Annotated in this window: 43 protein-coding genes and 1 riboswitch; of the genes, 27 read left to right on the forward strand and 16 right to left on the reverse strand. The window is 75.7% G+C overall.

Features of this window, described 5'->3' with window-relative positions:
* On the reverse strand, positions 1-998 hold a 998-nt coding region (locus LWC35_RS28435), incomplete at its 3' end, for an Hsp70 family protein (RefSeq protein ID WP_232873346.1).
* A gap of 195 nt (positions 999-1,193) precedes the next feature.
* On the opposite strand from LWC35_RS28435, the gene LWC35_RS28440 reads away from it, so the two are divergent.
* From LWC35_RS28440 to LWC35_RS28485, 10 genes are all read left to right on the forward strand, one after another.
* Entirely contained in the window at positions 1,194-1,862 is a 669-nt protein-coding gene (locus tag LWC35_RS28440; RefSeq protein WP_232873347.1) for a histidine kinase, read from the forward strand.
* Entirely contained in the window at positions 1,853-2,518 is a 666-nt protein-coding gene (locus LWC35_RS28445) for a response regulator transcription factor (protein WP_081924539.1), read from the forward strand. The genes LWC35_RS28440 and LWC35_RS28445 overlap by 10 nt, the downstream gene beginning before the upstream one ends.
* 9 nt (positions 2,519-2,527) lie before the next feature.
* A complete protein-coding gene (locus LWC35_RS28450; protein WP_232873348.1) occupies positions 2,528-3,850 on the forward strand; it encodes a sensor histidine kinase in 1,323 nt (440 codons plus the stop codon).
* On the forward strand, positions 3,847-7,320 hold the full coding sequence (locus LWC35_RS40530; RefSeq protein ID WP_232873349.1) for an ATP-binding protein: 3,474 nt from the start codon (positions 3,847-3,849) through the stop codon (positions 7,318-7,320). The genes LWC35_RS28450 and LWC35_RS40530 overlap by 4 nt, the downstream gene beginning before the upstream one ends.
* Before the next feature lie 10 nt (positions 7,321-7,330).
* Positions 7,331-8,359: an Ldh family oxidoreductase gene (locus LWC35_RS28460; RefSeq protein WP_232873350.1), complete on the forward strand. Its 1,029-nt coding sequence runs from the start codon at positions 7,331-7,333 to the stop codon at positions 8,357-8,359.
* A 127-nt stretch (positions 8,360-8,486) separates the two neighbouring features.
* Entirely contained in the window at positions 8,487-10,061 is a 1,575-nt protein-coding gene (locus LWC35_RS28465) for a GAF domain-containing protein (protein WP_232873351.1), read from the forward strand.
* A gap of 212 nt (positions 10,062-10,273) precedes the next feature.
* Positions 10,274-11,317, forward strand: a complete 1,044-nt coding sequence (locus LWC35_RS28470) for an ABC transporter substrate-binding protein (protein WP_232873352.1) — start codon at positions 10,274-10,276, stop codon at positions 11,315-11,317.
* Positions 11,318-11,370: 53 nt separating this feature from the next.
* The gene (locus LWC35_RS28475) at positions 11,371-12,189 is read left to right on the forward strand and encodes an ABC transporter permease (RefSeq protein ID WP_232873353.1); all 819 of its coding nucleotides are present in this window, start codon (positions 11,371-11,373) and stop codon (positions 12,187-12,189) included.
* The gene (locus LWC35_RS28480) at positions 12,186-12,929 is read left to right on the forward strand and encodes an ABC transporter ATP-binding protein (protein WP_232873354.1); all 744 of its coding nucleotides are present in this window, start codon (positions 12,186-12,188) and stop codon (positions 12,927-12,929) included. The genes LWC35_RS28475 and LWC35_RS28480 overlap by 4 nt, the downstream gene beginning before the upstream one ends.
* A gap of 173 nt (positions 12,930-13,102) precedes the next feature.
* Entirely contained in the window at positions 13,103-13,348 is a 246-nt protein-coding gene (locus LWC35_RS28485) for a hypothetical protein (RefSeq protein WP_232873355.1), read from the forward strand.
* On the opposite strand, the gene LWC35_RS28490 is transcribed toward LWC35_RS28485, so the two are convergent.
* From LWC35_RS28490 to LWC35_RS28505, 4 genes are all read right to left on the reverse strand, one after another.
* Positions 13,333-15,273 carry a YhgE/Pip family protein gene (locus tag LWC35_RS28490; protein WP_232873356.1) on the reverse strand — a complete coding sequence of 647 codons (1,941 nt, stop codon included), beginning with the start codon at positions 15,271-15,273 and terminating at the stop codon, positions 13,333-13,335. The genes LWC35_RS28485 and LWC35_RS28490 overlap by 16 nt on opposite strands.
* Positions 15,270-16,100: an ATP-binding cassette domain-containing protein gene (locus LWC35_RS28495; RefSeq protein ID WP_232873357.1), complete on the reverse strand. Its 831-nt coding sequence runs from the start codon at positions 16,098-16,100 to the stop codon at positions 15,270-15,272. The genes LWC35_RS28490 and LWC35_RS28495 overlap by 4 nt, the downstream gene beginning before the upstream one ends.
* A 350-nt stretch (positions 16,101-16,450) precedes the next feature.
* Positions 16,451-17,350: an IniB N-terminal domain-containing protein gene (locus LWC35_RS28500; protein ID WP_232873358.1), complete on the reverse strand. Its 900-nt coding sequence runs from the start codon at positions 17,348-17,350 to the stop codon at positions 16,451-16,453.
* A gap of 369 nt (positions 17,351-17,719) precedes the next feature.
* Positions 17,720-18,376 (reverse strand): haloacid dehalogenase type II, encoded by a 657-nt coding sequence (locus tag LWC35_RS28505; RefSeq protein ID WP_232873359.1) that lies wholly within the window; start codon positions 18,374-18,376, stop codon positions 17,720-17,722.
* Positions 18,377-18,469: 93 nt separating this feature from the next.
* Between LWC35_RS28505 and cbiE the strand changes: the two genes are divergently transcribed.
* From cbiE to LWC35_RS28520, 3 genes are read left to right on the forward strand one after another with little or no spacing between them, the layout of a single operon-like run.
* Complete coding sequence (cbiE, locus tag LWC35_RS28510) at positions 18,470-19,696, forward strand: precorrin-6y C5,15-methyltransferase (decarboxylating) subunit CbiE (protein WP_232873360.1); 1,227 nt, start codon at positions 18,470-18,472, stop codon at positions 19,694-19,696.
* A gap of 28 nt (positions 19,697-19,724) precedes the next feature.
* Complete coding sequence (gene cobM, locus LWC35_RS28515) at positions 19,725-20,474, forward strand: precorrin-4 C(11)-methyltransferase (RefSeq protein WP_232873361.1); 750 nt, start codon at positions 19,725-19,727, stop codon at positions 20,472-20,474.
* Positions 20,456-21,190, forward strand: a complete 735-nt coding sequence (locus tag LWC35_RS28520; RefSeq protein ID WP_232873362.1) for a cobalt-precorrin-6A reductase — start codon at positions 20,456-20,458, stop codon at positions 21,188-21,190. The genes cobM and LWC35_RS28520 overlap by 19 nt, the downstream gene beginning before the upstream one ends.
* Positions 21,191-21,278: 88 nt before the next feature.
* Here the strand turns inward: LWC35_RS28520 and LWC35_RS28525 are convergent, their stop codons facing one another.
* The 3 genes from LWC35_RS28525 to cobG are packed head-to-tail and all read right to left on the reverse strand — an operon-like array spanning position 21,279 to position 24,843.
* Positions 21,279-22,886, reverse strand: coding sequence for a precorrin-2 C(20)-methyltransferase (locus LWC35_RS28525; RefSeq protein WP_232873363.1), 1,608 nt, complete (start codon positions 22,884-22,886; stop codon positions 21,279-21,281).
* On the reverse strand, positions 22,883-23,536 hold the full coding sequence (locus LWC35_RS28530; protein ID WP_232873364.1) for a precorrin-8X methylmutase: 654 nt from the start codon (positions 23,534-23,536) through the stop codon (positions 22,883-22,885). The genes LWC35_RS28525 and LWC35_RS28530 overlap by 4 nt, the downstream gene beginning before the upstream one ends.
* Complete coding sequence (gene cobG, locus LWC35_RS28535) at positions 23,533-24,843, reverse strand: precorrin-3B synthase (RefSeq protein ID WP_232873365.1); 1,311 nt, start codon at positions 24,841-24,843, stop codon at positions 23,533-23,535. The genes LWC35_RS28530 and cobG overlap by 4 nt, the downstream gene beginning before the upstream one ends.
* A 123-nt stretch (positions 24,844-24,966) precedes the next feature.
* Positions 24,967-25,089: riboswitch (cobalamin riboswitch) on the forward strand.
* Positions 25,090-25,150: 61 nt separating this feature from the next.
* Between cobG and cobN the strand changes: the two genes are divergently transcribed.
* Both cobN and LWC35_RS28545 read left to right on the forward strand, forming a co-directional pair.
* Entirely contained in the window at positions 25,151-28,921 is a 3,771-nt protein-coding gene (gene cobN / locus LWC35_RS28540) for a cobaltochelatase subunit CobN (protein WP_232873366.1), read from the forward strand.
* Between the two features lie 239 nt (positions 28,922-29,160).
* Positions 29,161-29,892, forward strand: coding sequence for an oxygen-binding di-iron domain-containing protein (locus LWC35_RS28545; protein WP_232873367.1), 732 nt, complete (start codon positions 29,161-29,163; stop codon positions 29,890-29,892).
* A 3-nt stretch (positions 29,893-29,895) separates the two neighbouring features.
* On the opposite strand, the gene LWC35_RS28550 is transcribed toward LWC35_RS28545, so the two are convergent.
* Together LWC35_RS28550 and LWC35_RS28555 are read right to left on the reverse strand one after the other, a co-directional pair.
* Positions 29,896-31,401 carry an MFS transporter gene (locus LWC35_RS28550; protein WP_232873368.1) on the reverse strand — a complete coding sequence of 502 codons (1,506 nt, stop codon included), beginning with the start codon at positions 31,399-31,401 and terminating at the stop codon, positions 29,896-29,898.
* A 106-nt stretch (positions 31,402-31,507) separates the two neighbouring features.
* A complete protein-coding gene (locus LWC35_RS28555; protein WP_232873369.1) occupies positions 31,508-31,933 on the reverse strand; it encodes a MarR family winged helix-turn-helix transcriptional regulator in 426 nt (141 codons plus the stop codon).
* 102 nt (positions 31,934-32,035) lie between these two features.
* On the opposite strand from LWC35_RS28555, the gene LWC35_RS28560 reads away from it, so the two are divergent.
* Genes LWC35_RS28560 through LWC35_RS28575 form a run of 4 tightly spaced genes read left to right on the forward strand, consistent with a single transcriptional unit; the run spans position 32,036 to position 35,771 of the window.
* Positions 32,036-33,121, forward strand: a complete 1,086-nt coding sequence (locus LWC35_RS28560) for a substrate-binding domain-containing protein (protein ID WP_232873370.1) — start codon at positions 32,036-32,038, stop codon at positions 33,119-33,121.
* Positions 33,122-33,170: 49 nt separating this feature from the next.
* The gene (locus LWC35_RS28565; RefSeq protein ID WP_232873371.1) at positions 33,171-33,455 is read left to right on the forward strand and encodes an FmdB family zinc ribbon protein; all 285 of its coding nucleotides are present in this window, start codon (positions 33,171-33,173) and stop codon (positions 33,453-33,455) included.
* Between the two features lie 43 nt (positions 33,456-33,498).
* Complete coding sequence (fmdA, locus tag LWC35_RS28570) at positions 33,499-34,746, forward strand: formamidase (protein WP_232873372.1); 1,248 nt, start codon at positions 33,499-33,501, stop codon at positions 34,744-34,746.
* Positions 34,743-35,771 carry an alpha/beta fold hydrolase gene (locus tag LWC35_RS28575; RefSeq protein ID WP_232873373.1) on the forward strand — a complete coding sequence of 343 codons (1,029 nt, stop codon included), beginning with the start codon at positions 34,743-34,745 and terminating at the stop codon, positions 35,769-35,771. Before fmdA ends, LWC35_RS28575 begins: the two co-directional genes overlap by 4 nt.
* A 1-nt stretch (position 35,772) precedes the next feature.
* Here the strand turns inward: LWC35_RS28575 and LWC35_RS28580 are convergent, their stop codons facing one another.
* Together LWC35_RS28580 and LWC35_RS28585 are read right to left on the reverse strand one after the other, a co-directional pair.
* Positions 35,773-37,401: a RecQ family ATP-dependent DNA helicase gene (locus tag LWC35_RS28580; protein ID WP_232873374.1), complete on the reverse strand. Its 1,629-nt coding sequence runs from the start codon at positions 37,399-37,401 to the stop codon at positions 35,773-35,775.
* Between the two features lie 95 nt (positions 37,402-37,496).
* Positions 37,497-38,870, reverse strand: a complete 1,374-nt coding sequence (locus LWC35_RS28585) for an MFS transporter (protein ID WP_232873386.1) — start codon at positions 38,868-38,870, stop codon at positions 37,497-37,499.
* A gap of 176 nt (positions 38,871-39,046) precedes the next feature.
* Here LWC35_RS28585 and LWC35_RS28590 point away from each other — a divergent pair, with 176 nt between their 5' ends.
* From LWC35_RS28590 to LWC35_RS28620, 7 genes are all read left to right on the forward strand, one after another.
* A complete protein-coding gene (locus LWC35_RS28590; RefSeq protein WP_232873375.1) occupies positions 39,047-39,844 on the forward strand; it encodes a PIG-L deacetylase family protein in 798 nt (265 codons plus the stop codon).
* Positions 39,841-40,599 (forward strand): AzlC family ABC transporter permease, encoded by a 759-nt coding sequence (locus LWC35_RS28595; RefSeq protein WP_232873376.1) that lies wholly within the window; start codon positions 39,841-39,843, stop codon positions 40,597-40,599. Before LWC35_RS28590 ends, LWC35_RS28595 begins: the two co-directional genes overlap by 4 nt.
* Complete coding sequence (locus tag LWC35_RS28600; protein ID WP_232873377.1) at positions 40,592-40,906, forward strand: AzlD domain-containing protein; 315 nt, start codon at positions 40,592-40,594, stop codon at positions 40,904-40,906. Before LWC35_RS28595 ends, LWC35_RS28600 begins: the two co-directional genes overlap by 8 nt.
* On the forward strand, positions 40,903-41,397 hold the full coding sequence (locus LWC35_RS28605) for a GNAT family N-acetyltransferase (protein WP_232873378.1): 495 nt from the start codon (positions 40,903-40,905) through the stop codon (positions 41,395-41,397). The genes LWC35_RS28600 and LWC35_RS28605 overlap by 4 nt, the downstream gene beginning before the upstream one ends.
* A gap of 151 nt (positions 41,398-41,548) precedes the next feature.
* Entirely contained in the window at positions 41,549-44,650 is a 3,102-nt protein-coding gene (locus LWC35_RS28610) for an ATP-binding protein (RefSeq protein ID WP_269804971.1), read from the forward strand.
* Between the two features lie 101 nt (positions 44,651-44,751).
* A complete protein-coding gene (locus LWC35_RS28615) occupies positions 44,752-46,161 on the forward strand; it encodes an FAD-binding oxidoreductase (protein WP_232873379.1) in 1,410 nt (469 codons plus the stop codon).
* A gap of 84 nt (positions 46,162-46,245) precedes the next feature.
* Positions 46,246-46,557 carry a hypothetical protein gene (locus LWC35_RS28620; RefSeq protein ID WP_232873380.1) on the forward strand — a complete coding sequence of 104 codons (312 nt, stop codon included), beginning with the start codon at positions 46,246-46,248 and terminating at the stop codon, positions 46,555-46,557.
* A 36-nt stretch (positions 46,558-46,593) separates the two neighbouring features.
* Here the strand turns inward: LWC35_RS28620 and LWC35_RS28625 are convergent, their stop codons facing one another.
* Entirely contained in the window at positions 46,594-47,652 is a 1,059-nt protein-coding gene (locus tag LWC35_RS28625; RefSeq protein WP_232873381.1) for a tartrate dehydrogenase, read from the reverse strand.
* Positions 47,653-47,773: 121 nt separating this feature from the next.
* Here LWC35_RS28625 and LWC35_RS28630 point away from each other — a divergent pair, with 121 nt between their 5' ends.
* Positions 47,774-49,384, forward strand: a complete 1,611-nt coding sequence (locus tag LWC35_RS28630) for a flavin-containing monooxygenase (RefSeq protein ID WP_232873382.1) — start codon at positions 47,774-47,776, stop codon at positions 49,382-49,384.
* Here the strand turns inward: LWC35_RS28630 and LWC35_RS28635 are convergent.
* From LWC35_RS28635 to LWC35_RS28645, 3 genes are all read right to left on the reverse strand, one after another.
* Positions 49,357-50,616, reverse strand: coding sequence for an MFS transporter (locus tag LWC35_RS28635; RefSeq protein ID WP_232873383.1), 1,260 nt, complete (start codon positions 50,614-50,616; stop codon positions 49,357-49,359). The two genes, LWC35_RS28630 and LWC35_RS28635, sit on opposite strands and share 28 nt — an antisense overlap.
* A 64-nt stretch (positions 50,617-50,680) precedes the next feature.
* Positions 50,681-52,240, reverse strand: coding sequence for an FAD-dependent monooxygenase (locus LWC35_RS28640; RefSeq protein WP_232873384.1), 1,560 nt, complete (start codon positions 52,238-52,240; stop codon positions 50,681-50,683).
* A 45-nt stretch (positions 52,241-52,285) separates the two neighbouring features.
* On the reverse strand, positions 52,286-54,316 hold a 2,031-nt coding region (locus LWC35_RS28645), incomplete at its 5' end, for a helix-turn-helix domain-containing protein (RefSeq protein ID WP_232873385.1).

Raw genomic sequence — 54,316 nt, forward strand, 5'->3', positions numbered from 1 at the left:
ACCGTGGGCCGGCCGAGCTCCTCGGAGACCATCCGCGCGACGAGCGGGATCCGCGAGGACCCACCGACCAGCAGCACGGCGCTGAGCTCGTCCGGGGTGACCTCGGCCGAGCGCAGCGTGCGGTTGAGCGCCCCGATCGTCGACTCGATCGGCGCGCGGATCATGTCCTCGAACTCGGAGCGGGTGAGCCGCACGTCGAAGTGCCGGTGGGGCAGGAACACCGGGATGGTGGTCTCGGTGTCGATCGACAGCGCCTCCTTGGCCAGCACGCAGTCCTGGCGCAGCCGGGCCAGCGCGACCGTGGTCTGCGGGTCGCTCATGTCCAGCTCGGAGAGCGCCCCGCCGGCGGCGTAGTTGACGTGGGCGAGGATCGCCTCGTCGAAGTCGACCCCGCCCAGGCGTTCGATGCCCTCCGGCGAGCCGAGGATCTCGATGCCCTCCGGGCGCTTGCGCAGCACGGTGGCGTCGAAGGTGCCCCCGCCCAGGTCGTAGACCGCGACGATCTCGCCGTTCTCCAGCCGCCGCGACGCCGCGTAGTGCGCGGCCGCGGCCTCCGGCTCGGTGACCATCCGCGGCATGGCCACCCCGGCCAGCTGCGGGACCTCGTCGAACAGCTCACGGCGGAACGGGCCCCAGTTGGCCGGGTGGGTCAGCACCATCGAGTCCGGCGCGGCGCCCTGGGTGGCCGAGACCCGGGCCACGACGTCGGACAACAAGCTCGCCAGCAGCGCGGTGACCGCGTGCGGTGCCCCGCCGAGCATCACCGGCGTGGGGTCGCCGAGGCGGCGCTTGAACTCGCGGCCGACCCGGTCGGGATTGCTCACCGCACGGCGGCCGGCCGCGTCGCCGGTGACGACCGTGCCGTCCTCCCGCAGGTACACGACGGCCGGTGTCACCACACTGCGGTCGCCGAGGGTGAACATCTCCACCCGGGAGGCGTTGGCGACCGCAGCGGCCACGAACGTCGTCCCCAGGTCCACACCCAGGCTGTAGGACACTCCGCCACCTCTCGGAGGCGCGGGACCGTCGGACCCGCGCATGAGCACTGCCGACCGTACGAGCACACGGTGCTCTGGAGTGATACTCGTCCCAGGTCACGCTGTCATTACCGTTTCGGCGAGCGGGGGCTGTCCCTACCCGCCGAGGGGGCCGACCCCCTTCCCGAGCCCGGCGCGCGGCGGGACGATGCCCCGATGAGGCTGGAGCCCGCGCCACCCGGGGACGTGCCGGCCGCCCCCACGGCCGCCCCGAGCGCGCCCGCCGTCGCGGAGGCGCGCCGCCGGCGCGAGCGCGAGCAGTGGCAGGGCCGGCGCCGGCTGGAGCGCCAGCTGCACGACGGGGCCGCCCTGCGCGCGTCGGCGCTGGTCCTGCAACTCGGCCTGTTCCGGCACCGCGTGCCGGAGACCGAGCACGAGCTGCGCGCGGCCATCGGCATCCTGCAGGACGAGCTGCACGCCGTGCTGCAGGAGCTGCGCGACGTCGCCGGCCAGATCTACCCGCCGCTGCTCGACGAGGCGGGCCTCGGCCCGGCGCTGCGCGAGCTCGCCGAGCGGCTCGACGCCCCGCTGCGGGTGCACGACGACGGCGCCCGGTTCGGCGCGGCCGCCGAGGGCGCCGTGTACTTCGCCCTGGCCGACGCGCTGGCCGCGGATCCGGGGTCGCCGCGCGAGGTGGCCGTCGCCGGCTCCGCCGGCGAGCTCGTCGTGACGGCGACCGGCGCGTCACCGGGGCTGGGGGAGCTGCTGCGGGACCGCGCCCGCCCGCTCGGCGGCACGGTCCGCGAAGGAGTGTGTGACGTTTCCGCCCCGCCGGACGAGACCGTCGGTACCGGCACGATCGTTGCGAGGATCCCATGCGAGTAGCACTGGCCGAGGACGGCGCCCTGTTCCGGGAGGGGCTGCTGATGCTCCTGCAGGCCGCGGGGCACGAGGTCGTGGCGGTCGCCGCCGGCGGCGACGAGCTGCTGGCCCTCCTGGCCGGCACCCCCTGCGACGTGGCCGTCCTCGACATCCGGATGCCCCCGGAGCCCGACGGCGGGCTGGTCACGGCGGAGCGGATCCGGGAGAAGTGGCCGAACATGGGGCTGCTGTTCCTCTCGCACTACGCCGAGTCGCACTACCTGATGAAGATCCTCGACATCGGCACGGACGCGATCGGCTACCGGCTCAAGGAGAAGGTCGGCAGCGTCGAGGTGCTGACCGACACCCTGACCCGCATCGCCGACGGCGAGATCGTCATCGAGCCGGTGCTGGCGAAGCGGCTCGTCGAGCGGCCGCGCGGGGAGAAGAAGAACGAGGTCGCCTCGCTGTCCGAGCGCGAGCTCGACGTGCTCAAGCTGATGGCCGAGGGGCGGTCGAACGGCGGCATCGCCGGGCAGCTGTACGTCACGCCGAAGGCCGTCGAGAAGCACATCGCCAGCATCTTCGCCAAGCTCGGCCTGCACACCGACGAGACCGAGAGCCACCGTCGGGTCCTCGCGGTCCTCACCTACCTCCGCTCGCAGCGGGACGGCGACTGACGGACCGGCATGGAGAGGTGGGCCGCGCTGGGGCTGCGCGCCGCACTGGTCGGCGGCGCGGTCCTCGTCGTGTTCGCGGTCCTCGTCGTGGTGCCGCCGGTCCTGTTCCACACCGGCCTCGGCCAGATCGGCGTGCTGCTGCCCTTCCTCGCGGCGCTGGTCTGCGCGGTCGGTGCGGCGCGGCTGCGGCCGGTGGTGGACCGCTTCGTGGAGCGCGTGACCCACGCCCGCGCCACCACGCCGTACTCGGCCCTGGCGGAGGCGGCCGCGCGGATCCGCAGCGGGACCCCGGACTCGGCCCTGCCGGGGCTCGCGGAGGTGCTGGCGGAGGGCACCGCGGCCCGGGAGGCGCGGGTCTGGCTCGCGGTGTCCGACCGGTTGGTGACGGCCGCGGTGCATCCGCCGCGCGCGGTCACCGGGGACACGGTGCCCAACCTCGCGGTGCTGCTCGGCGGCGAGGACCCGGAGCGGCGGGCCGACCACGTCGTCCCGATCGTCGAGGGACAGACACTGCGGGCCGTGCTGGCCATTCGCAAGACGGCCGCGATCACGCCGGCGGACCAGCAGCTCATGCGTGACCTCGCCGGTGGGGCGGGCCTGCTGCTGCGGGGTGTCGCGATGAACACCGAGCTGCGCGACCGCGTCCGCCGGGCCGCGGAGCTGGCCGCCGAGCTCGAACGGTCCCGGGAGCGGCTCGCCACCGCCCGCGACGTCGAGCGGCGCCGGCTCGTCGGCGAGCTCTCGCACGCCACCACCGACCGCCTCGCCACCCTGCGCATCGTGCTCGACGGGGCCCGCCAGGACCTGGGCGGCAACGCGCCGGAGCCCGAGCGGGCGGTGTCCGCGCTGCGCCGCGCGGGCACCCAGCTCGACGAGCTGCTCGACCGCTTCCGGCTCATCGCCCGGGGCGTCTACCCGCAGGTCCTGCGGGACCAGGGGCCCGTCGGCGCGCTCGAGGAGGTCGCCGCCGACCTGGACCGGCCGGTCCGGCTCGCGGGCGCGCCCGAGGACCGGCTGCCGTGGGAGGTCGAGTCCGGGGTCTACTACGTGGCCGCGTCGGCGCTGCAGTGGCTGTCCGCCGCCACGGGCCCCGAGCTCGAGGTGGAGCTGACCCACACCGACGGGCGGCTGGCCGTCCGCGTCGTCGATCCGCAGCCCGGGTTCGCCCCGGGAGAGTTGCGGGCCGCCCTGGCGGGAGACCTGGAACGGCTGGCGGCGCTCGGCGGCGAGGCAGGCCTGAGCACGGACGAGGACGGCCGGCTGGTCCTCACCGCGAGCCTCCCGGAGCGGCTGGAGCCCGCCGTCGAGGTGGCCCGGGAGGTGCGGGTGTGAGCGCGCCGCCCCGGACCGCCGCGCCGACCGGCCCGGCCGCCGGTACGTCCGCTCCGGCGGACGGGAGCGGGCTGCACCGGCTCGCCGTCGCGGTCTACGGCGTGGTCCTCGTCGTCTGCTCGGTGGTGGCGCTCGGCTGGCTGGCGGTCGGCGCGTACGTCGCGATCGCCTGGTACGTGCCCGGCTTCGGGGCCGGCGACTCCGCGTGGGCCCGGGCGGTCGCGGCCGCCGCGCCGGCGACCGAGCCGATGGACCAGCTCGTCGTCGACTACGCGCTGAGCCTGGGCGCCGTCGCGATCGCGGTCGTGCTGCTGGTCCGCGGTGGTCCGAGCTGGCCGATCCGGCTGCTCGCGCTGGCCATGGTGGGCTCCGGCGGCGCCTTCAACCTGCAGGCGCACGCCGCGGCGACGGCCGTCGACACCGCGACCGGGATCGCGGCCGGCCCCATCCACCAGATCGTGCTGCACGGCGTCGCCTGCGCGGCCTACGTCCTGGCCCTGCTCGTCTTCCCGACGCCGCAGGGCGCCTGGCCGGCCCGCTGGGGGCGCCCGGGCCGGGTGACCCTCGCGGTGCTCGGCGTCCTCGTGCTCGGCCTCGTCGGGTTCGGCACGGCGCTGCTGCGCCACACCACCAGCTGCGTGCTGTTCTTCGGGTTCCTGGTGCCGCTGGTCGGGGTGGCGGTCCTGCCCGGCCGCATCCGCCGCGGCGAGACGGCGGCCCTGCGCACCCAGGCCCGGCTGGTGTTCAGCCTGCTGGTGGCGGCCTTCGCGGCAATCGTCGTGCTGGGGATCAGCACGGTCGTGCTCTGGCTGCTCGGGGTGCCCGGCCTGGAGCTCTACGACCCGACGGCGCACGACTCGATGACGTCCGGCGCGGCCGGCCAGCCCGTCGCCCTGCTGTTCTGGGCCTCGCGGGTGGGATCGGCGGCGATCGCCGTCGCGGTACTGGTGGCGGTGCGCGCGGAGCGGCTGTGGTCGGCGGAGGCGCGGTTCAGCCGGGTGCTGGCGGCGGTGCTGGCGGTGGCCGTCGTCGGTGGCGGTGTGATCGTCTTCGAGGCGGCCGGGTGGCTGATCGGGTTCGGGCCGCTGTGGTCCTCGCTCGGCGCGTCGCTGCTCGCCGCGGTCGCCTTCCTGCCCGTGTACCGGTCGGTGGAGGGGCTCACCGACCGGCTGCTCTACGGCCGCAGGCCCACCCCGTACAGCGCGCTCGCCGAGGTCGCGGCACTGTCCCGGACCGCGGCGTCCGACGCGCCGGACCTCGCCCGCGTCGCCGAGGCGGTCGGGCGGGCCCTCGGCTCGTCGCGCTGTCGGCTGACGGTGGTGCGGCCCGGCCTGCGGGACCGCACCTACGAGTGGGCCTCGCGGCGGGCGACCCGGCGCGACGACGGCACCGGGCTCGTCGGCGTCCCGGTCCGCGGCGGCGAGCAGCACCTCGGCACCCTGGAGGTGGACCGGGCCGCCGTCGCCGGGCTGCACGCCGACCGCCGGCACCTGCTCGAGGACATCGCGGACAGCCTGGGCGTCGTCGTCACGGCCAGCCGGCTGGGCGTCGAGCTGGAACGGCAGCTGCGGGCGGCGCTGGCCCACGCGGCGGAGATCGCGGTGTCCCGCCGCGAGGCGGTCTCGGAGATGGACGCCGAGCGCCGGCGCATCGAGCGGGACCTGCACGACGGCGCGCAGCACCAGCTCGTCTCGCTGCGGCTGGTGCTGGGGCTCGTGCAGCACGAGGTGGAGAACGGGCGGGTCGAGCAGGCCCGGGAACGGCTCGGGGTGCTGGCCGGGCAGCTCGACACCGCCGAGTCCGTGCTCGCCGAGACGGCCAGCGGGGTCCGGTCGATCGCGCTGGCCGAGCGGGGCCTCGTCGCCGCGCTCGAGGCCGAGCTGGCCGGCCCGCCGCCCGTGCGGGTGGAGTCCTCGCTCGCGGCCGGGCGGCGGTACCCGCCGGAGCTCGAGGGGGCCGTCTACTTCTGCTGCCTGGAGTCGGTGAACAACGCGCACAAGCACGCACCGGGCGCCGACGTCGTCATCCGGTTCGCCGAGGAGGACGGGCGCCTGCACTTCACCGTCCGGGACAGCGGGCCCGGCTTCGTGGTGCCGGAGCCGGCGGTGGTCGGCCCGGGTGCGGCGACGGCGGGGCGCGGGCTGCGCAACGTCGCCGCCCGGATCGTCGCCGCCGGCGGTCGGGTCGACCTGCGGTCCGCACCGGGGGAGGGAACGACGGTCGAGGGCTCGGTCCCGGTGCCCGAGGCCGAGGTGCCGGCGGGCGGGCCGCCGTCCGCCGCGTCGATCGACGCCGGGCCGGACGGGGAGGCGGACACGACCGCCCTCGACGTCGCCGGGCTCGTCGTCGAGACCCGTCCCGCGCCGGCGGCCGCGTCCGAGCACCCGGACCGGGACACGGACACGACCCTGCCCGGGCAGGTCCGCCGCGCGCTCGCCGCGGCCGCCGAGCTGGGCGACGCGGGGCTGCGCGAACGGTTGCGCGCGCTGGAGGCCGACCTCGACCGGCCGTTGCGGGTCGCGGTCTCGGGTCCGCCGGGCTCGGGCGTGTCCACGCTGGTCGCGGCCCTGGACGCGACCCCGGGCGAGGTCGACCTGGAGATCGTGGAGGGCACGGAGGGGGACGTGCCGCTGCTCGTGCTGCCCGCCGTCGGCGGAACAGCGCCCGGCGGGACAGCGCCCGGCGGGGCACCGTCCGACGGGACACCTCCCGGCGGCGCACCCGCGATCGGCGTCCTCGCCCGGGCGGACGAGCTCGGCACCGATCCGTGGGGCGAGGCCCGCCGCCTCGCCGCCGAGCCGGCCGTGCGGCGGCGCTGCCACACCGTGGTCCCCGTGGCGGCCGGGCTGACGCGCGGGAGGACCGGCTCCGCCCTGGTCGCCGAGCTCGCCGCGGACGGGGCCCGGCCGGACGAGGTGGCCGCCGAGCTGACCCGGCGCAGCGGTGTGCCGCGGCTGCGGCAGCTGATCGAGCGCGGGCTCGCCGACCGGGCCGACGCGCTGCGGGCCCGCGCCGTGCTCCGGGAGCTGGACGAGATCGCCGTCGCACACCACGCGCACGACGACGGCGACCTCCGCTACCAGCTCGAACGCCTCCGCTCCACCGCGCACGAGCTCGCCGAGCTCGACCTCGTCGACGCCCTGCGCGCCGGCAACCCCGCCCTGTCGACCGACGAGCGCGCCGCCGCGGAGCTGCTGCTGGGTGCGGAGGGCACCGCGGCCCACCGCAGGCTCGGCCTCCCGGCCGACGCCGGTCCCGAGGAGATCCGGCTCGCCGCGGCGGCGCAGCTCGGCCGCTGGCAGCGCCGTGCCGAGCACCCGGTGTCGACGCGCGACCAGCGGGCCGCGGCCGCGGTGCTGGTGCGGACGTGCGAGCGGATGCTGGCCGAGACACCGGTCCCGGCCGCGGTCGCCCCGGCCGGGGCGGCACCGTCGCCGACGCCGCCCGCCGGGGTCGGCGCCGGCCGGTAGGGTCGCCGGCATGATCGACGCCGACGGTGTGCACCGCGTCCCCGTCGACGAGCACCTGGCGCTCACGACCGCGGTCCTGACCGGCCTGGGGGTACCGGAGCGGGCGGCGCGCGAGCAGGCCGGGATGCTGCTCGAGGGCGACCTGCGCGGGCACGCCTCGCACGGCATCCGGCGGCTGCCCGTGCTGGCCGGACGGATCGGCAACGGCGTCCTCGATCCCGCCGCCGAGCCCGAGCTGCGGTGGACCACCGATTCGGTGCTGACCGTCGACGGGCGCACCGGGCTGGGTCCGCCCGTCGCGCACCGGGCCGTCGAGGCGCTGCTGGAGCGGGTGCCCACGACCGGCGTCGCCGTCGCCGCGATCCGCCGGGCGGGGCATCTCGGGATGCTGGCGCCGTACGTCGAGCGGCTGGCCGAGGCCGGGCTCGCCGGGCTGGCGACGACCACCAGCGAGGCCCTCGTCCACCCCTGGGGCGCGGCGCCGGCCATGCTCGGCACCAACCCGATCGCCGCGGCCATCCCGACGGGCGGGCGGCCCGTCGTGCTCGACATGGCGACCGGACAGATCTCCCGTGGCAAGGTGCTCGACCACGCCGCCCGTGGCGAACCGCTGCCCGAGGGCGCGGCCGTCGACGCCGAGGGCGCCCCGACCACGGACGCGACCGCCGCCCTCGACGGGGCCATCACCCCGGTGGGCGGCCCGAAGGGTTACGCGCTGTCGCTGGTCCTCGAGCTGCTGGTCGCCTCGCTGACCGGCACCGCACTGGGCCGGGAGGTCCGGGGCACGCTCGACACCACGGACCCGGTGACCAAGGGGGACCTGCTGATCGCGTTCGCGCCGGGGACGTTCGGGGTGGGCCGGACGGCCCCGGCGATCGCCGCCTTCCTCGACGAGCTGCGGACCCTCCCGCCGGCCCCCGGGCACACGAAGGTCCAGGTGCCCGGCGACCGGGCACAGGAGGTCCGCGCCCGCAACCGCTTCCGCGGGGTGCCGGTCGACGAGGCGACCTGGGCGCAGGTGGTCGCGCTCCGCAGTTGAGCCGTTCGGCCCAGCCCATGATCGTCCGCGACGTTGCACGGACAGCCGGTGGTTGACTACGCGCAGTAGCGCGTGCGTGGAGGGGGCTGGGGCGATGCATCCGGACGATCCCGGGATCATGGGGTTGATGCTGCAGGTGGGGCGCACGGCGGTGGCCGGCGCCGATCTCGGCTCGCTGCTCTCCTCGGTCTGCGCGGCGCTGCCCGCGACGCTGGGTGTCTCGGGTGCCGCGATCGTGCTGGTGGACCAGCCCGACCGGCCGGCGGGGCTCGCGGGGGTCTCGGCGTCGGACGCGGCGTCCGGACGGCTCGGCGAGATGGAGCTGCGGGCGGGCACCGGGCCCGTGTCGGGTGCGGTCCGCTCCGGGCGCCCGATGGTCACGCCCGACCTCACGCGCATCGGCCCGCCGGAGCTGGCCGCCGCCGCCGCGGACACCGGGCTGACGTGCTCGGTCGTCGTCCCGCTGCTCGTCGACGGGGAGCCGGTCGGCGGGCTGCAGCTGTTCGGCCACCCGGGCCGGCCGGTGGGGGACGGGCACGTCGACGCCGTCACCGGGCTCGCCGACGTCCTCTCGGCGCGGCTCTCGGACGTCTGCGCGCTGCGCCGGCTCACCGCCACGGTCGCCCGGCTGACGGCGGAGCAGGAGGCGGCGCTGCCGGTCGCCCACGCCACCGGGATGCTCGCGGAGCGGTATCGCACGGACGTCGAGGAGGCCGGGCGCTACCTCGCGAGCCGGGCGGGCAAGGCGGGCGTCGAGCCGGCGGAGGCGGCCCGGGCGGTGCTCGACCGGACCGACGCGCCGCCGGTGCCCGGGGAGGACACCCCCACCCAGGTGTTCGGCGCGGTGACCCCGGGCCGTGGCGCCGACGGGTGGCCCCCGAGCGCGGCCCTCCCGGCCGGGGCGGTCCCGACGCAACGGCGTGGCCCGGCGGAGGAGCGCAGCCGCTCGACCGGCGGACGCCGTCGGCTCGCCGAGGACCACCCCGCGACCCCGGGCCGGCAGGGGGTCGAACCGGTCGACCTGCAGGCCGGCCGCCGTCCGGACGGCCCCGAGCGTCCGCAGGCGGACGCCGAGCGGTCCCGCGGATCCCGGTCGGAGGCCCGCGCGCCGCAGGTCGAGGACGCGCGCGACCCGCGCCGGCAGCCGTGGGGTCCGGAGCGGCGCGCGGCGCGGGGTCCCGTCGCACCCGCCGCCCTCCCGCCCACGGGCGCGGCCGGACCATCGTCCGTCCCGTCGGCGGCGCCGCCCGCCGCACCTCCCGCGGGATCGGCGGCGGGGTCCTCCGGGGTGCCTTCCGGCGGGCCGAGCGGGGCGCCGCAGCCTCCTCGGGGCGCCGTTCCCGCGCCGGACGGCAGGCCCGGCCACGGCGAGACCCGGCCGCCCGCGCCCCCGTCGGGCGGCCGGCGTCGGCTCCGCGAGCCCGCCGCCGAGGTCCTGCCCGGGCGCGACCCGTGGGACCTCGACCAGGCCGCGCTCCCCGGGCCGGGCGCTCCGGCACGGTCCGGCGGCCGTCGTCGCGCCGAGGACCGGCCCGACGCGCCGCGGGTCCCGCAGCAGCGCCGCGACGGGCAGGCCGGGGACGAGCGCACCGGCCGCCGCGCCGAGGACCCGGCGGCCGCGCCCGTCCCGGGCTCCGGCGCCCCGCCCGTCCCGGGTCCGGGCGCCCCGCGCGCCCGGCACCGCCGCGCCGACATCATCTGACCCCGGCGGACGCCTCCCGGACCCCTCCCGGCACGCGGACGTCACACCGCGCGGGCGGGGGAGGCGGTGGCACGCCGCCCCGGGGCGACGTAGGGTCTGGACCCGAACCCGCGGGAGCACTCACGATCCGAGGCTGAGAGGGCGGCAGGACCGGCCGTCGACCGTTCGCACCTGACCCGGTTAGCACCGGCGTAGGGAGGACCGTGTCGCGCATGTCGCCGTCCCGTCTCGTACTTCGGCTGGCCGCCCTCGTGGTGGGGCTGGCCCTGCTCCTGGTCGGCTGCGGTGGCGCGGCCGAGCAGCAGCAGGGCTCGCCGCAGACCCTCCGGATCGCCCTGGACTGGACCCCGAACACCAACCACAGCGGCCTGTACGTCGCGCAGCAGGAGGGCTGGTTCCGCGACGCGGGGCTCGACGTCCAGTTCCTGCCGTACAGCGACACCTCGCCGGACACCCTGGTCGGCAACGGTGCCGCCGAGTTCGGGATCGGCTTCCAGGACTCGTTCACCTTCTCGAAGGCCGCCGGCGCCGACGTCACCTCGGTCATGGCGATCCTGCAGCACTGGGCCACCGAGGTGGCGGTGAAGGCGGACCGCGCCGACATCACCTCGCCCAAGGACCTCGACGGCAAGACCTACGGCGGCTTCGGCGGCCCCGGCGAGGAGCCGAAGATGCGCCAGGTCATCCGGGACGCCGGGGGCAAGGGCGAGTTCCAGACCGTCACCCTCGGCACCAGCGCCTACGAGGCCCTCTACGCCGGGCAGGTCGACTTCACCGAGCCGTTCGTCGCGTGGGAGGGCATCGAGGCCCAGCTGCGCAACGAGCCGCTGAAGACCTTCAAGTACACCGACTACGGCTTCCCCGACGCCTACAACGTCCTGCTGATCGGGAACTCCACCTGGCTGAGGGACCACCCGGACCAGGCGCGGAAGTTCGTGCAGGCCGCCCAGCGCGGGTACCAGCTGGCCGCCGACGACCCGGCCCGCGCGGCGAAGGACCTGCAGGACGCCAACCCCGGCGCCTTCACCGAGCCCGAGTTGGTGACCCGCAGCCAGGACATGCTCGCGAAGGACTACCTGAAGGACGACGCGGGGAAGGTCGGCACCCAGACGCTCGAGCGCTGGCAGGGCTTCTCCGGCTTCCTGATCGACTCCGGCGCGGTCACCGACGGGTCCGGCAGGCCCCTCACCACCCGGCCGGACTTCTCGACCTGGTTCACGAACGACTACCTGGCCCCGGGCGGGGCCACGTCGTGACCCGGGCCGACCACCGGTCCCGCACGGAGCCCGGACCGCCGTCGTCGCCGCCCGTGCCGGGACGCGCGGGCCGCACCGGCCGCGCACCCGCGCCGCGGACGGCACGCGGGCGGACCTCGCTGCTCGGCCGGGTCGCCCCGCCGGTGCTGGTGGTGCTGCTCCTGCTCGTGGTGTGGCAGGGGGCGGTGACGGCGCTCGACGTGCGCCCGCAGGTGTTGCCGTCGCCGCTGCGGGTGCTCGAGCAGGGCTGGGCGTTCCGCGCCGTGCTGTGGGCCAACACCCTGCCCACGCTGCAGGTCACCGCGGTCGGGTTCGCGGTGTCGCTGGCGGTGGGCTGGGTGCTGGCCGTCGGCGTCGACTTCTCGCCGTGGCTGCGCCGGGCGCTGGTCCCGCTGCTGGTCGCCTCGCAGACCCTGCCGATCATCGCCGTCGCCCCGCTGATGATCATCTGGTTCGGCTTCGGGCTGCTGCCGAAGGTGCTGGTGATCGCCCTGGTGACCTTCTTCCCGATCGCCGTCGGGCTCATCGAGGGCTTCGCGCGGGCCGATCCGGAGGCGGCGAACCTCCTGCGCAGCATGGGCGGCGGGCGCTGGGCGGAGTTCCGGTACGTGCGGTTGCCCGGGGCGCTGCCGTCGTTCTTCACCGCTCTGCGCATCGCGATCACCTACGCGGTCACGGGGGCGATCTTCGCGGAGTACGTCGGCGCGCGGGCGGGGCTGGGCATCTACATGGCCCAGCAGAAGAACTCCTTCCGCACCGATCTCGTGCTCGCGGCCGTGGCGGTGACGGCGCTGGTCAGCGTCGCGTTGTTCGGGCTGACCTACCTGGTCGAACGGGTCGTGGCACCGTGGATCAAGGGGGCGCGCCGATGAAGATCACCGTGGCGGGCGTGGAGGTCGCGTTCGGCGACCTGCCGGTGCTCGACGGGGTGTCGTTCGACGTCGCGACGGGCGAGTTCGTCTCGGTCCTCGGACCCAGCGGGTGCGGCAAGAGCACCCTGTTCGGCGTGCTGGCCGGGCTGGTCGCGCCGGACCACGGTCGGGTGCTGGTCGACGGTGCGCCCGCGGGCCGGGAGACCTTCGGCTACATGCCGCAGAAGGACCTGCTCTTCCCCTGGCGCACGGTGCTGGACAACACCACGCTCGGGCTCGAGGTCGGCGGGATGCGCCGGCGGGAGGCCCGGGAACGCGCGCGGGAGCTGTTCGCGCCCTTCGGGCTGGCGGGTTTCGAGAGGTCCCGCCCGGCCGAGCTCTCGGGCGGGATGCGGCAGCGGGCGGCGCTGCTGCGCACGGTGGTGCAGGACCGCGAGGTGCTGCTGCTCGACGAGCCCTTCGGCGCCCTCGACTCGCTCACCCGCACCGCGATGCAGGAGTGGCTGGAGGAGGTCCGCGGCCGCTTCGGCTGGACGGTCCTGCTGATCACCCACGACGTCCGGGAGGCGGTGTTCCTCTCCGACCGGGTCCTGGTGCTCTCGTCCCGCCCGGCGCACGTCGCCCGCGAGGTGCGGATCGACCTGCCCCGGCCGCGCGAGGTCGGGGTGCTCACCGACCCGGCCTTCGTCGCCGCCGAGGCCGAGCTGCTCGACACCCTGCGCGGCGGCACCCGGCTCTAGGAGGTTGCCGAACAACCCCGCCCTACTGCGCAAACGCCCAGGCGGCGCCCGCGCAGCGTTGTCGGCCTTGCGAAGACGCCCGGTACGAGCTGCGGCCTGCGCCTTGCACGGACACCACCTGGACGCCGCTCGCAACGACCGGGGTTGTTCGGCGGCCTCGTAGGCTGCGGTTCGTGGACATCACGCCCGGTGCGCTCAAGCACGGCATCGCGGCCGACGCCATCCGGGCGGTCGTCGCCGCGCCGTTGTGGCGGGTGGCGCAGGCGCCGGACCGGACCCTGTGCATCGGGCCCGACGGGGACCGCAACCTGCTGGAGGTCGTGGTCGAGCGCGGGCCGGCCGGTGAGCGGGTGGTGCACGCGATGCGGCTGCGGCCCAAGCACTACGCGCACCTGGACCGCTCCTACAACGCCAGCTGAGGCTTCAGCTCCGTCAGCGACCACCGCCGCTTGCGCACCGTCCCGGCGAGCGTCAGGGCCAGCGTGCCGACGAGGAACCCGCCCAGTACCGCGACATCGCGGGCCAGGTGGGTCCCGCTGCCCCCGCTGAGCGTGACCCGCAGCCCGTCGACCAGGTAGCTCATCGGCAGCACCGCGTGCAACGCGCGGAACGGCGCCGGCAGCGTCTCCACCGGGTACACCCCGCCCGAGGTCGTGAGCTGCAGGACGAGCAACACGAGAATCACCGCGCTCGCCAGCCCGCCCAGCCACACCCGCAGCATGTGGGCGATCGCGATGAACGCGGTGGCGCCGAGCGCGAGCAGCCCGATCGTGCCCCAGCGGTGCGCCGGATCGAGCCCGAGGCCCAGCTCCACCGACCCGTACAGCAGGGCCGCGGCGACCAGCGCACCGCCGAGCGGGGGCAGCAGGCCCGCGAGCGCGACCGTCGACGACCGCAGCGTGCTCGCCCGTGCCCGCGCCGACAGCGGCTCGAGCAGCAGGAACGCCACGATCCCGAACACCCACAACGCGATCGAGAAGAACAGCGGGGCGATCCCCTTGCCGTACACCACGGCCGGATTGAGGTTCGACGTCGTGACCTCGACCGGCGAGGCGAGCGTGGCCGCGTCGCGCTCCCTCTGGTCCGGGCCGAGCACCGGGATCTCGTCGACGGCTCCCGCGAGCCCGGACGCGAGCCGGTCGGCGCCCGTCGCCAGCAGGCCGATGCCGCTGTCGAGCGTCCGGGCGCCGGTGGTCGCGTCGCCGAGCCCGCTACGGAGCTGCTCGGCCCCGTCGGCGACCCGGTCGGCGCCGTCGGCCAGTGCCTGCACGTCGGCGGCCGCCCGACGGGCCTCCTGCTGCAGGCGGGGCGCGTCGGCGGCGAGGTCGCGGGCCCGGTCGGCGACGGTCGCGGTCACGTCCCGGACCTGCCCCGCCCGCGCGGAGACGTCCTGGGTGCGGGTCGCGGCGCGCCCCGCGGCGGCCACGGCGGCCTGGTAGGCGGGCTGCCCCGTCAGCTCCGGGTTCTGCTGCCCGAGGGCGGTCAGCGCGGCCTGCACCGAGTCGGCGCCGCCGGCGACCGCGGACGCGGCGTCGGCCGCCCGGGTGGTGACGTCCTCGGCGCGGGTCGCGGCGTCCGGCGCGGCGGCCGCGACGGCCGGGATCGCGTCGGCGACCCGGTTCGCCAGCGGGACGACGACGTCGGCGATCTTCGCGTCGCCGTCGGCGACCTGCCGCGCGCCCGGCGCGAGCTGGTCGGCGCCGGTCTGCAGCCGGCCCAGGCCGTCGAGCAGGGCGGTGCTGCCGCCGTGGGCCTGGTTCGCCCCGTCGCGGAGCTGCGCCGCGCCGTCGGCCGCCTGCGTGACGCCCGCACGCAGCCGGTCCAGGTTGCCGAACACGGACTGGAAGTAGGCGGAGACGGCGGCCGCGTCGATCCGGTTCTGCAGCTCGGACTGCACGGTCTGGGCCATCTTCCCGACGACGTAGCCGTTCGCGTCGTTGAGCACGATCTGCATCGACGCGCGCTGGGGCGTGCCGGTGGCCCCGCTGGCGAGCTTCGCGCTGAAGTCCGCGGGCACGACGATCTCGAAGTAGTAGTCGCCCTCGTGCACGCCGCGGTCGGCCTCGGCGGCGCCGACGAACCGCCAGTCGAAGATCGGGTCCGCCTTCAGCTGGTCGACGAACAGCCCGCCGGCGTCGACCTGCTTGCCGTCGGCCGTGACCGGGGTGTCCTCGTTCACGACGGCGACCGGGATCTCGTCGAGGCGGTTGTAGGGGTCCCAGTTGGACCAGAGGTAGAGGGCGCCGTAGAGCAGCGGGACGCAGACCGCGAAGACCAGCGCGACGCGCTGCAGCGGGGTGCGGAAACGGCGGATCTCGGAGGCGGCGAGCCGGAACGCGGTCACGGGAGCGGTCCGTCCTTCTCGTGGCGGCCGTGGGTGGGGGTGACGGGAGCCGGGCCGGCGGTGGGATCTGTCGGGGGAGCTGCCGTGGGGCCGGCTGCGACGGGGTCGAGGGCCGTGTCGACCGGCCGGTCGGGGCCGCTCGGGTCCGCGGCCGGGTGCTCGGTGAGGGCGGTCCCGAGCGGGAGGTGGGCGTCGGCGCCCGGGAGCGGGTCGGTGCCGGACGCGACGACCGCGGGGCCGCTGTCGGCGAGCGCGCGCAGGGCGACGGCGAGGCGGAGCCGCTGCTCGGGGGTGAGGCCGGCGTCGGCGTCGTCGAGCAGGAGGACGGCCGGGGCACGCCGGGCGGCCAGGGCGGCCGCGAGCAGGATCCGGGAGAGCACGGGCAGCTCGCCGACCGGCCGGTCGCGGTGCAGGGTCAGCCCGAGGACGGCGGCGGTGTCGTCGAGCGAGAGCGGCGTCGGGCCGGCGGGTTCCCGCTCCTGGCGACCGACGGTCAGCTCGGGCTCCGGACCCGCGACGCCCTCGGCGCCGGCGAAGGCGGTGACGCGGCGGATCTCCCGGGGACGGGAGGTACCCGCGACCGTCAGCGTGCCGCCGGACACCGCCGCCCGGCCGCACAGCGCGAGCAGCAGCATCGTGCGGCCGCTGCCGGCGGGGCCGTGCACGGAGAGCAGGCCGCCGGGGGCGAGGTCGACGTCGACGGCGCCGAACACGGGGCCGCGGCGGGTGCGCAGGACCAGGCCGGCGGCGCGGAGGACCGGAGCGGGATCCGGTGTCGGGTCCGGTGCCGGGCGGGCGTCCGGCGCCGCATGCGCGGGAACGTGCATGGTCGACACTCTGCCGCCGCGACGACCATCACACCGGATCGGGACCCGGTCGAGCGGCCGAGCGCGGGAAGGGCCACATCCCGACCCGCGGTGCCGGAGCGCGCGACTCGCGGTGCCGAATCTCGCGACTCGCGGTGCCGGAGCGCGCGACTCGCGGTGCCGAATCTCGCGACTCGCGGTGCCGGAGCGCGCGACTTGCGGTGCCGGAGCGCGCGACTCGCGGGGCCCTGGGCGCGACTCGCGCGAGCGCACACCCCGACCCGCGCAGGGCGGGACCCCGGCCGCCGAGCGCGGCGGTCGGGGTCCCGGGTCGGGGCGGGTGCGTTCGCGGCGCTCCGCACCCGGTCCGATCAGGTGTGCAGGTCGAACGAGTGGTCGACGGAGTGGTCGTCGACCGGGTTGTTGTGGACCGTGTGGTCGTCCGTGACGGTGTGGTCGTCCTGGTACGAGTGGTCGTCGGACACGGTGGTGTCGGTGTCGTTGTGCCCGCTGTCGACGTGGCCGTCGTTGTGCGAGTCGGTGTGGTTGTCGTCGTGGCTGTCGGTCGACGTGTCGTTGTGCGAGTTCGTCTGGCTCGCGTCGCCGCCCTTGTCCGCCAGCGAGCCCGAGCCGAAGTTCGACAGGTGGTCGTTGCTGTCGGTGAAAGTGCCGTTAGCCGGGCCGGTGCCGGAGAGCGCGCCGCCGTGGTCGGCGCTGGCGCCGGACTGGTTGACCGCCGAGCCGGTGCCGAAGGAGGCGGCGTTGTCGTCGCCGTTCACGACCTCGTTGCCCCAGCCGGCCACGGCGTGGTCACCGGTCGCCACCGGCGCCCGGTTGTCGCCGCCGACCGCGACGGCGCCGTCCCCGGTCGCGGTGGTCTGGTGCAGGTCGATGCGCTGGTCGACGTCGCCGCCGTGGGTGTCGATGTCCTGGTGGAAGGACTGGTCGATGAAGGTCCGGCGGTCGTCGACGAAGGTGTTGGTGATGTAGGTCTTCAGGTAGTTGGCCGCCTCGGTGTGCGGGTCGTGGTCGCCGGAGTCGTGGTGGTGGTGCACGGGCGGGGCCGGCGGGAGGTCGTGGTGGCCGTGCCCGTCCCAGTCGTGGTGCGGGCTGTCGGCGGCGAGGGTCACCGCGTCCTTGATGTCCTCGGGGGAGAGGTCGGCGAGCCCGCACTCCTGGAGGTAGCCGGTCGGGTTCGCGAGGAACGCCTGCTGCTCGGCGGGGTCCTTGAGCAGGTTCATCAGCAGGTCGAGCAGGGTCGTGGTGGCCACGTGGTCTCCCGGATGTCGTCGTGCGGCTCGCCCTCGGTGGGCGGTTCGGTGACGACGTTAGGAACGGGGGCCGCGGAGGGGATCGGGCGTGATCCCCTTTTCCCGTGGTGGCCGTGCGGGGACGGTGCGGCAATTCCGACAATGGGGCGGCCGGGCGCCCGATCCACCCGTTCGACCTGCATCGACTCCCTTTCTCGGGCGCAATCGGACGGTTCGGAAAAAGGGTGCGAGCCGGTCCGGCGGCGCGTTTCTCCCGTTGGTTTTACCATTTCATGGGGAAAGGGTCGCAGAAGGTGGGGAAAGGGCGGTCCGCCCTTGACCCGGCCTTGTCCGGAACCCCCGGTCCGGCCCCTATCGGGTGCGGGGGGCTCAACCCGGGAGCTCGGCCAGCGCCCCGACGGTCGGCACCCGGTGGTCCGGCGCCCGCACGTGTCCGGGGTAGCGGCGGGCGTCGCGGTCGAGCCACGCCGTGCGCATCCCGGCCGCCGCGGCGCCGTGCAGGTCCCACGGGTGCACGGCGACCATCAGCAGCTCGCCGGGTTCCTTCCGGCACACCCGTGCCGCGAACTCGTAGGCGCCGGCGGCCGGCTTCCAGATCCCGGCGTCGTCGACCGAGAGCACGTGGTCGAACTCGCCCCGGATCCCGGCCTCGCCGAGCAGCCGCTCGGCGACCGAGGCCGAGCCGTTGGACAGGGTGACCAGCCGGGAGCCGGCCGCCCGCAGCCGGCGGACCCCCTCGACGACGTCCGGGTGCAACGGCAGCCCGAGGAACCCCCTGATCACATGGTCGGGTGCGTCCTCGTCGGAGGTGTAGGGCGCCAGGAGGTCCTGCGCGGTCTCCCGGGCCACCTCGGCGAAGGGCCGGTAGTCGCCCGCGGCGGCCAGCGCGATCCCCTCGCGCAGGGTGCTCGCGAACCAGAGGGGCGCGAGGTGCTCGGGGGCGCCGAGCTCGGTGAACCGGTCGGCGAGCGGGCGCAGGTCGGAGAGGGTCTCGTTGACGTCGAAGACCGTCGTCGCGGGAGCCATGCCGGCGATCGTGGCACCCGGCGGCCCGTCCCGCCGTGCTCCCGCCCACGACTCCGGCCGTGCTCACCGGGCCGCCCCGTATGGTCTGCACCCGTGGACACGGGTGCGCACGAGGGACCGGCGGTCACCGTCGTCGGGATCGGGGCGGACGGCTGGTCCGGGCTCGCGGGCACGGCCCAGGAGACCCTCGCGGCGGCCGAGGTGGTCCTCGGCGGACCGCGCCAGCTGGACCTGGTGGCGGGCAAGGTCGAGGCCGAGCTGGTGGCATGGCCGTCGCCGCTGGTCCCGGCCCTGCCGGGGCTGCTGGCGAGGTATGCCGGGCAGCGGCTGTGCGCGCTGGCCTCCGGCGACCCGATGTTCTTCGGCCTGGGCGCGACGCTGGCCCGCACGGTCGGCGCCGAGCACATGCACGTGATCCCGCACCCGTCCTCGGTCACCCTGGCCTGCGCACGGCTGGGCTGGCCGAGCGAGGACGTCGAGGTGGTGAGCGTCGTCGGCCGCCCGGTGGAACGGCTGCGCCGCTCGGTGAGCCCCGGCCGGCGGATCCTCGTGCTCAGCGCCGGCGCCGCCTCACCCGCGCTCGTCGCCGCCCAGCTCACCGCGGACGGCTACGGCCCCAGCCGGCTCACCGTGCTGGAGCAGCTCGGCGGTCCGGGGGAGCGCAGCTACTCGGGGACGGCGCGGGACTGGCTGCACCCCGAGGGCGACGCGCTCAACGTCGTCGCCGTGGAGTGCGCCGCCGGGCCCGGCGCGCGGGTGCTCGGCGAGGTCCCCGGCCTGCCCGACGCGGCCTACGACCACGACGGGCAGCTCACCAAGCGTGAGGTCCGCGCCGTCACCCTCGCCCACCTCGCCCCGCGCCCCGGCCAGACGCTCTGGGACGTCGGCGCCGGCGCCGGCAGCATCGCGATCGAGTGGATGCGCGCCCACCGCTCCTGCTGGGCGGTCGCCGTGGAGTCGCACCCCGAACGCGCGCAGCGCATCCGGCACAACGCGGCGACGCTCGGCGTGCCCGCCCTGCGGGTGGTGACCGGCCGCGCCCCCGCGGTGCTCGCCGAGCTGCCCCCGCCCGACGCCGTGTTCATCGGCGGCGGCCTCACCCGCGCGGGCGTCCTCGAGGCCTGCGTGGAGGCCCTGCCCCCGGGCGGCCGGCTGGTGGCCAACGGCGTGACCGTGGAGTCCGAGGCCGCGCTCGCCGCCGCGCACGACCGGTTCGGCGGCACGCTCGTGCGGCTGCAGGTCGCCCGCGCCGAACCCGTGGGCGGGTTCCTCGGCTGGAAACCCGCGATGCCCGTCACGATCTGGAGCGCCGACCTGTGACCGAACGCAGCCTGCCGGAGCGAGCAGCATGACCGTGCACTTCATCGGCGCCGGCCCCGGTGCCGTCGACCTGCTGACGATCCGCGCCCGCGACCTCATCGCGGCCTCGCCCGTGTGTCTCTACGCGGGCTCGCTGGTCCCGCCGGAGATGCTGGAGCTCTGCCCGGCCGACGCCCGGACCGTCGACACCGCGCTCATGACGCTGGCCGAGATCGTCGACGAGATGGTGCGGGCCCACGAGCACGGTCTCGACGTCGCGCGACTGGCCTCCGGTGACCCGTCGGTCTTCTCGGCGATGGCCGAGCAGATGCGCCGGCTCGACGCCGCCGGCGTGCCCTACGACGTCACCCCCGGGGTGCCGGCCTACGCCGCGGCGGCGGCCGCGCTCAGGCGCGAGCTGACGGTCCCGACGGTCGCCCAGACCGTCACGCTGACCCGGATCGCGGCGCGGGCCACCCCGATGCCCGAGGGGGAGTCCCTCGAGGCGCTGGGCACGGCCGGCGGCACGCTGGTGCTGCACCTGGCCGTGCACCGCATCGACGAGGTGGTGAAGGAGCTGGCGCCCTCGTACGGCGCCGACTGCCCGGCCGCCGTGGTCGCCCACGCCAGCCGGGACCACGAGATCGTGCTGCGCGGGCGGCTCGACGACATCGCCCACGCGGTGCAGGAGGCCGGCATCCGGCGCACCGCGGTGATCATCGTCGGGCCCGCGCTCGCCGCGGAGCAGTTCCCGGACAGCCACCTGTACTCGGACACCAGGTGCCGCGCCGGGTCCTGATCCTGGGCGGGACCTCCGACGGCCGAGCGCTCGCGGAGCTCCTCCGGTCGAGGAGCGGACCGTCGGACTCGGTCGTCTCGTCCCTGGCCGGGCGGGTCCGCTCGCCCCGGCTGCCTCCCGGCGAGGTGCGGATCGGCGGGTTCGGCGGGATCGCCGGGCTGGTCGCCTACCTGCGGGAGCAGGCGGTCACGCACGTCGTCGACGCCACGCACCCCTTCGCCGCCGGCATGACGGCCCACGCCGCGGCCGCCTGCGCGCAGACCGCTGTCCCCCTGACGATCCTGCGCCGTCCCGGCTGGACCGCGCAGCCGGGCGACCGGTGGCACCGCGTGTCCTCGCTCGCCGCGGCGGCGGAGGTGCTGCCGGACCTGGGCTCCCGGGCGTTCCTGACGACCGGACGTCAGGACCTGGCGGCGTTCGCCGGGCTGGACCTGTGGTTCCTCGTCCGCTCGGTCGACCCGCCCGACCCGCCCGTGCCGGCGCGGATGCACTCGATCCTGGCCCGCGGCCCGTTCACCGTCGACGGCGAGACGGCGCTCCTGCGCAAGCACGCCGTCGACGTGCTGGTGACCAAGGACTCGGGTGGCGCGGACACGGCGGCCAAGCTGACCGCCGCCCGCGCCCTGGGCGTGCCGGTCGTGATGGTCGACCGCCCCCCGCTCCCGCCCGGCGTCCCCGTCGTGGCGACGCCCGCGGAGGCCGTCGCCCGCCTCTGATCCCGCGAGTCGGCACCCTCGGGGCCGAAGGACACGTTCCGGCCGCCCGGGACCGCACACTCGGTCGCGTGGGAGTGCCGACTCGCGCTCAGCCGCCGTAGTGGCGCGGGGTGAAGACCGTCGGGCGGCCGCCGCGGGTGACCACCCGGGTGGTCGACGACCCGATGATCAGCAGTGTGCGCATGTCGACCAGCTCGGGGTCGAGGTCGGCGAGCGTGGTGATCGTCAGGCGCTCGCCGGCGCCGCCGACGTCGCGCCCGAGCACGACGGGGGTCTCCGCGGCCCGGTGCTCCAGCAGGACGTCCCGGGCGGCGCCGACCTGCCACGGGCGGGCCTTGGACCGCGGGTTGTAGATCGCGATCGCCAGGTCGGCCTGCGCGGCGTGCACGAGCCGGTCGACGACGGTCTCCCACGGCTTGAGCCGGTCGGAGAGCGAGATCATCGCGTAGTCGTGGCCGAGCGGGGCGCCGACCGCCGCGGCGACGGCCTGGGCGGCGGTCAGCCCGGGCAGCACGCGCACCGGGACGTCGAGGTACTTCGGCTCGGACGCCACCTCGAGCACCGCGGTGGCCATCGCGAAGACACCCGGGTCGCCCGCGCTGACCACGGCCACGGCCCGGCCCGATGCGGCCAGGTCGAGCGCGTGCGCGGCCCGCTCGGCCTCGACGCGGTTGTCACTGGCGTGCCGGGTCTGGCGCGGGTTCGGCGGCACCCGGTCCAGATAGGGGCCGTAGCCGACGAGGTCGTCGGCGGCCGCGAGGGCGGCCGCGACCTGCGGGGTCAGCCAGTCCCGCCCGGCCGGCCCGGTCCCGACGACGACGACCTCGCCGCGCCCGGTGACCCGCTCCTCGGGCACGGGAACGGGCCCGGTCCCGGCCTCGGCGCACTGCTCGGTCTCGGCGCTCTGCTGGCTCTCGGCGCGCTGCTCGGCGTCGTCGGGGATGCGGGCGGCCACCTCGCCGGGCAGCACGGCGAGGGAGAAGTACGGCACGGACCCGGGGTCGATGTCGCCGAGCGCGCCGGTGCGCTGCCCGTCCATCGTGGCCCGCTCGACGAACTGGGCGCGGTCGAGCTTGCCGGCGTCCTCGAACGCCCCGCGGACGTTCGCGAAGGTCCTCCCCAGCTTCATGACGGCCGCGGAGTCGGTGGTGCGCAGACGCTCGGCGAGCACCTCGCGGGGCAGCGTGCCCGGCAGCACGGTGAGGACCTCGTCGCGCTCCACCAGCGGCTGCCCGAGCGCGGCCGCGGCGGCGCTCACGGAGGTCACACCCGGCACCACCTCGGCGCGGAACCGGCCCGCCAGTCGCTTGTGCATGTGCATGTAGGAGCCGTAGAAGAGCGGGTCGCCCTCGGCCAGCAGCACCACGTCCCGGCCGGCGTCGAGGTGCGCGGCCAGGCGCTCGGCGGCCTCGGCGTAGAACTCGTCGATCGCGCCCTGGTAGCCCCCCGGGTGGTCGACCGTCTCGGTCGTGACCGGGTAGACCAGCGCCTCCTCGATCTGGTCGCCGCGCAGGTGCGGCTCGGCGATGCGGCGCGCGATCGAGCGGCCGTGCCGGGCCGAGTGGTAGGCGATCACGTCCGCGGCGCCGATGAGGCGGGCCGCCTTGATCGTGACGAGGTCGGGGTCACCGGGGCCGAGGCCCACGCCGTAGAGGGTCCCGGGCGGTACCGAGGACTCGCTCGCGAGCTCGCTCATGCCTGGATCTCCCGCTCTGCCAGGATCTCTTGGTCACTCGCGAGGGCGTTGAGCGCCGCCGCGGTGATGGCCGAGCCGCCGCGCCGGCCGTGGACCACGAGGTACTCGAGGTCGGTGCGGGCGGCGAGCGCCTCCTTGGACTCCGCGGCGCCGATGAAGCCGACGGGGATGCCGAGGATCGCAGCCGGACGGGGCGCGCCGGCGTCGATCATGTCGAGGAGGTGGAACAGCGCGGTCGGCGCGTTGCCGATCGCGACCACCGCGCCGTCGAGCTTGTCGCGCCACAGCTCCAGCGCCGCGGCGGAGCGGGTGTTGCCCAGCTCGCGGGCCAGGTCCGGCACGCGCGGGTCGCGCAGCGTGCACACGACCTCGTTGTCCTTGGGCAGCCTCGCCCGGGTGACGCCGGAGGAGACCATCATCGCGTCGCACAGGATCGGGGCGCCGTCCTGCAGGGCCTTGCGCGCGGCCGTCACGACGGCGGGGGAGAAGCCGACGTCGCCGGTGAGGTCGACCTGGCCGCACGCGTGGATCATCCGCACCACCACGTCCGCCACCTCGGGCGGGAAGGCCGACAGGTCGGCCTCGGCCCGGATCGTGGCGAAGCTCCGCCGGTAGATCTCCGCGCCGTCGCGGATGTAGTCGCTGGTCATGCGGGGGTGTCTCCTGCGGGGGTCGGCGTGAGGGCGGTGGAGAGGTCGGGGACGGTCCGGTCGTCGAGGCGGTAGGTGCCGTCGGGCAGGGCGACGACGTCGAGGTGGGCCTCGTGCGGCGCCCCGCACCGCCGCACGCAGCCGACGACGTGGGCGCGGGGCAGGGCACCGGTCCCGGCGAGCACGGCCCGGACGTCGGCCCGGACGTCGGCGTGCGACTTCGCGCACCCGGGGCGGCCGGCGCAGGCGCTGACGGCCAGGGCGGGCGCGTCGGCCGCGAGCACGAACCCGTGGGCACGCAGGCGTTGCCGGGCGTCGGGCGCGGGGTCGGGCAGCACGAGCGTGCGCCAGGGCGTCACGATCGTCTCGGGTGCCGCGGCGGCGAGCCCGCGCAGCTGCGCGGCCGAGATCTCGCCCAGCACGGGGGCGACGCCGAGGGCCTCGCCGCCGTCGTCGCGGGGGATCGGGCCGATCGGCGTGCGCGTCCCGGGGTGCGGGAGCGCGCGACTCGCGGCGCCGGAACTCGCGACTCGCGCTTCAAGGACTCCCGACTCGCGCTGGGGGATCTCGCGGCTCGCGCCGCCGGAGCTCGCGGCTCCCGGTGCCGGATCTCCCGACTCGCGGAGGAGGGCGGCGGCGATGCGGGCCGGGGCGTCCGGGACCTCGGCGGCGCGCCAGGCACCCGTGCAGCCCGCCCGCTCCTCCTCGCGGAGGGTGAGAAAGACCTCAGCGGCGGCGACGAGCAGGGCGGGAGCGGCGGTGGGAGCGCACGTCACGGCCGTCGACACCCCGGCGACCTGCAGGAAACCCTCGTCGGCGGCGGTCGCGACCCAGCAGAGGTCCGGTCGCTCGGCCGCGACATCACCTGACCCGTCGTCGAGGGCGAACAGGAACCGGCCGGGCAGGTCGGCGAGCGCGGGACGGGTGCAGAGGGCCTCGTCGAGGGCGCGGGCCAGGCCCCGGACGTCGGCCCGTCCGCCGGTCAGGCCGGACAGCGGCGAGGCCAGGACGTTGCGCACCCGTTCGTGCGTCGGTGCCGGGACCAGGCCGGCCGCGGTGAGCCGCGAGACGAGCCGCGGGTCCTCCCGGTCCAGCCCTCTGAGCTGCAGGTTCCCCCGTGAGGTGAGGTGCACCGCGCCGTCGCCCAGCTCCTCGGCGCACGCCGCGAGCACCCGTAGCTGGGCCGCCGCGACCACCCCGCCCGGCAGGCGGACGCGGGCCAGGGCGCCGTCGGCCGCGTCGTGCGGGGCGAGCACGCCGGGGCAGGCGTCGGCGCGCGTGCGGGCGGCCGGAGGAGGGGTGGGCACGGCAGCCCGGGTCGGTGGCGGGTGGGGCACAGCAGGCACTGTAAACACGAACCGGGCGGCTTGACGCGGAGTGATCCCGTTGCGGAGAGTGGGCCCGAGACAACCGCATACGGCGAGCGGGACCAGGAAGACCGGTGCGAGTCCGGCGCGGTCCCGCCACTGTCACCGGGGAGCAGACCCCGCACGGACGGCCACGGGGAGACCTGGAAGGCCGGGGCGAGCGCGGATCCGGGAGCCAGGACACTGACCCGCGCGCCGCGCACCACCCACCGACCCGGGACGCGGATCCCGCAGGAGAGGACGATCGATGACTGCTGCCCCGACCTCCGGCGGCCCGGGGCGGATCCTGCTGCTCTCGACCTCCGACACCGACCTTCTCTCCGCCCGGGCCTCCGGCGCCGACTTCCGCCTGGCCAACCCCAACCGCGTGCTGCTCGACGAGCTGCCGGCGATGGTCGCCGAGGCCGCCGTCGTCGTGGTGCGGGTGCTGGGCGGGTACCGGTACTGGGAGGAGGGCCTGGACCTCCTGCGCGCCTCCGGGACCCCGCTCGTCGCGCTCGGCGGCGAGATGGCGCCCGACGCCGAGATGATGGAGCTGTCCACCGTCCCCGCCGGCGTCGCGGCCGAGGCGCACACCTACCTCGCGCAGGGCGGGGCCGGCAACCTCCGCCAGCTGCACGCCTTCCTGTCCGACACGGTGCTGCTCACCGGCGAGGGCTTCGCGCCGCCGCTCGCCCTGCCCGAATGGGGAGTGCTGGAGCGTCCCCGAACCGACGACACGGCTCCCGCGCAGGGCCCGACCGTCGCGGTGCTCTACTACCGCGCCCAGCAGCTCGCCGGGAACACCGCGTACGTCGAGGCCCTCTGCCGCGCGATCGAGGCCGAGGGCGCCACACCGCTGCCGATCTTCTGTGCCTCGCTGCGTCAGGCCCCGGCCGCGCTGCTGGAGACGCTGAAGCAGGTCGACGCGATGGTGGTCACCGTGCTCGCGGCCGGCGGGACCAAGCCCGCGCACGCGCAGGCGGGCGGCGAGGACGAGGAGTGGGACGTCGCGGAGCTCGCCGCGCTCGACGTTCCGATCCTGCAGGGCCTCTGTCTCACCTCCAGCCGCGCCGCCTGGGACTCCAACGACGACGGGCTGTCCCCGCTCGACGTCGCCACCCAGGTCGCCGTGCCCGAGTTCGACGGCCGGCTGATCACCGTGCCGTTCTCGTTCAAGGAGGTCGACCCGGACGGGCTGTCGGTCTACGTCCCGGACAAGGAGCGGGCCGCGCGGGTCGCCGGCATCGCCGTCCGGCACGCCGAGCTGCGGCGGATTCCCAACGCGGACAAGAGGATCGTGCTGATGCTCAGCGCGTACCCGACCAAGCACGCGCGGATCGGCAACGCGGTCGGTCTGGACACTCCCGCCTCGACCGTCGCCCTGCTGCAGGCCATGGACCGCGCGGGCTACGACGTCGGCGAGTTCCCCGGCGTGGTGGCGGGCGACGGCGACGCCCTCATCCACGCCCTCATCGAGGCCGGCGGGCAGGACCCGGACTGGCTGACCGAGGAGAAGCTGGCGGGCAACCCGATCCGGATCTCCGCCGCGCAGTACCAGCAGTGGTTCGACACGCTCCCGGAGGACTTCCGTTCCGGTGTGATCGAGCACTGGGGGCAGCCGCCGGGTGAGCACTACGTCCAGGACGGCGACATCGTCGTCGCGGCGCTGCGGTCCGGGAACGTCACGCTGATCGTCCAGCCGCCCCGCGGCTTCGGCGAGAACCCGGTCGCGATCTACCACGACCCGGACCTGCCGCCCTCGCACCACTACCTGGCGGCCTACCGGTGGCTCGCCGCCCGGGAGAGCGACGGCGGGTTCGGCGCGCACGCGATCGTCCACATCGGGAAGCACGGCAACCTGGAGTGGCTGCCGGGCAAGACCCTGGGCATGTCCGCCTCCTGCGGCACGGACGCAGCCCTCGGTGACCTCCCGCTGATCTACCCGTTCCTGGTCAACGACCCGGGCGAGGGCACCCAGGCCAAGCGGCGGGCGCACGCCACGCTCGTCGACCACCTGATCCCGCCGATGGCCCGTGCCGAGACCTACGGCGACATCTCCCGGCTGGAGCAGCTGCTCGACGAACACGCCAACGTCTCCGCGCTCGACCCGGCCAAGCTCCCCGCGATCCGCCAGCAGATCTGGACGCTGATGACCGCGGCGAAGATGGACCACGACCTGGGGCTCGACCAGCGCCCGCACGAGGCCGAGTTCGACGACATGCTCCTGCACGTCGACGGCTGGCTGTGCGAGATCAAGGACGTCCAGATCCGGGACGGCCTGCACGTGCTCGCGGCGGCTCCGGAGGGCGACACACGGGTCGACCTGGTCCTCGCGATGCTCCGCGCCCGGCAGATGTGGGGCGGCGAGCAGAACGTCCCCGGCCTGCGCGAGGCCCTCGGCCTGGTCGAGGACGGCACCGAGGCGCGTGGCGTCGTCGACGAGATCGAGCAGCTGGCCCACGCCCTGGTCGCCGACATGGAGGCCGCCGGCTGGGACCCCGACGCCGCCTCGGCGGTGGTGAGCGCGCGACTCGGCAGCCCGGAAGTCCCGACTCGCGCTGCAGGAACTCCCGACTCGCGGAACGGGCAGCAGGATCCCGCGAGTCGGGAGGAACAGCACCGCGAGTCGGGAGCTTCGGCAGCGCGAGTCGGGAGCTTCGAACACTCCGACGGGACGGACAGGGCGGCGACCGTGGAGCGGATCCTGCGGTTCGCGGCGAGCGAGATCGTGCCGCGGCTGGCGGAGACCGCGCACGAGATCGACCGCGTCCTGCACGCGCTGGACGGCGGGTTCGTCCCGGCAGGGCCGTCGGGGAGCCCTCTGCGCGGGCTGATCAACGTCCTCCCGACCGGCCGGAACTTCTACTCGGTGGACCCGAAGGCGGTGCCGAGCCGGCTGGCCTGGGAGACCGGGCAGGCGATGGCGGAGTCCCTCGTCGACCGCTACCGCCGCGACCACGACGGCGAGTACCCGCGGTCGGTCGGCCTGTCGGTGTGGGGCACCTCCGCCATGCGGACCAGCGGCGACGACGTGGCGGAGGTCTTCGCGCTCCTCGGCGTCCGGCCCGTGTGGGACGAGATGTCCCGGCGCGTCACGACGCTCGAGGTGATCGACCTCGAGGAGCTCGGCCGCCCGCGCATCGACGTGACGGTCCGCATCTCCGGCTTCTTCCGGGACGCGTTCCCGCACGTCCTGGCCCTGCTCGACGACGCAGTCCAGCTCGTCGGCGACCTGGACGAGACCGCCGAGCAGAACTTCGTGCGCGCACACGTCACGCAGGACGAGCAGCGCACGGGCGACCGGCGCCGCGCCACCACGCGGATCTTCGGTTCCAAGCCCGGCACGTACGGCGCGGGGCTGCTGCAGCTCGTCGACTCCAGGAACTGGCGCGACGACGCCGACCTCGCCGAGGTCTACACGACCTGGGGCGGCTACGCCTACGGCCGCGGGCTGGACGGCGCCCCCGCGCGGGACGACATGGAGACGGCCTACCGGCGGATCGCGGTGGCGGCCAAGAACACCGACACCCGCGAGCACGACATCGCCGACTCGGACGACTACTACCAGTACCACGGCGGCATGGTCGCGACCGTCCGCACGCTGACCGGCACCGCGCCCGAGGCGTACGTCGGCGACTCGACCCGGCCCGACGCCGTCCGGACCCGGACCCTGCACGAGGAGACCGCCCGCGTCTTCCGCGCCCGGGTGGTCAACCCGCGCTGGATCGAGGCCATGCGCCGGCACGGGTACAAGGGCGCCTTCGAGATGGCGGCCACCGTCGACTACCTGTTCGGCTGGGACGCCACGACCGGTGTCGTCGCGGACTGGCAGTACGAGAAGCTCACCGAGTCCTACGTCCTCGACCTGGACAACCGGAAGTTCCTGTCCGAGTCGAACCCGTGGGCGTTGCACGGCATGGCCGAGCGCCTGCTCGAGGCGGTGGAGCGCGGGCTGTGGGAGGCGCCGGAGCAGGCCACGCTCGACGCGTTGCGGCAGGCCTACCTGGAGACCGAGGGCGACCTCGAGGCCGAGTGACCGACGCGGGCGACCGACCGCGCAGCCGGACCGAGCAGGGATCCATGACGCTGCCGGGACGGGTCGTCGAGCGCGTCATGGATCCACGACGCTGGCGGGGCGGGTCGTCGAGCGCGTCATGGATCCCTACTGCGGTCGGACCTCGGCCTGCACCGGGTCCTGAGCCGTACCGGAACTACGTATCGACGGCGGCCCCCGCCGGCCCGGACACTCGGGTCCTCGCCCCGAGGAGGCCACCGATGGAGACCGTCGTCGACGAGATCGCGCCCGACCTCTACCGGCTGTCCACGTACGTGGAGCCGGTGGACCTCGCGTTCAACCAGTACCTGGTGGCGGGGGAGGAGCCACTGCTCTTCCACTGCGGCCCGCGGCAGATGTTCCCGCTGGTCAGCGGCGCCGTGGCCCGGGTGCTGCCGGTCGAGCGGCTGCGCTGGATCTCCTTCGGACACGTCGAGTCGGACGAGTGCGGGTCGATGAACGACTGGCTCGCGGTGGCCCCGGAGGCCGAGGTCGTGCACGGCATCCTCGGCGTGATGGTCTCGCTGAACGACCTCGCCGACCGCCCGCCGCGGGCCCTCGCCGACGGCGAGACGCTCGAGCTCGGCGGGCGGCGGGTGCGGTGGATCGACACCTCGCACGTGCCGCACGGCTGGGAGTCCGGGCTGCTCTACGAGGAGACGACCGGGACGTTGCTCTGCGGCGACCTGTTCACGGCGACGGGCCGGACCCCCGCCCTGACCGAGACCGACCCGGTGGGGCCGGCCCTCGCGGCGGAGTCGATGTTCCACGCGACCGCCCTGACGCCGGCCACCGGACCTGCGATCCGGGCGCTGGCCGACCTGCGTCCCGAGGCGCTCGGTCTCATGCACGGCCCGGCCTTCCGCGGGGACACCGCCCTGGCGCTGACCGAGCTGGCCGCGGCCTACGACCGGCTGCTCGACGAGGCCCTGGCCACCCGCACCCCGGCCTGACCCCTACGAGCCGGCGGGCCGGGCGGCGCCCTCCGCCCGGGTGGTGCCGCGCCGGCCGGACGCGGCCAGCGGGCTGGCGACGTCCTCGAGCGACTTCCCCTCGGCGTCGATCCCGAGGAACCAGGCCACGATGCCGCCCGCGACCATGACCGCGGCGCCGAGGATGTAGCCCCAGAACAACCGGATGGGCTCCGAACCGTCGCCGATCAGGCCGCCGTAGATCACCGGGCCGAGCGCGCCGAAGCACTGCGCGATGGCGAAGAAGACCGCGATCGCCTTGGCGCGCACCTCGAGCGGGAAGCTCTCGCTCACGGTGAGGTAGGCCGAGCTCGCCCCGGCCGAGGCGAAGAAGAACACCACGCCCCAGGCGATCGTCTGGGTCACGGCGTCGAGCACCCCCGCCTCGAACAGCCACGCGGTGATCGCGAGCAGCACCCCGGAGACGGCGTAGGTCGAGAAGATCATCTTGCGGCGCCCGACGGTGTCGAACAGGTGGCCGAGCACGAGCGGCCCGGCGAGGTTCCCGACCGCGAAGGCGATCAGGTAGAGCGGCTGCGACGCCGACGGGACGCCGAAGAACTTGCCCAGCACCAGGGTGTAGGTGAAGAAGATCGCGTTGTAGAGGAAGGACTGGGTGATCATCAACGAGGCGCCGAGGACCGCCCGGGAGGGGTACTCCTTGAACAGCACCCGGGTGAGCGCGAGGTAGCCGATCTGCCTGGCGGGCGTGAGGTCGATCGCCTTGTTCTCCGGGACCTTCTCCAGGTGCCGGCCGCTCTGCTCGACCTCGTGCTCGATGTAGGAGATCGACTGCTCGGCCTCCTCGGCACGCCCGTTCATGATCTGCCAGCGCGGGCTCTCCGGCAGGTGCCGGCGCACCACCAGGACGATCAGGCCGAGCACCGGGCCGAGCAGGAAGCCGATCCGCCAGCCGATGCCCACGTCGAGCACGTGCAGCAGCAGGAGCGTGCCCACCGTCCCGATCAGGGAGCCGGCCCAGTAGGTGCCGTTGACGGCGATGTCGACCCGGCCGCGGTAGCGCGCCGGGATCAGCTCGTCGATCGCGGAGTTGATCGCCGCGTACTCGCCGCCGATCCCCATGCCCGCGACGAAGCGGGTGACGTAGAGGAAGGCCACCCAGCCGGGGCCCGAGCCCAGCGTGAGCGCCGTGAGCCCGCTGCCGACGAGGTAGACGGCCAGCGTGATCATGAAGAGGTTGCGGCGGCCGAGCTTGTCCGAGAGCCGCCCGAAGAACAGTGCGCCCACGACCTCGCCCGCGAGGTAGACCGACGCGATCGCGCCGGCCGCGGCCGAGGACAGGTGCAGTGTGTCGGGCTCGGTCAGCACGTCGGTGATCGCGCTGGCCACGGTGATCTCGAGGCCGTCGAGGATCCACGCGACGCCGAGTGCGATGACCATGCGGGTGTGGAAGGGCGACCACGGCAGCCGGTCGATGCGGGCGGGGATGAGGCTGCGGACCGTGCCCATGGGCTTGTCGGCGATCGTCACGAGAACCTCCTGGGAGTGCGACCACCGCGCTACCCCGAAGTTCTTTGCGTTATGCAACGCCGTTGTGGGCCGGTCCGGATCGTCCGGATCCGACCGCCCGAACGGCTCAGCGCGCCAGGCCGCCGAGGTGTCGGAGCAGCTCGCCCGCGGCGGGGCCGAGCTCCCGCAGCAGTGCCGCCTCGACCTCCCGCACCGCCGGCGCCAGCTGCCCGTGCAGCTCCCGCCCGCGGTCCGACAGCAGCACCAGCACGCGGCGGCGGTCGGTCTCGTCGACGCGGCGGTACACGAGCCCCTGGTCGATCAGCCGGTCGACGATCTTGGTCAAGGTGGGGGCGGGGACCCGGACGGCCGCGGCGATCCCGCTCATCGGGTGCCCCTCGCCGTCGGCGAGCAGGTCGAGCACGCGCCAGCGGTCGAGGCCGGGGCCGTCGGGGCCCAGGGCCTCCTCGATCCGCCGCTCGACCCGGTGCGCGGCGCCCGCGAGCGCGTCGAGGAGGCCGATGTCGGTGACCGATGGTGGTGCACTGCTCACGGCGGGTCCACTTCCTGCGGGGAGGGGTGACGGGGAGGGGCGTCCTGGTCAAGACTCTCACGGGGAGGACTCCGACGGCGGACGCGACCGGGGAGGTCCGCGATGCGCACGGCCGGCAGCGGCGGGGACGGCAGCGGGGTGGGTGACGTCGTGGACGTCGCCTTCGTGGTGCCCCGCAGCGGTCCGGCGGGGCTCTTCGGTCCCGCCTGCGAGTCCTGCGGCGCCTTGGCGGCGGACGAGCTGAACGCGGCCGGGGGCGTGTTGGGCCGGGAGGTCCGGCTCCGCGCGGTCGACGGCGGCCGCGCCCCGGCCCAGGTCGCCGCGGAGGTGGGGGCGCTCGTCGAGGCGGGCGCGGTGCAGGCGGTGTCCGGCTGGCACATCTCGGCCGTCCGACAGGAGATCGCGCCGCGGGTCAGCGGCCGGGTGCCGTACGTCTACGCCCCGCTGTACGAGGGCGGCGAGCGCACGCCCGGGGTGTTCCTCGCGGGCGAGACCCCGGACCGGCAGGTGCTGCCCGGGCTGCGCTGGATGGCCGCGGAGCTGGGCGTGCGGACCTGGTGCATCGTCGGCGACGACTACGTGTGGCCGCGCGTGTCCGCACGGGCCGCCCGGAGCTGGGCGCGGACCACGCCCGACGTGCGGATCCTCGACCAGGTCTTCGTGCCGCTCGGCACCGAGGACTTCTCGGACGCGCTCGAGCGGGTGCTGCGCTCGGGCGCCCGAGGCGTGCTGATGTTCCTGGTCGGCTCGGACGCGGTGCGCTTCAACCGGGCCTTCGCCGCGGCGGGCGGCGACCGCCGGTGCGTGCGGTTCAGCCCGCTGATGGAGGAGAACATGCTGCTCGCGAGCGGGCCGTCGCGCGAGCTGTACTCCGCGGCGGCCTGGTTCGAGAGCCTGCCGACGGCGGCCGGCCTGGACTTCTCGCGCCGCTACGTCGAGCGGTTCGGGCCGCGCGCGCCGGTTCCCGGCGCCCTCGCCGAGTCCTGCTTCGAGGGCCTCACGCTGCTGGCCCGGCTGGCCGAACGGGCCCGGTCCCTCGACGTCGACGCCGTGTCCGGGGCGGGGGAGGGGATCGCCTACGAGAGCCCGCGGGGCGACGTCGCGCTGGTGCACAACCACCTCCGGCAGGACGTCTACCTGGCCCGGGCCGACGGTCTCGAGTTCGACGTGCTGGCCCGCTTGACCTGATTGCTGTCGCTCGACATAGTTTCACATGACAGTAATCGGGGAGGTGCCCGTGCCCACCTACGCGTTCCGCTGCCCCCACTGCGGGGGGTTCGACGTGATCCGGCCGATGCGCGAGGCGGGTGCGCCCGCCACCTGCCCCGAGTGCGGGTCGACGGCCCGCCGGGTCTTCGAGTCGCCCGCCCTGCGCGCGGGCAACCCGGCGATGCGCCGCGCGCTCGACGCCTCGGAGCGCAGCGCCGACGAGCCCGCCGTCGTCTCCTCGCTGCCCGGCCGCAACCCCAGGGCCACCCCGATCAGCCGGGACCCGCGGCACGCCCGCCTGCCCCGTCCCTGACGCAAGTCCGGCTCGAACGCACCGCCGACCAGGAGGTACCGCCATGCCCGACGTCGTCTTCACCGTGGACCAGGCGAAGTCCATGCGCGACCAGAAGGCACCCGGCCACAACCGGTGGCACCCGAGCATCCCGCCGGCGGTGACCGTCGCCCCCGACTCGTCGATCCGCGTCGAGTGCCGGGAGTGGACGGACGCCCAGATCGGCAACAACGACTCGGCCAACGACGTCCGCGACGTCGACCTGACCCGCGCCCACATGCTCTCCGGACCGATCGCGATCGAGGGAGCGGAGCCGGGCGACCTGCTCGTCGTCGACATCCTCGACCTCGGCCCGGTGCCCCAGGAGACGGGCCCGGCGCCCGGCCAGGGTTGGGGCTACACCGGCATCTTCTCGAAGCAGAACGGCGGTGGCTTCCTCACCGACCGCTTCCCCGACGCCTACAAGGCGATCTGGGACTTCTCCGGCCAGGTCGCCACCTCCCGCCACCTCCCGGGCGTGAGGTACACCGGCATCACCCACCCCGGGCTGTTCGGCACCGCGCCCAGCCACGAGCTGCTCGACCGGTGGAACAACCGGGAACGGGCGCTCATCGCCACCGACCCGGACCGCGTGCCGCCGCTGGCCCTGCCCCCGCTGGAGGAGAGCACCCTGGGCGGCAGCGCGACCGGCGACGTCCTCGCCGAGATCGCCCGCGACGGCGCCCGCACCGTGCCCGCCCGCGAGAACGGCGGCAACCACGACATCAAGAACTTCACCCGCGGCAGCCGCGTCTTCTACCCGGTGCACGTGCCGGGCGCCCTGTTCTCCGGCGGCGACCTGCACTTCTCCCAGGGCGACGGCGAGATCACCTTCTGCGGCGCCATCGAGATGGGCGGGTTCATCGACTTCCACGTCGACCTCATCAAGGGCGGCATGGAGACCTACGGCGTGACCACCAACCCGATCCTGATGCCGGGCAACGTCGAGCCGCGGTACTCCGAGTTCCTCACCTTCATCGGCATCGGCGTGCAGCACGAGACCGACACCCAGCTCTACAACGACGCCACCGAGGCCTACCGCAACGCCTGCCTCAACGCCGTCACGTACCTGGAGAAGTTCGGCTACTCGGGCCCGCAGGCCTACCTGCTGCTCGGGTCGGCACCGATCGAGGGCCGCGTCTCCGGCGTCGTCGACATCCCGAACGCCTGCTGCTCGCTCTACCTGCCGACCGCGATCTTCGACGACGACGTGCGGCCTTCGGCGAGCGGCCCGGTGCGCAAGGACCGGGGGAGCTGTGCGGTGAGCTCGTGACGGGTCCGGACGCCTCGTACGAGGTCCACGAGATCCCGGAGCTGCCGCTCGAGGTGGACGTGACGCTGCGGCCGGCCCGGATCGCCTACCAGACCTACGGCGAGCTGAACGCCGACCGCAGCAACCTGATCCTCTACCCGACCTGGTACTCGGGGCGGCACTGGGACAACGAGTGGCTCATCGGCGAGGGGATGGCGCTCGACCCGGCCCGGTGGTTCATCGTGGTGCCGAACATGCTGGGCAACGGGCTGTCGTCGTCGCCGTCGAACACCCCGCCGCCGTGGGACCGGGCCCGGTTCCCGAGGATCGACGTGCGGGACAACGTCGCGGCGCAGCACCGGCTCGTCACCGAGGTGTTCGGCGTCGAGACGCTGCCGCTGGTGCTCGGTTGGTCGATGGGCGCGGGGCAGACCTACCAGTGGGCGGTCAGCCACCCGGAGATGGTGCAGCGCATGCTGCCCTTCTGCGGCTCGCCGCGGACCGCCCCGCACAACAAGGTCTTCCTGGACTCGCTGCGCGCGGCGCTGACCGCGTCGGTGGGCTTCGACGGCGGCTGGTACCCGCCGGACGACTGGCCCGTCGGCGGTCTGCGGGCCTTCGCCCGGATCTACGCGGGCTGGGGCTTCTCGCAGGCCTTCTACTGGGACGAGGTGTGGCGCGAGCTGGGCCACTCCTCGCTGGAGGACTTCGTCGTCGACTTCTGGGAGGGCTTCTTCCTCGACGGCCGGGACCCGAACAACCTGCTCACGATGCTCGACACCTGGTGGAACGGCGCCGTCGGGAAGACGCCGGGGTTCTCGTCCACCGAGGAGGCCCTCGCCTCGATCCGGGCGAAGGCGATCGTGATGCCGGCGGAGAAGGACCTGTACTTCCCGCCGGAGGACGAGGCGTGGGCCGTCTCGCACATGCAGGACGCCGAGCTGCGCGTGATCCCCGGGGTGTGGGGGCACTTCGCGGGCGGCGGGAGGAACCCGGTGGACACGGCGTTCATCGACGCCGCGGTGAAGGAGCTGCTCGACCGGTGAGTCACTCCCGGACGTCGAGGAGGCCCCTCTCCTCCACGGCCTCCCGGGAGAGCGTGGTGTAGCCGCGCTCGTCGAACAGCACGGTGAGCCGGTCGGCCTCGGTGGCGAGCACCACGCCGTCGCCCCACTCGGGGTGGCGGACGGGGGTGCTGGGCGTGAACGCGGCGTCCTCGTCGCCGACGTCGGCCGGCACGTGCTCGGCGGCCGACCCCGAGCCGCAGGTGTCGCAGTGCCCGCACGGCCCGCCGAGCTCCTCGCCGAAGTAGCCGAGCAGGTAGCGGCGCCTGCACCCGCCGGTCTCGGCGTACTCGCGCACCAGGTCGATACGGGAGCGGACGAGCCGGCGGTGCCGTTCGGCGGCCTCCGCGGCGGCGTCGACCGCCTCCTGCGCCGACAGGTCGGCGCGGGACACCCGGCCCTCCTCGATCCGCACCGCGCCCACCTGCTCGAGCAGGTTGAGCGCGGTGGTCCGGCGCTGCGGCGACAGCCCGGAGCGCTCGCCCAGCTCCTTGCCCGTGACCGGGCCCTGCTCCAGGGCGGTGAGGACCGCGCGCAGCGCCTCCGGCTTGGGCCGGCGGGCCACCAGGAACCGCTGCAGGCGCAGGTCGTCGTGATGGTGGTGCAGCTCGATCGTCGCCGGCCCGCCGTCCCGGCCGGCCCGCCCGATCTGCTGGTAGTAGGCGTCGAGGGAGCCGGGGGAGGCGGCGTGCAGCACGAACCGCACGTCCGGCTTGTCGATGCCCATCCCGAACGCGGAGGTGGCGACGACGACGTCGAACGTGCCGTCGAGGAAGCCGTCGTGGACCTCCACGCGGCGCTTGCGGTTCAGCCCCGCGTGGTAGTGCGCGGCGCGCAGGTCCGGGCCGGCCAGGGCCTCGGCGTACCGCTCGGCCTCCTTGCGGGTGGCGACGTAGACCAGGCCCGGCTTCGGCAGCTCGCGCACCCGCTCCACGATCTCGCGGTGCCGGAGGTCGTCGTCCGCGTAGACCTGCACGGTGAGGTGCAGCTCGGGCCGGTCGAAGCTCGCGACGATCTCCCGCGGCTCGCGCAGGCCCAGGCGCTCGACGATGTCCGCCCGCACCGGCGGCGCGGCGGTGGCCGTCAGCGCGACCACCGGCGGGTGGCCGAGGCGCGCGATCGTCGCGCCGATGCGCAGGTAGTCGGGGCGGAAGTCGTGGCCCCACTCGGAGACGCAGTGCGCCTCGTCGACCACGAAGAGGCTGGTCCCGGCCTCGATCAGCCGCTCCACGACCTCGTCCTTGGCGAGCTGCTCGGGCGCGAGGAACAGGTACTCGGCCGCACCCGCGGCGAGCGCCTCCCAGGCGTGGTTCGTGCGGGCGGCGGCCTGGGCGGAGTTGACGGTGACCGCCTCGGGGACGTCGCGCTCGGCGAGCCCCTGCTGCTGGTCGTGCTGCAGCGCGATCAGCGGCGACACGACGACGGTCGGGCCCTCGAGGAGCACGGCCGGCACCTGGTAGATCGCCGACTTGCCGGCGCCGGTGGGCAGGACGGCGAGGACGTCGCGGCCCTCGAGGAGGTGCTCCATGCCGTCGAGCTGGTCGGGGTGCAGCTCGGGGAAGTCGAACCGGTCCGCGGCCGCGCGCTGCAGCCGCTCACGTGCTGTCGTCACCGGCGGGTGCTACCCGGAGGTCGCACGATCACAACCTGTGCCCTGCCGGGACGTGACCCTCATGTCGTGGATCTCCTCCTGCGACGGGGCGCGGGTCACCGGTCGACCGGGTGCGGCGCCGTGCGGGGCGCGACGGCCGCGCCGACCAGGGCGAGCACGACCAGCACGACCAGCAGCACGGGCAGCGCGACGGCCGGGGTGACCAGCACGGCGAGCAGCGCGCCGCCGAGCCCGACGAAGGTGGCCTGGGAGAGCTGGTCGGCGAGCTGGGCGGCCGAGGAGTGGTAGCCGACCTCGTCGGCGCGCGAGGCGGCCAGCAACAGCGCGGACAGCGAGGAGAAGCCCAGGCCCATGCCCACTCCGGCGACCAGCCAGAGCGGCGGCGCCGCCCAGGCGACACCCCAGGGCGGGGCGACGACCAGCAGGCCGGCCGTCCCGGTCGCGATCAGCAGCATCCCGATCCGCAGCAGCCGCGGCCGCGCCAGCTCCGGCCGCCGCCCCTGCCAGGCGGCCGCCCCGGACCAGCCCAAGGAGCCGACGATCAGCGGCAGCCCGGCCGCCGACAGCGACCAGCCGTGCGTCGCCGTCAGCATCAGCGGCAGGAAGGCGGTCACCGTGAAGAACGCCCCGGCGATCAACCCGCGCCCGGCGACCACGGCGGCGATCCCGCGCCGCGCCCGGACGGTGCCCGCCGGGACCAGCCGCCGCAGCGCCGGGACGAGCACGGCCAGCGCGGCCGCCGCCAGCAGCGCACCGACGATGGTCGGGTGCTGCCCGGCCCAGCTCAGCGCGGCGACGCCGAGTGCCGCCGCCACCGCCGCCGGCACCAGGCCGCGGTGCGGCGGCGCGGGCTCGGCGGGCGGGGCGAGCCCGCGCACCGCCGGCAGCACCAGCAGCACGGCCAGCGCCACCAGCGGCAGCAGCCCGAGGAACACCCAGTGCCAGGACAGGTGCTCGGTGACCACACCGGCGACCGGGGGCCCGACCAGCGACGGCACCACCCACGCCGACGACACCAGACCGAAGACCGCGGGCCGGGCGCGCTCGGAGTACACCAGCGCGATCAGCACGTACACCGCGACGCCCTGGGCGCCCGCGCCGAGGCCCTGCAGCAGCCGCCCGGCCAGCAGCCAGGGCAGCGACCCGGCGGTGCCGGCCACGAGCAGGCCCAGCCCGAACACGGCCGGGGCGAGCAGCAGCACCAGGCGGGGACCGCGGGCGTCGCACCACCGGCCGCCGAGCACGGTGCCCACGACCGTCGTGGCGATGAAGGCGACGAAGGGCCAGGCGTAGTCGGCGAGGGTGCCGAGCTCGGCCACGACCGCCGGCATGGCGGTGCCGACGCCCATCTGCTCGAACGCGACGAGGCTGATCAGCAGCACGATCCCCACGGTCACCGCGCGCCGGCGGTGCCCGAACAGCTCGTCGCGGACGGTCGGGACCGGGCCCGGCAGCTCGTTCGGCGGCATCGTCACGCCACGACCCTGCAGGCTGAACTGCGGTTGAGGTCAAGCGGGTTCCTCGCGGGCGTTCGGGTGGCCCGGGTCACCGAACGCGGCTCGAACGAGCGCCGAACGGGCCGTTCCTAGCGTCGGGTCCGTACTCGCTCGCAGACCCGGTCCACCCCCTTGCCCCAGGAGCAGCCATGTCCCGCACGCCGTCCTCCCTCCGCCCGGCCCCGGCGATCACCGACGCCGCCGACCTCGGCACCGTGCTCGGCGTCTGGGCCCATCCCGACGACGAGGCCTTCCTCTCGGCCGGGTTGATGGCCGCGGCCACGGAAGCCGGTAACCGGGTGGTCTGCGTGACCGCCACGCTCGGCGAGCACGGCACCGCCGAGCCGGAGCGCTGGCCCCCGGAACGGCTGGCCGCGGTCCGGGCGCACGAGCTGCGGGCCTCGCTGGCCGTCGTCGGCGTGACCGAGCACCACGTGCTGGGCGTCACCGACGGGCGCTGCGCCGCGCAGCCGCACGACGCGATGGTGTGGCGGCTCGCCGGGATCGTCGGCGCCGTCGCCCCGGACACGATCGTGACGTTCGGCCCGGAGGGCATGACCGGGCACGAGGACCACCAGACCGTCTCGGCCTGGGCCACCGAGGCCCGTGCGCTCGCCGCGCCCCGGGCCCGGCTGCTCTACGCGACGACCACCGAGGAGTTCGTGGAGCAGTGGGAGCCGGCGCGGGCGGCGTTCGACGTCTTCCTCGCCCACGGACTGCCGCTGCGCACCCCCGCCTCCGCGCTGGCCGCCGAGCTCCGCCTCTCATCGGCGGAGGTCGACCGCAAGGTCGTCGCGCTGCGCGCCCAGGCCTCCCAGACCTCCGGGCTGCTCGCTGCCGTCGGCGAGGAGCGGTTCCGGCAGTGGTGGTCGACCGAGGCGTTCGTGGCCGCGGAGTCCGTGTCCGTGCGGGCCCGCGAGTGGGGCACCTGGCGGGTGGCGGCATGAGCGCCTGCCGCAGCGAGCCCGGCGCCCCGGAAGCCGGACCGTCGCCGGTCCGGCGGGCCCTGACGGACTCCGCCGCGGTGATCGCGGCCTACCTCCCCTTCGGCCTGACGCTGGGCGCCACGCTGGCCGGCACGACGCTGCCCCCGTGGGTGGCCTGGGCCTCCTCGCCGCTGCTGTTCAACGGCGCCGCCCAGCTCGTGGCGGTCACCCTGCTCGACGGCGGGGCGGGCGCCGTCCTCGTGGTGCTCGCCGCGCTGGTGATCAGCGCGCGGATGCTGCTGTACGGCGCCTCGCTCGCCCCCTACGCAGCGGAGTGGCCGCGCCGCTGGCGGTGGCTCGGCGGGTACGTGCTGACCGACCCCGTGTACGCGCTGGCGATCGGGCGCTTCGGTCGCCCCGACCGCGGCGGCGGGTCGCGCGCGCGGCTCGTCTACTACCTCACGGTCGGCGTCACGCTCTACACGGCGTGGCAGCTGCTGACCGGGGCCGGGGTGCTGCTGGGCGGCCTGCTGCCGCAGTGGCTGCATGTCGAGCTCGCGGCGCCGCTGACCTTCCTGCTCCTGCTGCTGCCGATGCTCACCGGTCGCGCCGCGTACGCCGCCGCGGCGGCCGCCGGCGCCGTCGCGGTGAGCGCCATGACCCTGCCGCTCGGTCTCGGCCTGGTCGTCGGGGCCGTGGCCGGCATCGCCGCCGGCGTCGCGGTCGACGCCCGGCGCGTGCGGACCCGACAATCGGACGGAGCGCGTGATGCGTGAGCTGCTCGTCCTCGTCGCCGTCGGCGCCGGGACCTACGTGATGCGAGCGGCGTTCCTGGTGCTCGCCCGGCCCGCGCCGCCGGCGCCGCTCGCGCGGGTGCTGCCCCACGTCGGCCCCGCGGTCCTGGGTGCGATCGTCGCGCCGGCGCTGCTCGCCCCGCACGGGGCGATCACCGTCGCCGGCACGGTGCCCGCCCTCCTCGCGGCGGCCGGGGCCTGGGTGCTGTGGCACCGGACCCGCAACCTGCCGATCGCGCTGTTCGGGGCCCTCGCCCTGGCCCTGCTCACCACGCTGGTGTTCCGGTGAGCGCCGAGGTCCGGATCGTCGAGCTCGGGCCCGGCCGGTTCGACGTGCTCGACGCCGTCGTCGGGGCGCTCTCGCCGACGAGCCGGTACCTGCGCTTCCACACCCCGGCCCCACGCCCGACCCCGGACGTGCGCGAGGCGCTCGCGGCGGTCGACGGGCGGTCGCACATCGCGGTCGCGGCCTTCACCGCCGACGGCCGGCCGGTCGGGATCGCCCGGCTGGTCGCCGTGGCCGACGGCCCCTCCGATCTCGCCGTCGAGGTCGTCGACGAGTGGCAGGGTCGGGGGATCGGCGCCCGGCTGGTGCGCAGCGTCGTCGAGCTCGGCCGGGCCGCCGGGCACCGGGCGGTGCACGCCGACGTGCTCGCGGAGAACGTCGCGGCCCAGGCGTTGTTCTTCACCGTGTTCCCGGCGGCGATCGCCATGCCGGGCGCCCACGAGGTCGGCTTCGCGGCGGAGCTGGCGAGCTCCCGGGTGCCGTGCGCGGCGTGACCTCCCAGTGTCCGATTTGTCCCGCCCGGGTCCTCACTGCCCCGTTCGGTCGACGGGCCGTCGTCCACCCGGCCCTGCCGTCGGCCGGGCCCGGCCGGGACGCTGACGGGCAGGTGCCCGGCTCGGTCGGCCGTGCGGAGGTGACGCCGCGATGCTGCAGGTCACCCTCCTGGGCGAGCAGGTGGTCCGGGACCCCGGCGGCGCGGTCCGGGTCCGGTCCTCGCGCAGCCTGCTGCTGGTCGCCTTCCTCGTGGTGCACGCGGGCTCGCCGCAGCCCCGGCACCGGATCGCCCCGCTGTTCTGGCCGGACTCCACGGACGACCAGGCGCTGACCAACCTGCGCCGCGAGCTGCACCACTTGCGGGGCCTGCTCGACGACGGGGCCTCGCTGGTGGTGAGCACCCGGGACCTGTGCTGGCAGGACGCCCCCGACTGCCGGGTCGACGTCCGCGAGTTCGCCCGGTCGCGCGCCGCCGCACTGGCCGCCCGGGCGCGGGGCGACACCGACGGGTTCCTCGGCCATGCCGGCGCCGCCCTCGACCGGTACCGCGGCGAGTTCCTGCCCGGCGGCACGGACGACTGGGTGCTGGAGGCGCGCGCGGCGCTCGAGGAGCAGTGCGTGGACCTGCTCGACCGGGTCGTGGAGGTGCAGGCCCGCGGCGGCGATCCCGCCGAGGCCGTCGGGCCCGCGAAGCGCCGGGTGCAGCTGCGGCCGCTGGAGGAGGCCGGCTACCGGACGCTCATGGCGTTGCAGGCCGAGGCGGGGGACCGGGCCGGGGCGGTGGGCACCTACCACCGCTGCGCGTCGATCCTCGAGCGCGAGCTCGGTGTGGCGCCCGACCCGCTCACCCGCACCACACTCAACCGGGTGCTGGCCCGCGGCGGCCCCGCACCGGCGCCGGCCACGGCGCCCACGCGCACCGGCCGGGCCGGCACGCAGCTCGTGGGCCGGGTCCGGGAGGTGCGGCTCCTGCAGGAGCGGTGGCGGGCGGCCGCGGCCGGCCACCCGGGCCTGGTCCTCCTGCACGGCGACGCCGGGGTGGGCAAGACCCGGCTGATGACCGAGCTGTCCGACCGCGTCCGCCGCGAGGGCGGGGTGGTCGCGGGCGCGCAGTGCTTCGGGACCGCGGGCCGGCTGGCGCTCGCCCCGGTGGCGGACTGGTTGCGCACCCCGGCTATCCGGTCGGCCCTGACCGGGCTCGACGACGTCTGGCGCACCGAGGTCGAGCGGCTGGTCCCGGCGGCGCGGACCCGGACGGACCCGGGCCCGCCGGCGATGGTCGACGCCTGGCAGCGCCACCGCTTCCACGAGGGCATCACCCGCGCCCTGCTGCACCTCGGCCGCCCGGTCCTGTTGACGATCGACAACCTGCACTGGTGCGACCCGGAGACGCTGGCCTTCCTCACGTTCTGCCTCGCGCTGACCCCGGACGCCCCGATCCTGGTGGTCGCCACCGTCCGCGACGAGCCGGACGACCACGAGCCGGGGCTCGCGCAGTGGACCACCCGCATGCGGGCGACCGGTCTCCTCACCGAGGTCGCGCTGCCGCCGTTCGACACCGCCGACACCGCGACGCTCGTCGAGGCGGTCACCGGGCGGGCCCCGGAGCCCGGCGCCGCGGCACTGCTGCAGGCCACCACCGGCGGGTTCCCCCTCTACATCGTCGAGACGGCCCGGGCGGGCGACGGGTCCGGCGCGGTCCCGGACGGCCGGGTCACCGCCGTGCTCGTCCGGCGGCTGGCACAGACGAGCCCGGCCGCCCGCGAGATCGCGGGGCTGGCGGCCGCGGTCGGCCGGGACTTCGGCCTCGACCTGCTGACGGAGGCCGCCGACCTCGACGCCGACGCGGTGGTCGGGGCCGTCGACGAGCTCTGGCGCGCCCGGATCCTGCGCGAGACCGCCGACGCGTACGACTTCTCCCACGACCTCCTGCGCGAGGCCGCGTACACCCAGGTCAGCCCGCCGCGGCGGTGGCTGCTGCACCGACGGGTCGCGCAGGCCCTGGAGATCCTGCACGCGGCGGACCCCGAGGGGATCTCGGCCCAGCTCGCCGAGCAGTACGCCCGCAGCGGGAACGGCGAGCGGGCCGTCGCGTGCTACCGGCGCGCCGCCGACGTCGCGGCCGGGATGTTCGCGCACGGCGAGGCCGTCCGGTTGCTGGACGAGGCGCTGGCGATCGTGCACACCCTGCCCGAGGGCCGGGACCGCGCCCGGCGCGAGCTGACCCTGCTGGAGGCCCTCGCCGCCCCGTTGAACGCGCAGCTCGGGTACTCCTCGCCGCGGGTGCGCGCGACCCTGGAGGACGCGATCGCCCGGGCCGAGGCGCTCGGCCGCCGGGACTCGCTGCTCAACGGCCTGGTGGGGCTGTGGGCCTCGCTGTTCGTCCACGGCGACACCGAGGAGGCGCACCGGGCGGCCGGGCGCGCCCTGGCCCTCGTCGAGCCGGACTCCGAGCTGAGCGGTCCCGCGCACTTCGCGTACGGCGGCTCGGCGCTCAGCCTGGGCCGGCCCGCCGAGGCGCTCGAGCACCTCACCCTGTCCGCCGGCTTCGGCGGGTTCCACCCGCTCAGCATCGGCACCCGGTCCGACGTGCACGGGCGGGCGTTCGCGGCGCACGCGCAGTGGCTCCTCGGCGACCCCGACGCCGCGCTGACCAGCAGCGCGGACGCGATCGCCCTGGCCCGTACGACCGGCAACGCCTACGTCCTCGCCGTCGCGCTCGCCTACGGGGCCATCACCCACCAGCTGCGCGACGACCGGGCGGAGCTCGGCCGCGTCGTGGACGAGCTGCGCGGGCTGTGCGACCGCTACGGGTTCGCCTACTACGGGGACTGGGGCCTGGTCCTCGACGGGTGGTCGCGGACCGACGCCTCGGGCACCGACCTCCTCCGGGCCGGGATCGCCAGCCTCGAGGCGCACGACGCCTTCGCGCGGATGCCGTACTGGCTCTCCCTGCTCGCCGACCGGTTCGACCGGGACGGCCGGCGCGACGAGGCCGTCGCCACCCTCGACGCCGCGCTCGCGGCCGGCCGGGCCCACGACGACCTGTGGTGGGCCCCCGAGGTGATGCGCCGGCGGGCGGCGTACGACGACGACGGCGGGAACGGGAGCGGGCGCGCCGTCGCGCGGCTGCGGGCCGCGGCCGACCTGGCCGCCGAACAGGGGAGCGTCGCGCTGCTCGCCCGGTGCCGCGCCGACCTCGAGCTCCGCGGCGTTCCGGCCGCGGCGTTCGGCGTTCGCCCGGCCACCTGAGCGCCGACGCGCGGCCCGAACGGAGGGTGAACGGCGCGTTCCGAGGATCGGTGGGTGTCGCGTCCGAGCACGTCGGAGGCACCGACCGAGAAGGAGCGAGCGTGACCACCACGCCTGCGCGCACCACCGCCCCCTACCCGGAGCTCGCGGCCGCCCTGCGCGGCGAGCTGGTCCGGCCCGGCGACCCGGGCTACGACGCCGCGCGCGCCGTCTACAACGGCATGATCGACCAGCGGCCCGCGGCGATCGCCCGCTGCCACGGCACCGCCGACGTCGTGGCCACGGTGCGGTTCGCCCGCGCCCACGACCAGGAGATCGCCGTCCGTAGCGGCGGGCACCACGCCGCCGGCCTCGGGGTACGGGACGGTGCGCTGACGATCGACCTGTCGGCGATGCGCGGCACCGCGGTGGACCCCGCCGGACACACGGTCCGGGTCGACGCCGGGTGCACATGGGGCGACGTCGACCACGCCACGGTGGCCCACGGCATGGCCACGCCCTCCGGCTTCATCGCCTCGACCGGCGTCGCCGGCCTGGCGCTCGGCGGGGGCATCGGCTACCTCACGCGCCGGTTCGGCCTCACGGTCGACAACCTCGTCTCCGCCGACGTCGTGCTCGCGGACGGGCACGTCGTGACCGCGAGCACCGGCTCGCACCCGGACCTGTTCTGGGCCCTGCGCGGGGGTGGCGGCAACTTCGGGATCGTCACGTCGTTCACGTTCCGCTGCCACGAGATCGGCGAGCGCGGGACCGTCGTCGCCGGCCCCGTGCTCTACGACCTGGCCGACACGGCCGAGGTGCTGCGCTGGTACCGCACCGTGGTGCCCTCGCTGCCGGAGGAGCTGAGCGGCTGGTTCGCGCTGCTCACCATCCCGCCCGCGCCGCCCTTCCCGGAGGAGCTGTGGGGCCGAAGGGCCTGCGGCATCGTCTGGTGCTACACCGGCCCGCACGACCGGGCGGACGAGGTGCTGGCGCCGGTCCGCGAGTTCGGGTCGCCGCTGCTCGTCGGCGTGCAGCCCATGCCGTTCACGGCCCTGCAGAGCGCCTTCGACGGCCTCTACCCGGCCGGGCTGCAGTGGTACTGGCGCGCGGACTTCTTCGACGAGATCTCCGACGCCGGGATCGCCGTGCACGAGAAGTTCGGGCCGCGGCTGCCCAGCGGGCACTCCACGATGCACCTGTACCCGATCGACGGCGCGGCCTCCCGCGTCGCCGAGGACGAGACCGCGTTCGCCTACCGCGGCGGCGGGTGGGCCGGGGTGATCGTCGGGGTCGACCCGGACCCGGCCAACGCCGAGGAGATCACCCGGTGGACCCGCGAGTACTGGGAGGAGCTGCACCCGACCTCCGCGGGCGGCGCCTACGTCAACTTCCTCATGGAGGAGGGCGACGACCGGGTGCGGGCCTCCTACCGGGGCAACCACGACCGGCTCACGCGGGTCAAGCGCCGCTACGACCCGGACAACGTCTTCCACCTCAACCAGAACATCGCGCCCGCCACGGACGCCTGACCCGCCTGCCGGCCGGCGCGGCGGGCGGGGCGCGGGGTCCCGCCCGCCGCGGGCCGGTCGTCGGGCCGGACCGGAGATCGGATCATGAGTCGCTTCGTCGCACTGCTGTCCGCCCTCGTGCTCGCCGTCCTCGTGGTCGCCCACGGGGCGCCCGGCTCCGGGGTCGCCGCGTCGTGCCTGGTCGCCGCCGCCCTCGGGGTCACGGGGTGGGGCCTGGTGCGGCAGCACCGCCGCGGCCGCCTCCGCTTCCGGCTCGCCCGGTTCCGGCCGGCCGCCCCGTTCACCGGGCTGCTGCCGGAGGGGGACCGGGCCCGGCTCGCCGAGGACCTGCAGGCCCGCCCGGACGCCCCGGCGCACCTCGTGGACCGGCTGCGCCGGCCGGTGCCGGGGCGCTGAGACCGTCCCTCGGAGTCCCTCCCCGGCGGCCGCGCCTCAGAGTCGGTCGAGGAGGGCGCGGGTGAACTCCGCGGTCCCGGCCGTGCCGCCCAGGTCGCGGGTGCGGACGCCGTCCGCGAGCTGGGCCCGCATCGCACCGACCACCTCGGCGCCCGCCTCCGGGTGCCCGAGGTGGTCGAGCAGCATCGCGGCGGACCAGATGGCGCCCAACGGGTTCGCCAGGTCCTTGCCGGCGATGTCCGGCGCCGAACCGTGCACGGGCTCGAACATCGACGGGAACTCCCGCTCCGGGTTCAGGTTGCCCGACGGCGCGATCCCGATGGAGCCGGCGACCGCGGCGGCGAGGTCGGACAGGATGTCGCCGAACAGGTTCGAGGCCACGATCACGTCGAAGTCCGCGGGCCGGAGCACGAGCTTGGCGGCGAGGGCGTCGATGTGCTCGGTGCGTAGCGCGACCCCCGGGTGCGCGGCCGCCCGCTCGGCCACCACCTCGTCCCAGAACGGCATGGTGTGCACGATGCCGTTGGACTTGGTGGCGCTCGTGACGTGCCCGCGCCGCGACTCGGCCAGCGTGAAGGCGTAGTCGGCGATCCGGGTGATCCCGGCGCGGGTGAACACCGCCTCCTGCACGGCCAGCTCGGAGGGCAGGCCGCGGTTCATCCGGCCGCCGATCTCCGAGTACTCGCCCTCGGCGTTCTCCCGGACGACCACGAAGTCCACCTCGCCGGGCTTCGCTCCCGTCAGCGGCGACGGCACGCCGTCGAGGACCGCGATCGGCCGCAGGTTCACGTACTGCGCGAAGGCGCGGCGGATCGGGATCAGCAGGCCCCACAACGAGACATGGTCGGGGACGCCGGGCCAGCCGACCGCGCCGAGCAGGATCGCGTCGTGCGACCGGATCCGGTCGAGGCCGTCGGCCGGCATCATCGCGCCCTCGTGGGCGTAGCGCTCACAGGACCAGTCGAACTCGTCGTAGGCGAAGGAGATCCCGTGCCGGCGGCCGACGGCGTCGAGCACGGCGGTCGCGGGCGGGACCACCTCCTGCCCGATGCCGTCGCCGGGGACGAGCGCGATCCGGTAGGTCGTTCCTGCCATGCCCCACCTTCTCAGCCGGCCCCCCGCCGCGCTGCGGGAGCCGGCCACACCTCGGCTTTGAGGCAGGTGCATCTGGCGGATCACGGCCGCGTCGCGCAGAGTGGGGTGGCGGGAGGGAACGATGACGTTTCGCAACGGTCCGGACACCGATCTGGACGTGGTGGTGGTCGGCGCCGGGTTCTCCGGCCTCTACGCCCTGCACAGGCTGCGCTCCGAGGGCTTCCGGGTGCGGGTGCTCGAGCAGGGCGGCGGGGTCGGCGGCACCTGGTACTGGAACCGGTACCCGGGCGCGCGGTGCGACTCCGAGAGCTACTACTACTCGTACTCGTTCGACGAGGAGCTCCAGCAGGAGTGGGAGTGGACCGAGCGCTACCCGGAGCATTTCGAGATCCGCGCCTACCTCGAGCACGTGGCCGAGCGGTTCGACCTGTACCGGGACATCGACCTGGACACCCGGGTCGAGTCCGCGGCGTTCGACGACGACACCTCGACCTGGACGGTGCGCACCGCCGACCGCACGCTGACCTGCCGGTTCCTGGTCACGGCCGTCGGCTGCCTGTCCACGGCGAACGTCCCGGACATCCCCGGGCTCGACACGTTCGCCGGCGAGTGGTTCCACACCGGGCGCTGGCCGCACGAGGGCGTGGACCTGGCGGGGAAGCGGGTCGGGATCGTCGGGACCGGCTCGACCGGGATCCAGGCGGTGCCGGTGGTGGCGGAGCAGGCCGCGCACCTCACCGTCTTCCAGCGCACCGCGAACTACAGCATCCCCGCGCGCAACGGTCCCGTCTCCGCCGCGGAGCGCGCCGAGGTGAAGGCCCGCTACGACGAGATCCGCCAGATCCAGCGCGAGTCGACGAACGGGCACCCGTTCCTGATCAGCGAGGTCTCCGCGCTCGCGGTCGACGAGGCGGAGCGGACGGCGATCTACGAGGCGGCGTGGGAGCGGGGGAGCCTGAAGTTCCGGGCCTCCTTCGCCGACCTGCTGACCAGCCGCGAGGCCAACGAGACGGCGTCGGACTACATCCGGGCCAAGATCCGCGGGATCGTCCGGGACCCGGAGACGGCCGAGAAGCTGACCCCGCGCGACCACGGCTTCGCCACCAAGCGCCCGCCGATCGACACGGACTACTTCGAGGCCTACAACCGGCCGAACGTCTCGCTCGTCGACGTCCGGGCCGACCCGATCCGGGAGATCACCCCCGCCGGGATCCGGACGAGCCAGGAGCACCCGCTGGACGTGATCGTCTTCGCGACCGGGTTCGACGCGATGACCGGGCCGCTGCTCGGCCTCGACATCCGGGGCGCGGGCGGGCTGCCGCTGCGCGAGAAGTGGTCCGCCGGGCCGGTGACGCACCTCGGGCTGCAGGTCGCCGGGTTCCCGAACCTGTTCACGATCACCGGGCCGGGCAGCCCGTCGGTGCTGTGCAACATGCCCACCGCGATCGAGCAGCACGTGGAGTGGATCGCGGACTGCCTCGTGCACCTGCGGGAGAAGGGCGTCTCGCGGATGGAGACCACCGAGGAGGCCGAGCGGGACTGGGTGGCGCACGTCAACGAGGTGGCGGAGCGGACGCTGCTGCCGCAGGCCACGACGTCGTGGTACCTGGGCGCGAACGTCCCGGGCAAGCCGCGGGTGTTCATGCCGTACGCGGGCGGCATGGCCGCCTACGCGCGGACCTGCGCGGAGGTCGCGGAGAAGGGCTACGAGGGCTTCGTGCTCTCGGCGTGACGCACGGCGCGGCGGGGGAGCGCCGCCGCGCCCGCGAGGATCACCAGCCCCGCAAGGGGGACGACGAGCAGGCCGGCGCGCAGCGAGGTCGCGTCGGCCACGAGCCCGACGACGGGGGGCGCCACCAGGAAGCCGATCCGCAGCAGCCAGCTGACGACCGTCAGGCCGGCCCCGGTGGGCAGCCCCGGCAGCTCGTCGGCGGCGTGCATGGCGGCGGGGATCAGCGTCGCCACCCCGAGCCCGGCCAGGCCGAACCCGGCGATGGTGCCCGGGACCGTCGGGAAGGCCAGGGCCAGCCCCATCGCGACGGTCACGATCGTCGCGCCGCCCCGCGCCACCGCCCGTTGGCCGAACCGGTCGACGAGCCGGTCGCCGACCACCCGGCCGAGGAACTCCAGCGCCTGCAGGGCCACGAACCCGAGGCCGGCCACCGCCGCGGCCGCGCCGAGGGTGCCGGACAGGTAGACGGCCGCCCAGGAGGCGCCCGCGTCCTCGACCAGGGCGCCGGCCGCGGCGATCACGCCGAGGACCAGCACGATCAGCAGCGCGCGCCCGCCCGCGCGGGACCGCAGGCGCGCCGGCGCCGCGGTGGGCTCGCGCTCGGCGTCCTCGGGGCCGGGCAGCAGGAACCGGTAGGCGACCAGCGCGACCGCCACGAAGATCCCGGCCGAGACACCCAGGTGCAGGCCGAGGGGGAACCCCAGCCCGGCGGCGGCGGACCCCATCAGCCCGCCCAGCACCGATCCGGCGCTCCACGTGGCGTGGAAGGAGTTGAAGATCGAGCGGCCGTAGCGGCGCTGGACCCGCAGGGCGTGCGCGTTCTGCCCGACGTCGACCACCGCGTCGGCCGCCCCCGCCACGAACAGCGCCCCGGCCAGCAGGCCCCAGCTCGGCGCCAGCCCGGCGAGCAGGATGCCGACGGCCACCACGACCATGCCGAAGCTCGCCACCCGCGCGGAGCCGAACCGCCGGACCAGGGCGGACGCCGTCAGTCCCGCGAGCAGGGCCGCGAACGGGAAGGCCGCCACGGCCGTGCCCAGCTGCGCGTTGCTCAGCTCCAGCGAGGCCTTGATCTCGGGATAGCGGGGGAGCAGGTTCGCGAACACCGCCCCGTTGGTGAGGAAGACGGCCGCGACCGCGATCCGCGCCCGCCGCTCCGTCCGCCCCGGGGCTGCGCCCGGTGCCCCGTCCGCCGCCCCGCCCGTCGTGCCGCTCGTCGTGCCGCTCGCCATCGGGAGGCAGCGTACGGAACGACCCGGGGGTTCCGCCCGTCGATTCGGACCTCGGGCCCGGAGATCATGCGGCGGACGCCACCGCGGGCTCCAGGCCGACCGCCCTGCCGACCGCCCGGGCCAGCGCCCGGGCGTGGTCGCCCGCGGTCTCCCGCGCGGCGGCGTCGTGCCGCCAGGCGATCACCCCGTCCGGCCGCACCAGCAGGGCGGAGCGCGGCTCGAGCCCGCAGCGGCGGGCGATCCGGTCGCCGACCGCCGGGACCGCGACGGGCACCGGCAGGTGCGCCGCCGCGGTGCGCCAGTGGGCGTCGACCGCCCCCGTGAACAGCGTGAACCCGGGTCCGAGCAGGTCCAGGGCGGCCCGGCGGCCGAGCTCGTCGCGCACCCGGACGTGCGGCAGGCGCTCGCCGGGCCGTGCGGTTCCGGTGCCGACGTGCACGTCCCCGTCGGCGGGGTCGGTCGCCACCGTGCACGAGCGGTAGGCCAGCCCGAGGTCGCCGGTGAGCCCGTCGATCGGGTCGGGCCCGCCCGGGCGCAGCGAACGCAGGGCCCGCGCCCGCCCGACCGGCTCGCGCTCCTCGGCGTACGAGTCGAGCAGCGCCGGGCCCGCCCACCCGCGGACCGTCCAGCCGAGGCGCCAGCCCAGCTCGTGGCCGTCGTGGATCGCGGTGTTCATGCCGTTGCCGCCGACCGGGGTCATCCGGTGCGCGGCGTCGCCGACCAGGAACCCGGGGCCGGAGCGCACGGCGGTCGCGACGGCGGCGGCCATCGTGAAGGTCTGTGTCCCCAGCAGCCGCGGCTCGAGGTGCGGCAGGCCCGTCGCCGCACGCAGCAGCCACCGCCACCAACCTGGCGTGGCGGCGGCCATGCGCTCGGCGCCGGTGCAGTCCGCGGTCCGCTGCCGGGCGTAGCACCAGCGGCCCCCGCCCACCGGCAGCAGCACGCCGGCGGCCTCGGCGTGCTCGAGGGTCCACAGCACGTGGGGGTCACGGGCGAAGATCGCGTCGACCCCCGACGGCGCGTCCGGGCGGAACAGGACCTGCGCGTAGTCGCCGAGCGTGCCGAGGTCGCGAATGCCGATGCCGAGGGCCGCACGCACCCGGCTGCGCGGCCCGTCGGCCCCGACGACGAACCGGGCCCGCACCCGCTCCCCGCCGGCCAGCCGCGCCTCGACCCCGTCGGTCACCGCGAGGTCGATCAGCGCGCTGTCGAAGCGGACCTCGCCGCCCCGGCGTCGCAGCTCCGTGACGAGGACGGGCTCCAGGTGGTCCTGCGGGCACAGCAGCGGGTGCGCCGGGCTGGCGCGCAGGGCGTCGCGCCGCGAGGGCCAGCCGACGTCGCGGTGCTCGCGCACGGGACCGGCGAGGGTCTCGGCGACGGCGACCCGGGGCGGCACGTCGCCGATCGCCCCGGCCAGCACCGCGTCGGTGAGCCCCCACTCGCGCACGATCTCCATCGTCCGGGTGCTCACGCCGGTGGCGCGCGGGATGGTCGAGGTGGTGCCGCGCCGCTCGACGACGAGGACCCGCGCCCCGTGCGTCACGGCGGCCAGGGCCGTGGCGAGGCCGGCGGGGCCCGCGCCGACCACCAGGACGTCGGTCTCGATCAGGCGGTTCGTCTGCATGGCCGGAAGCGTCCGCCCCGGCACCGCCCGCCGGATCCGTGAGGACTACGGAGTTTCGCCCCCGGCCCACCGGCGCAGCTCCGTGCGCCGGGCCGCGCCGGTCTTGGCCAGCAGGTTCGCGACGTGCGTCTCCACGGTGCGGCGGGACAGCACCAGCCGCCGCGCGATCTCGGGGTTGCTGAGCCCCCGCCCGACCAGGACCAGGACCTCGTACTCGCGCCGGGTCACGCCCTTCTCCCGCAGCCCGGCCGGGACCGTCGTGCCGTGCCGGCCCCGGGTGGGCGCGCCGGCGGCCCGCAGCAGGTCACGGCAGGTCCGGGCCTGCTGCTCGGCACCGGCCGCCTCGTGGGCGGCGAGATCGGCGCGCAACAAGGGGACGGGATCGTCCCAGCCGTCGCGCACCGCGCACTCGAGGACCATCGGCCGGAGCAGCCGCCGCCACCACGCCCGGCGCCCGAGCAGCCGGTCGCCGCGCACGCGCGCCTCCGCGGCCTCGGCCGCGCGCCCGGTCCGGCCCGCGGCGACCGCGTCGGCGTAGGCGAGCGCGGCACGGATCGAGCGGGACACGCCGGACGGGTGGGTGGTGAGCCGTTCGCGGGCCCGCGCGCCGCCGTCGAGCACGGCGTGGAGCAGCAGCCAGGCACCGACCGGGGCGATCATCGGCATCGCCCGGTCGGTCAGCACGAGGTCGATCTCCGCGTCGAACTCCCGGGCCGCGCGCGCCAGGTCGTGCTCGACGATCGCGCCGACGCCGCGGGCCAGGGCGGTCAGCGCACGGTTCCCCGGGGTCGGTTCCGGGACGGCGGCGAGGAGCGTCTCGGCGCCGACCGGGTCGCCGCCGGCGGCGAGCGAGTACGCGGTCTGGATCCGCGCGATGTCCACGAGGGCCGGCAGGTGCAGGCGGAGCGCGGTGTCGAGGGCGTGGCGGGAGTGCACCTCGCCCGCGGCCGGCCCCTCGGTCATCAGCGCGGCGTCGGCGACGATGATCTCCGACGCCGCCAGCTGGCCGAGCATCCCGGCGTCGCGGGCGAGGGCGCAGGCGAGCTCGAGGGTGGGCTGCTCGTCGGCGTCGAGGGCCTCCATCATCCCGGCCCCGGCCAGGGCGGTGACCCGCCACGGCAGCAGGCCGTGCTCGGCGGCGACCTGGGCGGCGCGGCGGAAGGCGGCGGTCGTGGCGGCCAGGTCGGTCCGCCAGCGGGTGCGGGCGAACACCCCGAGCGCCTCGCACAGGCTCTCGGGGTCGCCCGCGGCCTGGGCCCGCGAGACCGCCCGGGTCGGGAGGACCGCGGCCTCGTCCACGCGCCCCGCGCCGAAGGGGGCGTCGGCGAGCTGGACCGCGGAGCGCGGGTCGGCCGGTCGCCCCGCGCGCTCGACGAGGTCGTCGGCGGCGGCCCACCGCCCGGCGACGACGGCGGTGCGGGCGAGGTCGAGGCAGAGGGCGGCGTGCCCGTCGCCGGTGGTTCCGGACAGCCGGGCCGTGCCGAGGTCCAGCGCTTCGTGGGCGCGACCGGTCAGGGTGAGCACGCGGATCCGCTCCCGCAGCACCTCGGCGTCGAGCGGCGGGCCGGGGCCGGCTCGCCCGGCGGCGTCCAGGTGGTCGGCCGCCGCGCGCAGCGCGCCGCGGGCGGCCTCGGTCCGCGCCTCGCGCAGGTACAGCGCGGCCGCCCGGTCGGGCCGCCCGGCCTCGGCGAACAGCGCGGCGGCGGCCGGCCCGCCGTCCGCCTCCGCGAGCGCCTCGGCGGCGCGGGCCGCGAGCCGCGCCCGCTCGGGCGGCAGGAGCGCGGCGAGCACCGCCTCCCGGGTCAGGGCGTGCGGCCAGCCGAGCCCGCCGGCGTCGCGGACCAGCAGACCCTCGGCGACCCCGCCGCGCAGGGCCGCGCCGATCTCGTCCTCGGCGAGCCCGGCGACCGGCCCGAGGAGCCGCCAGTCCGGGGCGGCGCCGAGCACCGCGGCGGCCTCGACCGCGCGTCGCGCCGCCGGGTCCAGCGCGTCGAGCCGGCCCTCGACGAGCGCGGCGAAGGTGGGCGGGACCGGCGCGGCGGGAGCCGCCAGCAGCTCCTCGACCACGAACGGCAG

This window comes from Pseudonocardia kujensis, assembly GCF_021283305.1.
Lineage (GTDB): Bacteria > Actinomycetota > Actinomycetes > Mycobacteriales > Pseudonocardiaceae > Pseudonocardia > Pseudonocardia kujensis.

What these genes read in the sequence shown, in the direction of transcription:
- LWC35_RS28440 (WP_232873347.1), top strand. Translation starts at nt 1,194, where the DNA reads ATGAGGCTGGAGCCCGCGCCACCCGGGGACGTGCCGGCCGCCCCCACG.
- cobN (WP_232873366.1), top strand. Translation starts at nt 25,151, where the DNA reads ATGACTGCTGCCCCGACCTCCGGCGGCCCGGGGCGGATCCTGCTGCTC.
- LWC35_RS28585 (WP_232873386.1), bottom strand. Translation starts at nt 38,870, where the DNA reads ATGCCGCCGAACGAGCTGCCGGGCCCGGTCCCGACCGTCCGCGACGAG.
- LWC35_RS28630 (WP_232873382.1), top strand. Translation starts at nt 47,774, where the DNA reads ATGACGTTTCGCAACGGTCCGGACACCGATCTGGACGTGGTGGTGGTC.
- LWC35_RS28505 (WP_232873359.1), bottom strand. Translation starts at nt 18,376, where the DNA reads ATGGCTCCCGCGACGACGGTCTTCGACGTCAACGAGACCCTCTCCGAC.
- LWC35_RS28635 (WP_232873383.1), bottom strand. Translation starts at nt 50,616, where the DNA reads ATGGCGAGCGGCACGACGAGCGGCACGACGGGCGGGGCGGCGGACGGG.
- fmdA (WP_232873372.1), top strand. Translation starts at nt 33,499, where the DNA reads ATGCCCGACGTCGTCTTCACCGTGGACCAGGCGAAGTCCATGCGCGAC.
- LWC35_RS28545 (WP_232873367.1), top strand. Translation starts at nt 29,161, where the DNA reads ATGGAGACCGTCGTCGACGAGATCGCGCCCGACCTCTACCGGCTGTCC.
- LWC35_RS28640 (WP_232873384.1), bottom strand. Translation starts at nt 52,240, where the DNA reads ATGCAGACGAACCGCCTGATCGAGACCGACGTCCTGGTGGTCGGCGCG.
- LWC35_RS28620 (WP_232873380.1), top strand. Translation starts at nt 46,246, where the DNA reads ATGAGTCGCTTCGTCGCACTGCTGTCCGCCCTCGTGCTCGCCGTCCTC.
- LWC35_RS28560 (WP_232873370.1), top strand. Translation starts at nt 32,036, where the DNA reads ATGCGCACGGCCGGCAGCGGCGGGGACGGCAGCGGGGTGGGTGACGTC.
- LWC35_RS28495 (WP_232873357.1), bottom strand. Translation starts at nt 16,100, where the DNA reads ATGCACGTTCCCGCGCATGCGGCGCCGGACGCCCGCCCGGCACCGGAC.
- cobM (WP_232873361.1), top strand. Translation starts at nt 19,725, where the DNA reads ATGACCGTGCACTTCATCGGCGCCGGCCCCGGTGCCGTCGACCTGCTG.
- LWC35_RS28625 (WP_232873381.1), bottom strand. Translation starts at nt 47,652, where the DNA reads ATGGCAGGAACGACCTACCGGATCGCGCTCGTCCCCGGCGACGGCATC.
- LWC35_RS28600 (WP_232873377.1), top strand. Translation starts at nt 40,592, where the DNA reads ATGCGTGAGCTGCTCGTCCTCGTCGCCGTCGGCGCCGGGACCTACGTG.
- LWC35_RS28450 (WP_232873348.1), top strand. Translation starts at nt 2,528, where the DNA reads ATGGAGAGGTGGGCCGCGCTGGGGCTGCGCGCCGCACTGGTCGGCGGC.
- LWC35_RS28590 (WP_232873375.1), top strand. Translation starts at nt 39,047, where the DNA reads ATGTCCCGCACGCCGTCCTCCCTCCGCCCGGCCCCGGCGATCACCGAC.
- LWC35_RS28460 (WP_232873350.1), top strand. Translation starts at nt 7,331, where the DNA reads ATGATCGACGCCGACGGTGTGCACCGCGTCCCCGTCGACGAGCACCTG.
- LWC35_RS28530 (WP_232873364.1), bottom strand. Translation starts at nt 23,536, where the DNA reads ATGACCAGCGACTACATCCGCGACGGCGCGGAGATCTACCGGCGGAGC.
- LWC35_RS28465 (WP_232873351.1), top strand. Translation starts at nt 8,487, where the DNA reads ATGCTGCAGGTGGGGCGCACGGCGGTGGCCGGCGCCGATCTCGGCTCG.
- LWC35_RS28445 (WP_081924539.1), top strand. Translation starts at nt 1,853, where the DNA reads ATGCGAGTAGCACTGGCCGAGGACGGCGCCCTGTTCCGGGAGGGGCTG.
- LWC35_RS28525 (WP_232873363.1), bottom strand. Translation starts at nt 22,886, where the DNA reads ATGAGCGAGCTCGCGAGCGAGTCCTCGGTACCGCCCGGGACCCTCTAC.
- LWC35_RS28470 (WP_232873352.1), top strand. Translation starts at nt 10,274, where the DNA reads ATGTCGCCGTCCCGTCTCGTACTTCGGCTGGCCGCCCTCGTGGTGGGG.
- LWC35_RS28610 (WP_269804971.1), top strand. Translation starts at nt 41,549, where the DNA reads ATGCTGCAGGTCACCCTCCTGGGCGAGCAGGTGGTCCGGGACCCCGGC.
- LWC35_RS28595 (WP_232873376.1), top strand. Translation starts at nt 39,841, where the DNA reads ATGAGCGCCTGCCGCAGCGAGCCCGGCGCCCCGGAAGCCGGACCGTCG.
- LWC35_RS28480 (WP_232873354.1), top strand. Translation starts at nt 12,186, where the DNA reads ATGAAGATCACCGTGGCGGGCGTGGAGGTCGCGTTCGGCGACCTGCCG.